59 protein-coding genes and 1 pseudogene (2 of these 60 running past the window's edge) are annotated in these 54,920 nt (G+C 63.5%); 32 read left to right on the top strand and 28 right to left on the bottom strand.

Annotated features, from left to right (window positions below; translation table 11 throughout):
- A protein-coding gene (locus NMQ09_RS17540) for a transcription initiation factor IIB (RefSeq protein WP_255191872.1) crosses the window boundary here: on the bottom strand, positions 1-420 show its start. The gene continues 543 nt to the left of window position 1, outside the view; 420 of the gene's 963 nt are visible here — the first part of the coding sequence; its start codon is at positions 418-420; its stop codon lies beyond the left edge, outside the window.
- Positions 421-582: 162 nt separating this feature from the next.
- Here NMQ09_RS17540 and rnhA point away from each other — a divergent pair, with 162 nt between their 5' ends.
- A complete protein-coding gene (rnhA, locus tag NMQ09_RS17535; protein ID WP_255191871.1) occupies positions 583-1,176 on the top strand; it encodes a ribonuclease HI in 594 nt (197 codons plus the stop codon).
- Positions 1,177-1,241: 65 nt separating this feature from the next.
- Positions 1,242-1,853, top strand: coding sequence for a DUF7108 family protein (locus NMQ09_RS17530; protein ID WP_255191870.1), 612 nt, complete (start codon positions 1,242-1,244; stop codon positions 1,851-1,853).
- Here the strand turns inward: NMQ09_RS17530 and NMQ09_RS17525 are convergent.
- Entirely contained in the window at positions 1,847-2,206 is a 360-nt protein-coding gene (locus NMQ09_RS17525) for a PadR family transcriptional regulator (protein WP_255191869.1), read from the bottom strand. The genes NMQ09_RS17530 and NMQ09_RS17525 overlap by 7 nt on opposite strands.
- A 212-nt stretch (positions 2,207-2,418) precedes the next feature.
- Here NMQ09_RS17525 and NMQ09_RS17520 point away from each other — a divergent pair, with 212 nt between their 5' ends.
- The 5 genes from NMQ09_RS17520 to NMQ09_RS17500 all read left to right on the top strand — a co-directional run bounded on the left by NMQ09_RS17520 (position 2,419) and on the right by NMQ09_RS17500 (position 5,741).
- On the top strand, positions 2,419-2,952 hold the full coding sequence (locus NMQ09_RS17520; RefSeq protein WP_255191868.1) for an inorganic diphosphatase: 534 nt from the start codon (positions 2,419-2,421) through the stop codon (positions 2,950-2,952).
- A gap of 195 nt (positions 2,953-3,147) precedes the next feature.
- The gene (locus tag NMQ09_RS17515) at positions 3,148-3,282 is read left to right on the top strand and encodes a hypothetical protein (RefSeq protein ID WP_255191867.1); all 135 of its coding nucleotides are present in this window, start codon (positions 3,148-3,150) and stop codon (positions 3,280-3,282) included.
- A gap of 144 nt (positions 3,283-3,426) precedes the next feature.
- Positions 3,427-4,770 carry an alkaline phosphatase family protein gene (locus tag NMQ09_RS17510; protein WP_255191866.1) on the top strand — a complete coding sequence of 448 codons (1,344 nt, stop codon included), beginning with the start codon at positions 3,427-3,429 and terminating at the stop codon, positions 4,768-4,770.
- A 51-nt stretch (positions 4,771-4,821) separates the two neighbouring features.
- Positions 4,822-5,172, top strand: coding sequence for a ribbon-helix-helix domain-containing protein (locus NMQ09_RS17505; protein ID WP_255191865.1), 351 nt, complete (start codon positions 4,822-4,824; stop codon positions 5,170-5,172).
- Entirely contained in the window at positions 5,169-5,741 is a 573-nt protein-coding gene (locus tag NMQ09_RS17500; protein ID WP_255191864.1) for a hypothetical protein, read from the top strand. The genes NMQ09_RS17505 and NMQ09_RS17500 overlap by 4 nt, the downstream gene beginning before the upstream one ends.
- A gap of 9 nt (positions 5,742-5,750) precedes the next feature.
- On the opposite strand, the gene rad50 is transcribed toward NMQ09_RS17500, so the two are convergent.
- From rad50 to NMQ09_RS17465, 7 genes are all read right to left on the bottom strand, one after another.
- Positions 5,751-8,426, bottom strand: coding sequence for a DNA double-strand break repair ATPase Rad50 (rad50, locus tag NMQ09_RS17495; RefSeq protein ID WP_255191863.1), 2,676 nt, complete (start codon positions 8,424-8,426; stop codon positions 5,751-5,753).
- On the bottom strand, positions 8,423-9,748 hold the full coding sequence (gene mre11 / locus NMQ09_RS17490; protein ID WP_255191862.1) for a DNA double-strand break repair protein Mre11: 1,326 nt from the start codon (positions 9,746-9,748) through the stop codon (positions 8,423-8,425). The genes rad50 and mre11 overlap by 4 nt, the downstream gene beginning before the upstream one ends.
- Before the next feature lie 88 nt (positions 9,749-9,836).
- Entirely contained in the window at positions 9,837-11,060 is a 1,224-nt protein-coding gene (locus NMQ09_RS17485; RefSeq protein WP_255191861.1) for a DUF5305 domain-containing protein, read from the bottom strand.
- A gap of 34 nt (positions 11,061-11,094) precedes the next feature.
- The gene (locus NMQ09_RS17480) at positions 11,095-12,234 is read right to left on the bottom strand and encodes a signal peptidase I (protein ID WP_255191860.1); all 1,140 of its coding nucleotides are present in this window, start codon (positions 12,232-12,234) and stop codon (positions 11,095-11,097) included.
- A gap of 37 nt (positions 12,235-12,271) precedes the next feature.
- Entirely contained in the window at positions 12,272-13,222 is a 951-nt protein-coding gene (locus NMQ09_RS17475; protein WP_255191859.1) for a nitrous oxide reductase accessory protein NosL, read from the bottom strand.
- A 133-nt stretch (positions 13,223-13,355) separates the two neighbouring features.
- On the bottom strand, positions 13,356-14,432 hold the full coding sequence (locus NMQ09_RS17470) for a nitrous oxide reductase accessory protein NosL (RefSeq protein ID WP_255191858.1): 1,077 nt from the start codon (positions 14,430-14,432) through the stop codon (positions 13,356-13,358).
- 91 nt (positions 14,433-14,523) lie between these two features.
- The gene (locus NMQ09_RS17465) at positions 14,524-16,383 is read right to left on the bottom strand and encodes a nitrous oxide reductase accessory protein NosL (RefSeq protein WP_255191857.1); all 1,860 of its coding nucleotides are present in this window, start codon (positions 16,381-16,383) and stop codon (positions 14,524-14,526) included.
- Between the two features lie 320 nt (positions 16,384-16,703).
- Here NMQ09_RS17465 and NMQ09_RS17460 point away from each other — a divergent pair, with 320 nt between their 5' ends.
- The gene (locus NMQ09_RS17460; protein WP_255191856.1) at positions 16,704-17,150 is read left to right on the top strand and encodes a hypothetical protein; all 447 of its coding nucleotides are present in this window, start codon (positions 16,704-16,706) and stop codon (positions 17,148-17,150) included.
- A 55-nt stretch (positions 17,151-17,205) separates the two neighbouring features.
- Here the strand turns inward: NMQ09_RS17460 and NMQ09_RS17455 are convergent, their stop codons facing one another.
- From NMQ09_RS17455 to NMQ09_RS17445, 3 genes are all read right to left on the bottom strand, one after another.
- The gene (locus NMQ09_RS17455; protein WP_255191855.1) at positions 17,206-19,128 is read right to left on the bottom strand and encodes a NosD domain-containing protein; all 1,923 of its coding nucleotides are present in this window, start codon (positions 19,126-19,128) and stop codon (positions 17,206-17,208) included.
- A 62-nt stretch (positions 19,129-19,190) separates the two neighbouring features.
- Entirely contained in the window at positions 19,191-19,799 is a 609-nt protein-coding gene (locus NMQ09_RS17450; protein WP_255191854.1) for a nitrous oxide reductase accessory protein NosL, read from the bottom strand.
- 103 nt (positions 19,800-19,902) lie between these two features.
- Positions 19,903-20,178: a MarR family transcriptional regulator gene (locus tag NMQ09_RS17445; protein ID WP_255191853.1), complete on the bottom strand. Its 276-nt coding sequence runs from the start codon at positions 20,176-20,178 to the stop codon at positions 19,903-19,905.
- Between the two features lie 136 nt (positions 20,179-20,314).
- Between NMQ09_RS17445 and pan1 the strand changes: the two genes are divergently transcribed.
- Positions 20,315-21,532, top strand: a complete 1,218-nt coding sequence (gene pan1, locus NMQ09_RS17440) for a proteasome-activating nucleotidase Pan1 (RefSeq protein WP_255191852.1) — start codon at positions 20,315-20,317, stop codon at positions 21,530-21,532.
- 156 nt (positions 21,533-21,688) lie between these two features.
- On the opposite strand, the gene NMQ09_RS17435 is transcribed toward pan1, so the two are convergent.
- Positions 21,689-21,826 (bottom strand): hypothetical protein, encoded by a 138-nt coding sequence (locus NMQ09_RS17435; RefSeq protein ID WP_255191851.1) that lies wholly within the window; start codon positions 21,824-21,826, stop codon positions 21,689-21,691.
- Between the two features lie 216 nt (positions 21,827-22,042).
- On the opposite strand from NMQ09_RS17435, the gene NMQ09_RS17430 reads away from it, so the two are divergent.
- On the top strand, positions 22,043-22,660 hold the full coding sequence (locus tag NMQ09_RS17430; RefSeq protein ID WP_255191850.1) for a molybdenum cofactor guanylyltransferase: 618 nt from the start codon (positions 22,043-22,045) through the stop codon (positions 22,658-22,660).
- Between the two features lie 24 nt (positions 22,661-22,684).
- Here NMQ09_RS17430 and NMQ09_RS21095 read toward each other — a convergent pair whose 3' ends face one another.
- Together NMQ09_RS21095 and yqeC are read right to left on the bottom strand one after the other, a co-directional pair.
- Positions 22,685-23,239 carry a rubrerythrin-like domain-containing protein gene (locus NMQ09_RS21095; RefSeq protein WP_345781270.1) on the bottom strand — a complete coding sequence of 185 codons (555 nt, stop codon included), beginning with the start codon at positions 23,237-23,239 and terminating at the stop codon, positions 22,685-22,687.
- Between the two features lie 65 nt (positions 23,240-23,304).
- Entirely contained in the window at positions 23,305-24,021 is a 717-nt protein-coding gene (gene yqeC / locus NMQ09_RS17415) for a selenium cofactor biosynthesis protein YqeC (RefSeq protein ID WP_255191849.1), read from the bottom strand.
- 96 nt (positions 24,022-24,117) lie between these two features.
- On the opposite strand from yqeC, the gene NMQ09_RS17410 reads away from it, so the two are divergent.
- Entirely contained in the window at positions 24,118-24,300 is a 183-nt protein-coding gene (locus tag NMQ09_RS17410; RefSeq protein ID WP_255191848.1) for a DUF7550 family protein, read from the top strand.
- Between the two features lie 27 nt (positions 24,301-24,327).
- Here NMQ09_RS17410 and NMQ09_RS17405 read toward each other — a convergent pair whose 3' ends face one another.
- Both NMQ09_RS17405 and NMQ09_RS17400 read right to left on the bottom strand, forming a co-directional pair.
- Entirely contained in the window at positions 24,328-24,540 is a 213-nt protein-coding gene (locus NMQ09_RS17405) for a DUF7120 family protein (RefSeq protein ID WP_255191847.1), read from the bottom strand.
- 129 nt (positions 24,541-24,669) lie between these two features.
- Positions 24,670-24,969, bottom strand: a complete 300-nt coding sequence (locus NMQ09_RS17400; RefSeq protein WP_255191846.1) for a hypothetical protein — start codon at positions 24,967-24,969, stop codon at positions 24,670-24,672.
- A 269-nt stretch (positions 24,970-25,238) separates the two neighbouring features.
- On the opposite strand from NMQ09_RS17400, the gene NMQ09_RS17395 reads away from it, so the two are divergent.
- The 4 genes from NMQ09_RS17395 to NMQ09_RS17380 all read left to right on the top strand — a co-directional run bounded on the left by NMQ09_RS17395 (position 25,239) and on the right by NMQ09_RS17380 (position 29,778).
- The gene (locus NMQ09_RS17395) at positions 25,239-25,829 is read left to right on the top strand and encodes a sulfite oxidase-like oxidoreductase (protein ID WP_255191845.1); all 591 of its coding nucleotides are present in this window, start codon (positions 25,239-25,241) and stop codon (positions 25,827-25,829) included.
- Positions 25,830-25,923: 94 nt separating this feature from the next.
- Positions 25,924-27,261 carry an isochorismate synthase gene (locus NMQ09_RS17390; RefSeq protein ID WP_255191844.1) on the top strand — a complete coding sequence of 446 codons (1,338 nt, stop codon included), beginning with the start codon at positions 25,924-25,926 and terminating at the stop codon, positions 27,259-27,261.
- Positions 27,262-27,263: 2 nt separating this feature from the next.
- Positions 27,264-29,042: a 2-succinyl-5-enolpyruvyl-6-hydroxy-3-cyclohexene-1-carboxylic-acid synthase gene (gene menD, locus NMQ09_RS17385; RefSeq protein ID WP_255194612.1), complete on the top strand. Its 1,779-nt coding sequence runs from the start codon at positions 27,264-27,266 to the stop codon at positions 29,040-29,042.
- 310 nt (positions 29,043-29,352) lie between these two features.
- Positions 29,353-29,778 (top strand): cupin domain-containing protein, encoded by a 426-nt coding sequence (locus NMQ09_RS17380; RefSeq protein WP_255191843.1) that lies wholly within the window; start codon positions 29,353-29,355, stop codon positions 29,776-29,778.
- A 131-nt stretch (positions 29,779-29,909) separates the two neighbouring features.
- Here the strand turns inward: NMQ09_RS17380 and NMQ09_RS17375 are convergent, their stop codons facing one another.
- Together NMQ09_RS17375 and NMQ09_RS17370 are read right to left on the bottom strand one after the other, a co-directional pair.
- Positions 29,910-30,737, bottom strand: coding sequence for a J domain-containing protein (locus NMQ09_RS17375; protein ID WP_255191842.1), 828 nt, complete (start codon positions 30,735-30,737; stop codon positions 29,910-29,912).
- 127 nt (positions 30,738-30,864) lie between these two features.
- Entirely contained in the window at positions 30,865-31,014 is a 150-nt protein-coding gene (locus NMQ09_RS17370; protein WP_255191841.1) for a hypothetical protein, read from the bottom strand.
- Positions 31,015-31,206: 192 nt separating this feature from the next.
- Between NMQ09_RS17370 and NMQ09_RS17365 the strand changes: the two genes are divergently transcribed.
- Positions 31,207-32,094, top strand: coding sequence for a 1,4-dihydroxy-2-naphthoyl-CoA synthase (locus NMQ09_RS17365; protein ID WP_255191840.1), 888 nt, complete (start codon positions 31,207-31,209; stop codon positions 32,092-32,094).
- An 84-nt stretch (positions 32,095-32,178) separates the two neighbouring features.
- Here NMQ09_RS17365 and NMQ09_RS17360 read toward each other — a convergent pair whose 3' ends face one another.
- Together NMQ09_RS17360 and NMQ09_RS17355 are read right to left on the bottom strand one after the other, a co-directional pair.
- Positions 32,179-32,505, bottom strand: a complete 327-nt coding sequence (locus NMQ09_RS17360) for a HalOD1 output domain-containing protein (protein ID WP_255191839.1) — start codon at positions 32,503-32,505, stop codon at positions 32,179-32,181.
- On the bottom strand, positions 32,498-33,358 hold the full coding sequence (locus NMQ09_RS17355; protein ID WP_425607245.1) for a DUF7344 domain-containing protein: 861 nt from the start codon (positions 33,356-33,358) through the stop codon (positions 32,498-32,500). Before NMQ09_RS17355 ends, NMQ09_RS17360 begins: the two co-directional genes overlap by 8 nt.
- A 471-nt stretch (positions 33,359-33,829) precedes the next feature.
- Here NMQ09_RS17355 and NMQ09_RS17350 point away from each other — a divergent pair, with 471 nt between their 5' ends.
- The 12 genes from NMQ09_RS17350 (at position 33,830) to NMQ09_RS17295 (ending at position 44,944) form a co-directional block, all read left to right on the top strand.
- Entirely contained in the window at positions 33,830-36,019 is a 2,190-nt protein-coding gene (locus NMQ09_RS17350; RefSeq protein ID WP_255191837.1) for a vWA domain-containing protein, read from the top strand.
- A gap of 92 nt (positions 36,020-36,111) precedes the next feature.
- The gene (locus NMQ09_RS17345) at positions 36,112-37,188 is read left to right on the top strand and encodes a hypothetical protein (RefSeq protein ID WP_255191836.1); all 1,077 of its coding nucleotides are present in this window, start codon (positions 36,112-36,114) and stop codon (positions 37,186-37,188) included.
- Positions 37,139-37,798, top strand: a complete 660-nt coding sequence (locus NMQ09_RS17340) for a hypothetical protein (RefSeq protein WP_255191835.1) — start codon at positions 37,139-37,141, stop codon at positions 37,796-37,798. The genes NMQ09_RS17345 and NMQ09_RS17340 overlap by 50 nt, the downstream gene beginning before the upstream one ends.
- 4 nt (positions 37,799-37,802) lie before the next feature.
- Positions 37,803-38,564 (top strand): hypothetical protein, encoded by a 762-nt coding sequence (locus tag NMQ09_RS17335; RefSeq protein ID WP_255191834.1) that lies wholly within the window; start codon positions 37,803-37,805, stop codon positions 38,562-38,564.
- 111 nt (positions 38,565-38,675) lie between these two features.
- Positions 38,676-39,464, top strand: coding sequence for a hypothetical protein (locus NMQ09_RS17330; RefSeq protein WP_255191833.1), 789 nt, complete (start codon positions 38,676-38,678; stop codon positions 39,462-39,464).
- A gap of 322 nt (positions 39,465-39,786) precedes the next feature.
- Positions 39,787-40,584: an immunity 49 family protein gene (locus NMQ09_RS17325; protein WP_255191832.1), complete on the top strand. Its 798-nt coding sequence runs from the start codon at positions 39,787-39,789 to the stop codon at positions 40,582-40,584.
- A gap of 92 nt (positions 40,585-40,676) precedes the next feature.
- Positions 40,677-41,294 carry a hypothetical protein gene (locus NMQ09_RS17320; protein WP_255191831.1) on the top strand — a complete coding sequence of 206 codons (618 nt, stop codon included), beginning with the start codon at positions 40,677-40,679 and terminating at the stop codon, positions 41,292-41,294.
- Positions 41,294-42,058 carry an immunity 49 family protein gene (locus NMQ09_RS17315; protein WP_255191830.1) on the top strand — a complete coding sequence of 255 codons (765 nt, stop codon included), beginning with the start codon at positions 41,294-41,296 and terminating at the stop codon, positions 42,056-42,058. Before NMQ09_RS17320 ends, NMQ09_RS17315 begins: the two co-directional genes overlap by 1 nt.
- 136 nt (positions 42,059-42,194) lie before the next feature.
- A complete protein-coding gene (locus NMQ09_RS17310) occupies positions 42,195-42,836 on the top strand; it encodes a hypothetical protein (RefSeq protein WP_255191829.1) in 642 nt (213 codons plus the stop codon).
- 371 nt (positions 42,837-43,207) lie between these two features.
- Positions 43,208-43,564 carry a hypothetical protein gene (locus NMQ09_RS17305; RefSeq protein ID WP_255191828.1) on the top strand — a complete coding sequence of 119 codons (357 nt, stop codon included), beginning with the start codon at positions 43,208-43,210 and terminating at the stop codon, positions 43,562-43,564.
- Positions 43,565-44,000: 436 nt separating this feature from the next.
- Positions 44,001-44,387, top strand: coding sequence for a hypothetical protein (locus tag NMQ09_RS17300; protein ID WP_255191827.1), 387 nt, complete (start codon positions 44,001-44,003; stop codon positions 44,385-44,387).
- A 14-nt stretch (positions 44,388-44,401) separates the two neighbouring features.
- Positions 44,402-44,944, top strand: coding sequence for a hypothetical protein (locus tag NMQ09_RS17295; protein WP_255191826.1), 543 nt, complete (start codon positions 44,402-44,404; stop codon positions 44,942-44,944).
- A 607-nt stretch (positions 44,945-45,551) separates the two neighbouring features.
- Here the strand turns inward: NMQ09_RS17295 and NMQ09_RS17290 are convergent.
- Entirely contained in the window at positions 45,552-45,755 is a 204-nt protein-coding gene (locus NMQ09_RS17290; RefSeq protein WP_255191825.1) for a hypothetical protein, read from the bottom strand.
- A gap of 115 nt (positions 45,756-45,870) precedes the next feature.
- Here NMQ09_RS17290 and NMQ09_RS17285 point away from each other — a divergent pair, with 115 nt between their 5' ends.
- Entirely contained in the window at positions 45,871-47,241 is a 1,371-nt protein-coding gene (locus tag NMQ09_RS17285) for a nicotinate phosphoribosyltransferase (protein ID WP_255191824.1), read from the top strand.
- 61 nt (positions 47,242-47,302) lie between these two features.
- Here the strand turns inward: NMQ09_RS17285 and NMQ09_RS17280 are convergent, their stop codons facing one another.
- The 3 genes and pseudogenes from NMQ09_RS17280 to NMQ09_RS21185 form a co-directional block, all read right to left on the bottom strand.
- Positions 47,303-47,869, bottom strand: coding sequence for a hypothetical protein (locus tag NMQ09_RS17280; protein WP_255191823.1), 567 nt, complete (start codon positions 47,867-47,869; stop codon positions 47,303-47,305).
- A gap of 53 nt (positions 47,870-47,922) precedes the next feature.
- Positions 47,923-49,491: a SagB/ThcOx family dehydrogenase gene (locus tag NMQ09_RS17275; RefSeq protein ID WP_255191822.1), complete on the bottom strand. Its 1,569-nt coding sequence runs from the start codon at positions 49,489-49,491 to the stop codon at positions 47,923-47,925.
- Between the two features lie 617 nt (positions 49,492-50,108).
- Positions 50,109-50,525, bottom strand: a pseudogene (locus NMQ09_RS21185) (hypothetical protein); the annotation flags it as partial.
- Between the two features lie 256 nt (positions 50,526-50,781).
- Between NMQ09_RS21185 and NMQ09_RS17270 the strand changes: the two are divergent.
- Together NMQ09_RS17270 and NMQ09_RS17265 are read left to right on the top strand one after the other, a co-directional pair.
- Positions 50,782-51,192 carry a hypothetical protein gene (locus NMQ09_RS17270; protein ID WP_255191821.1) on the top strand — a complete coding sequence of 137 codons (411 nt, stop codon included), beginning with the start codon at positions 50,782-50,784 and terminating at the stop codon, positions 51,190-51,192.
- 61 nt (positions 51,193-51,253) lie between these two features.
- Positions 51,254-51,865: an alpha/beta hydrolase gene (locus NMQ09_RS17265; RefSeq protein ID WP_255191820.1), complete on the top strand. Its 612-nt coding sequence runs from the start codon at positions 51,254-51,256 to the stop codon at positions 51,863-51,865.
- 69 nt (positions 51,866-51,934) lie between these two features.
- On the opposite strand, the gene NMQ09_RS17260 is transcribed toward NMQ09_RS17265, so the two are convergent.
- Positions 51,935-52,678, bottom strand: a complete 744-nt coding sequence (locus NMQ09_RS17260) for an acetoacetate decarboxylase family protein (protein ID WP_255191819.1) — start codon at positions 52,676-52,678, stop codon at positions 51,935-51,937.
- A 100-nt stretch (positions 52,679-52,778) separates the two neighbouring features.
- On the opposite strand from NMQ09_RS17260, the gene NMQ09_RS17255 reads away from it, so the two are divergent.
- Entirely contained in the window at positions 52,779-53,507 is a 729-nt protein-coding gene (locus tag NMQ09_RS17255; protein ID WP_255191818.1) for a DUF1405 domain-containing protein, read from the top strand.
- An 88-nt stretch (positions 53,508-53,595) separates the two neighbouring features.
- Here the strand turns inward: NMQ09_RS17255 and NMQ09_RS17250 are convergent, their stop codons facing one another.
- Both NMQ09_RS17250 and NMQ09_RS17245 read right to left on the bottom strand, forming a co-directional pair.
- The gene (locus NMQ09_RS17250; RefSeq protein WP_255191817.1) at positions 53,596-54,483 is read right to left on the bottom strand and encodes a hypothetical protein; all 888 of its coding nucleotides are present in this window, start codon (positions 54,481-54,483) and stop codon (positions 53,596-53,598) included.
- A 61-nt stretch (positions 54,484-54,544) separates the two neighbouring features.
- Positions 54,545-54,920, bottom strand: the end of a protein-coding gene (locus NMQ09_RS17245) for a valine--tRNA ligase (protein WP_255191816.1). Its footprint extends 2,276 nt past the window's final position; only the last 376 of its 2,652 coding nucleotides appear in the window; its start codon lies off the right edge, out of view; it ends in the stop codon at positions 54,545-54,547.

Raw genomic sequence — 54,920 nt, 5'->3', positions numbered from 1 at the left:
TTCCGACAGTGCGAACTGCAGGTTACGCTCGCCGGCGTCTTTGGTACGGATGCGTTCTTGCCACTTTCGCAGCCGGTGCATCTGACTGCGCTTTTTCGAGGAGATCGAGCGGCCGTAGGCGTCTTTGTCCTTCCAGTCGATCGTCGTCGTCAGCCCCTTGTCGTGCATCGTCTGGGTCGTCGGTGCACCGACGCGGGACTTCTCCTGCCGTTCCTGGTGGTTGAACGCCCGCCATTCCGGGCCGGGGTCGATTTTTTCTTCCTCCACGACGAGCCCACAGTCTTCACAGATGAGCTCACCCCGGTCGGAGTCCTTAACGAGGTTCTCGGATTCACATTCAGGGCAGGCACGTACCCCCTCTTGATCCTCGGCCTCGTCCATCTCGCGCGCTCGCTCCCGCTGGCGGGTGGACCGTGTCATCGCACTTTTATAGTAGTAGCATCAAAGTATATAAACCCTCGGGAAGGATTTTGCACCGGGAAAGCAATTCGGGCAAAAACTGGCGTCTGGGGCCCTTCACCCTCTCGATTTCGAATCGGAACCAGAAAGGTTTTACCCCGACCCTCCCGTCGAGTTCGACGGATGCCGGTCATCGAGTGTGACGTCGACGACGCCCGCGAACGACTCGAGAACGCAGGTGTAGCGGTCGAGCCGGGCAACACCGACCACGAGCGCTGGCGCGCAGCACACGGCGACGCGACGGCTGTCGCCTACGACGACAAGGTGGTGATCCAGGGTGAGACCCCCCGTGACATCGAAGCGCACCTCCGCGAGGGTGGCGGGCGCGCACACGTCTACTTCGACGGCGGCGCGCGCGGCAACCCCGGCCCGGCCGGCATCGGCTGGGTGATCGTCACGGGCAACGGCATCGTCGCCGAAGGAAGCGACCGAATCGGCCGCGCGACGAACAACCAGGCCGAGTACGAGGCACTGATCACCGCACTCGAGGCCGCCCGCGACTACGGCTACGACGAGGTCCACGTCCGGGGTGACTCCGAACTGATCGTCAAACAGGTCCGCGGCGAGTACGACACGAACAACCCCGAACTCCGCGAAAAGCGTGTGACCGCCCTCGAACTCCTCTCGTCGTTCGAGACGTGGACGCTCGAGCACGTCCCCCGCGAAGTGAACGAGCGCGCGGACGCGCTGGCGAACGAGGCGATGGACGGGAACTGAGACTGCAACTGTCGGTGTGAACCGACAGCCAAAAACGGTGACCGTTCGTAGGACGGCTAACAGCTATGAGTGACGTCCACGAGGAACCATCCGACCCCGACGGGGGCGACCTTCCGGAGGAGACGATCGACGAAGCGGAGCGACTGACGCGGCTGGCGAGAAACGCCGTCGACGACGGTGAGCAAGCGGCCTACCGGGAGCGACGGGAGCAACTGCTCGCCGATCACGAGTTTACGGCCCGCGTTCGCGAGGCCGGCGGGAACGATACCCTCGTGCTCCACCCCGACGCGTGGCTCAACACCGATGGTGTGGTTCGAACCGATCGAATCGAGGATCTCTCGCGGGCGGTCGAGATTCCACTCGAGGGCGCCGGCGATCCGGACGACTGGGCGACACTCGACGCCCAGAATCGGGAACTCGTCACGGCGGTGCGAAGCGAACACGGCGACGTCCACGGCGACAACGTCGAGGCGCTCGCGGACTTCATGGGGAATCATTACGCGCGCCCGATCGACTCCGTGAGTCAGGACGAGCTGGCGGAGTTTCTCTCCGAGTACTTCGTGAGAAATGCGTGGCCGTCAGACGAACAGCGAGCGGTGATCGAGGAGTCGATCGAGCTCCTGTTCAAGACGGTCGACCGAGAGGTGCCCGAATTCTCGGTCGAGGACGTTCAGTAGCTCTCGTCGACGAGTGCCTTGAGCTCCTCGGCGCGGTCGTCGCCCGTGACGACCTTCGAGAAGGTCCACTCGACGCCGTCGAGGACGGCCTCGTAGCCGCCGTCGGTCAGGGAGTACTGGTTGGTCCGCTTGTCGAGTTCGCTCTTTTCGACCAGCCCCAGGTCGACGAGCTCGTCTAAGTTCGGGTAGAGGCGCCCGTGGTTGACCTCGGTCCCGTAGTAGTCCTCGAGTTCGCGCTTGATCGCCAGTCCGTACATTGGCTCTTTGGCGAGGATGACGAGGATGTTGTTCTGGAACGCCGTCAGTTCCCGTGCGATGCCCTCACTGCCGGTGATTGATTGTGCCTCTGACATGGGTGGGTAAATGTCACCAGACTATTTAAGACTTACCAACTATTCGTCTTGTCGTACTGGTAGGATCGAGACTCGACCCGGCGGCAAACCCCGAACGGATCGGCCGGCGGCGAAGTCGGTCGGCCCGGTCGACGCTGTTCAGGGCTGCCGTTACCTTCCACTGTCGGACGATTACGAAAGTACTTTTTGATCCACCGCTGACTCTCACCTGCATGGTGAACCTTTGGGAAGACCTCGAGACGGGACCGAACGCACCGGAAGAGATCTACGCGGTCGTCGAGTGTTTGAAAGGCGAGCGCAACAAGTACGAGTACGACAAGGACATCCCGGGCGTGATGCTCGACCGCGTGCTCCACTCGAACGTCCACTACCCCTCTGACTACGGCTTCATCCCACAGAGCTACTACGACGACGAGGACCCCTTCGACGTCCTCGTGCTCGTCGAAGACCAGACGTTCCCCGGCTGCGTCATCGAGGCCCGGCCGGTCGCGCTCATGAAGATGGACGACGACGGCGAGCAGGACGACAAGGTGATCGCCGTTCCCGTCGAGGATCCCCGATACGACCACATCGAGGACCTCGAGGACATCCCCCAGCAGACCCGCGACGAGATCGACGAGTTCTTCGCGACCTACAAGAACCTCGAGGCCGGCAAGGAAGTCGAGACGCTCGGCTGGGAGGACCGACAGGCGGCCTACGACGCCATCGAGCACGCCCAGGAGCTCTACGAAGAGCACTTCGGCTAAGTCGCACACCGTTTTTCGCGTCGTCGGTCCGACCGTGAGTGGATACTCGCGTCGACCGTCTCACTGCGACCGGACGGACATCGCCGACCGCACGACGGCACGGCCACCGATTCACTCGAGTTATGCACGTCCCACGGACGATGAGTTATGAGCATGAGTAATTTTATGGGCCGTGCGTCCCTAGCTCTGCCTGTGATGGCAACCAAGAACCACCCCGTGCGGAACCCGAAGTCGTCGACCGATTCGTCCGACTCCGGGATCGGCATGGCCCACCCCACCGTCGTTCCGGCGAACTTCGATCCCGACGCACCGGGCAACCGTCGGGACTGAGTCCGCCCGGTACGCCCCCCGACGGTCGTCTTCGAGCCTCAGGAGTCCGCGCCGACGGGTGAGGCGGCCGCTGGCGACGTCGACGTTCTCGAAAACAGTGTCTCGAGACGAACCTTCTTGTACGCGGTCGGACTACGGGCCTCCATGGGTCTCTTCGACCGACTCCGGGGCAATGGACACCCCCGCGTCGCATTCATCGGGATCGACGGCGTGCCGTACAGTCTCCTCACCGAGCACCGTGAGGAGTTTCCTGCATTCGCCGCGCTCGCAGAGGAGGGTGTAGCCGGCGAGATCTCGAGCATCGTTCCGCCGGAGTCGAGCGCCTGCTGGCCTGCGCTGACGACGGGGATGAATCCGGGAGAAACGGGCGTCTACGGCTTCCAGGACCGCGAAGTCGGCACCTACGACACCTACGTCCCGATGGGTAACGAGGTTCAGGCCACCCGCGTCTGGGACCGCGTCACCGACGAGGGACGACGAGCGACCGTGCTGAACGTCCCCGTCACATTCCCGCCCCAGCGCAACGTCACGCGGATGGTCTCGGGCTTTCTCTCCCCCGGCCTCGAACGGGCCGCCTACCCCGACGACGTCCGCGAGTATCTCGAGTCGATCGACTACCGAATCGACGTCGATCCAAAGCTGGGACACGAGGAGGACAAGGCCGACTTCATCGAGGACGCCCACGCGACGCTCGACGCCCGCTTCGAGGCATTCAGCCACTACCTCGCCGAGGACGACTGGGACCTCTTTTTCGGCGTCTTCATGACCACCGACCGAGTCAACCACTTCCTCTTCGAGGATTACGAGCGCGACGGCGAGTACAGAGAGGAGTTCCTCGACTTTTACCGGAAGCTCGACGACTACATTGGCCGCATCCGCGACTCGCTGCCCGACGACGTGACGCTGATCGTCGCCTCCGATCACGGCTTCACGAGCCTCGACTACGAGGTCCACTGCAACGAGTGGCTCCGCGAGGAGGGCTGGCTCTCGTTCCAGACCGACGAGCCCCAGGAACTCGGCGACATCGCCGACGAGACGCGCGCGTACTCGTTCATCCCCGGCCGGTTCTACCTCAACCTCGAGGGCCGCGAGCCCCGGGGCTCGGTCACAGAAGAGGAGTACGACGACGTCCGCGAGGAGTTGAAGGGAATGCTCGAGGAACTCGAGGGACCGAACGGGAAACCGGTCGTCGAGCGCGTGGTCGAGAAGGAAGACGCCTTCCGCGGCGACCACGACGAGATCGCTCCCGACCTCGTGGCCATCCCGGCGAAGGGCTTCGACCTCAAATCCGGCTTCAAGGCGGACAGCGAGGTGTTCGACACCGGCCCGCGAAACGGCATGCACAGCTTCGACGACACGGCGCTGTTCGTCGACGACCCGGACGCGTCGATCGGCGACGCCGACCTGTTAGACATCGCACCGACGATCCTCGAGCTGATGGACGTCGAGTTCAGCCGCGGTGAGTTCGACGGCGCGAGCCTCGTCTGAGATGCATGGGGCGAAAGCGTTATCCGGACATGTGCATAGTATGCACATGAGATGAGTGCGAGTGACGAGCCCCGACGCGTCCATTTCCAGTCTCCGGAGTACCTCGTCGAGCGACTGGACGCGATCGCCGACCTCTTCGACAAGGACCGAACGGACCTGCTCGTCGAAGCCATCCGCGAGTACCTCGAGGAGACCGCAGAGCGTGACTCGTTCCAGGAGCTGGTCGCCGAACGGTACTACGACGACCAGCTCGAGTTCGAGACGGTCAAGCAGCTCGTCGGTGCGGAGACCGCACAACGGCTTCGGCTCCTCAAAGCGGACCTGGCGAGCGAGCCGTTCGACCTCGCGCCACCCGACGACGTCGACATTTATAAGACGAACGGTACGGCCGACGACCGATGAGCGGCCCAGTACGGCTTCGAACGGTCGTCGCCGATACGAGCGCGCTCGTGAGCCTCGGTGTCCCGCGTGCCGACGACCGGTACGACACGGACACGTCACCCGATCCGCTCCAGTATCTGCTCACCTCCTGTGACGTCGTCGTCCCACCGGAGGTCGTTTCGGAGCTCCGTGACGTCGCTCAGTACCACGACATCCACGGGGCAGCCGCGAGGAACGTCCTCGCTGCCAGAGCGTATTACGCCGTCGAGGATCCGTACGACCGATCGGAGACGCCCGACTCACGCCCCGCGTTTGGGCTCGACGATGGCGAAACGGACGGAATCGTCCTCGCGAACGCACTCGAGGCCGACGGCTTTCTCACCGACGAGTTCGGCGGGACGAACTTCGCACTCGTCCACGCCGTGCTCACCGGTCCGCGGATCGTCCCGACGCCGCGACTCATCTGTGACTACGCCCGCGGCGGGCACATGAGCCACGACGCGGCGCGGACACTGATCGAGTCGATCGCTCCGCACCGAAGCGGGGAGAACAGTCCCTACGTGGCGCAGCTTCTCGACGTTCTGGAGTGACGAGGCAGTTCAATCGCCGGCGAGCAACGCGAGCTCCGGCGGGTCACCGCGCTCGAGTCGCGACCGGTTCGAGGTCGCGTCCTTCTCGACGCGGACGAGGTCGTCGGCCGCACCCACGAGCTCTTCGTCGTGGCTGACGACGACGATCTGTTCGACGCCGAGGTCGCGCATCGACTCGATCAGCGAGACGAGCTGGGTGACGTGTCCCGAGTCGAGGAACACCGTCGGCTCGTCGAGGATGAGCGGCGGCATCGGTGCGGCTCCCTCGACGCCCTCGGCGAGCAGCCGGTAGATCGCACAGCGCAGGCTGAGGTTGAACAACGCCCGCTCGCCGCCCGACAGCTGCTCGGGCTCGAGCGGTTCGCCGTCTTTCTGGTAAACCGTCAGCTGGTACTCGCCGTCTAAGTCGATCGACGCGTAGGAGTCGTTCTGGTAGACGAGGTCGAACGTCTCGTTGAGCAGCCGTTCTAGGGTCTCGACGTTGTGCTGGCGCAACTCCGTCCGAAGGTCGCCGTAGGTCGCCTGTAACGTCTCGGCTTCTTCGTACAGCGACTCGAGACTCGCACACGTCTCCTCGACGCCCGCGAGGCGCTCGCGCAGTGCCTCGAGCTCCTCGAGTTCGTTCTCCGTCGCCCCGATCGCGTTCTGGATTCCGTCGCGTTTCTCCTCGAGTTCCGCGATCGTCTCGCCGACCTGCTCGAGGTAGGCCTCGGCGTTCTCCCTGTCCGTTCGGGCCGTCTCGACGCGCTCGTCGTCGAACTCGTCCTCGAGGTCGCGCTTGCGCTCGCGCTTGCTCGAGAGCGTCTCGCGACGCTCGTCGTTCAGCGTCTTCCAGTCGGCTCGCCGCTCGCGGCGCGTCTCGATCTCGCCCGCGAGTTCAGCGCGTTCGTCGTCGATCTCGGCGATGCGCCGAAGCGACTCGAGCGTCTCCTTGAGCTCGCCACGCTCGGCGTTGATCTCGCCGAGTTCGGCCCGGCGGGCGGCGACCGTCTCCTCGAGGTCGTCGGCCTCGGCGCGCTTCTCAGCGGCGTCGGCCTCGAGTTCGTCGGCCTCCTCGAGCAGTCGGTCGTGACTCTCGCGTTTCTCCGCGAGCGCCTCACGTTTCTCCGCGAGCAACTGCTCGACGTTCTCACGGTTCTCCTCGAGTCGGTCGATCCGCCGCTCGACCTCGCGCAACGCCTCCGCGCGGTCGATTCGGTCGTCGAGCTCGTCACGTTCCTCCTCGAGCGCCGCGAGGCGCGCCCTGCCTTCCGCGAGTTCCTCGCGCCGGTCGTCGAGCACGTCGACGTGCGGTGAGTCCTCGACGGGCTGGCCACACTCCGGGCACTTGCCCTCCTCGAGCAGCCGTTCGCCCTCCTCGATCGCGTTCTCGACGCTCCTGACCTCGGCGGTGACGTCGCCGATCTCGTCAGTGAGTTCCTCGCGGTCGGCCTCGAGGGAAGCGAGGTGGTCGGCCGCCTCGCCACGGTCGACCGGCGCGTCGTCGAAGCGGCCGCGCGCCGTCTCGAGCTGCGCCTCGAGTTCCGCCAGCTTCGACTGTCGGTCGGCGATCGCCCCCTCGTCGGCCTCGAGGCGCTCCTCGAGGTCGTCGGCCTCGCTGCGGGCCGTCTCGGCCTCGGCCTCGCGGTCGTCGGCCGCCTCCCTGAGCCGGTCGAGTTCGCCGCTCGTTTCCGTGATCGCGACGCGAACGTCCTCGAGGTCGTCTCGCAGCTCGTCGTCGCGTTTCTCGAGGCGCTCGATTCGATCGGCGACCTCGTCGGCACCGCCGTCGAGATCGACCGTGGCCAGCAACTCGTCGCGTTCGGCCGCGAGTTCCTCGCGTTCGGCTTCTAGCTCCCGAATCTCGGCGTTCGCGTCCTCGCGGTCGCCTTCGGTGGCGGCGATCTTCGACCGCAGCTCGTCGATCTCGGTCTCGAGTGTGTCGATCTCCTCGCGGGTCTCCTCGTGGCGCTCGAGGACGGCTTGCGCGGTCTCGAGCGTCTCTCGAGCCTGCTCGCGCTGTCCCTCGTAGTGATCGATGCGCTCGTTGACGTCGGCTCGTCGGGACTCGAGGCCGTTCAGCCGTTCGTGGAGGTCTTTCGCCTCTTTGCGTTCGACCTGGTCGTGCAGGCTCTCGAGGACCTCACGCTGGCCGTCGAGCACCGACTTCACGCCGAGGCGGGCGTCGCTCGCCCGCTCGCGGTAGGTCTCGAGCGCACCCAGTTGCAGCAGGTCGTCGATCATGTCCTGGCGCGCCCGCGGCGAGGCGTGGATGAGCTTGTTCACCTCGCCCTGGCGGACGTACGCGCAGTTGACGAACGCGTCGGCGTCCATCCGCAGGAGTTCGGTGATCTGCCGGCGAACGTCCCGTGCCCCCTCGATCGTGCCCTCGGGCGCCTCGAGCACGCACTTCGTCGTGGCGGCCCGCTCACCCCGACGTTTGAGGTGGCGCTCGACGCGGTAGTCCCGGCCGTCGTGGGTGAAGCCGAGTTCGACCGCACACTCCTCCTCGCCGGTCGTGATCACGTCGTCGAGCGTGCGGTCGGAAAGCGCCTTCGAGCCGTAGAGGGCGAAGAAGACGGCCTCGAGCAGCGTCGACTTCCCGCTGCCGTTGACGCCGTGGACGACCGTGACGCCGGGGCCGAGCCGGAGCTCGGCGTCGCCGTAGCACTTGAAGTTCCGCAGGCGAAGGGATTCGGCTCTCACGTGAGATCACCCAGTGAGACCTGTTCGTCGTCGTCCGTGGACGGCTCGTCGTGGGTGCGCCCTTCGGCCGTCTCACCGTCTACAGATTCGGTGGCACCCTCATCGTCATCATCGTCGGCGGATCCCTCGCTCCCCCCGGCGTCGTCGTCCGCCCCCAGCGCGTCGGCGACCGTCGTCACCGTCTCCGGGTCGCGACCTGGCGCCGGTTCGAACGCCGAGCGGTCCTCCTCGAGCGCCTCCCTGACCCGGCGTTCGACCGTTTCACGCACGTTCGCGTCGGCGACGGCTTCGTCCCGGACCGTCCGGTCGATGCCGATGGCGGCGTCGCTCAGTCCCAGCTCGCGGATTCGATCGCGGACCGCGGCGTCGGGGTCGGCAAAGCGCACCGACAGCTCGTCGTCCTCGTCGGCGATCTCGCGACGGTCGTTGACGCGAGCGACCAGCGCCTCGCGTTCGAGGGCGAACTCCTCGACGGCCGCCGGCGTGATCGGCTTCCCCTCGCCCTCGACCGTGACGATGACGACCGCCTCGGCGAGGTCGTACTCCCGGACACGCTCGCGCACGCGATCAATCCCTTCGCCGTCTGCGAGGTCGACGTCGACGAAGACGAACTCGCGGGTGGCCTCGAGGGTCCGGCGGGTGATCGCCACCTCGTCGTCGAACGTGACGAGGTTGTAGCCGCGAGCCTCGCGTTCGGCCGCGCTCGCACGTTCAGTCGAGCCGCAGTAGGTGACCCACGTGTCAGACACCTCGGCAGTGTCGGGTTTGTGGTTGTCCCCGAGCAGGACGGCGTCGAAGTCGACGGTCGATTCGGAGAGCAGCCGCTCGGTGTCCCAGTCGGCGTGGGCGAACGGCTCGAAGAGCCCGTGGCTCACGAGGACGGCGTGCTCGGCCGTCTCGGGGAGCGGTTCGAACTCGTAGGTGAGGCTCTCTCGGCGCGAGCGAGGGACGAAGTCGAGGCCGTAGATGGCCACGTCCTCGAGCAGATACGGCTCGGCGCCCAGCCGGACGGCGAGTCCGAGGTCGGCGAAGAGGTCGAGCCACTGGGCGTCGCGTTTGCCCTCGTGGTTGCCGACGACCGCGAGGAAGGGCACGTCGGCGTCGGCGAGCGTCCGCAACACCTCGACCGTCCCCTGGAGGTCGACCAGTCCCGGCCGGCGGTCGTGAAAGAGGTCGCCGGCGTGGATCACCGCGTCGACGTCGCCGGAAACGGCGTCTTCGGCGACGTTGCGAAACGCCTCGAGGAAGTCCCGTCGTCTCGCGGGCGAGTTGTACTGCTGGTACCCGACGTGGGTGTCGCCCGTGTGAATCACCCGTGGCATCTACCACGTCATTACGGGGCGGTGACTAAAGGGATTCCGTGACCGGAGCGAAAGTGATCTCGACCCTCGAGCGGACGAGCGGAGTCGATCACAGACCCGGCTTCTCACCCGCATCTGTTGTCCGACCGGCTCGATCCGACGACGGCTCGTTCGGGGTTGCAGGTGGTGTGTAGACGTACGTCGTCCCCTCGTGCTGGACGAGGTATCGGAGTCGGTCCGGTTCCTCGAGGACGACCGAGTCGACGTCGATCGCCAGCCGTGCGAGCTCTGCGAGCGTCGGGACCTCCGCGACCGGGCCACTCGTCGCCGCTGGCGGCAGCTCGGCCCTGACGAACACCTCCTCGAACGCCACACGGTCGTCGAGGTAGTCGATCCACGCTCGCTCGGCGTCGGACGGACACCAGAACGCGTGTACCGCGCCGAGCGTCCCGATACCGACGATCGAGAGGGCGAGCAGCAACGGCCCACCGACGGTTCGAAGCGGTCCGGACGACCGGGTGACGGTCACCGTCTCCGTGTCGGTACTCGTCTCCTCGAAGGGGTCGTCGGCGTCGAACCGGTAGGTGTTCTCCTCGACCGCAAGGTCGATCCGGTCGGTCCGGCCCACAGACTCCCGTTCGTCGTCGATCTCGCCCTCGAGCGTGGTCTCGACGTCGACGAAGGTCTCGGTCTCGCCGGGGCTCGCACCCAGCCCCCGTTCGATTTCGTCGATCCGGTCACCGATCTGGGAGACGTTCACCTCGAACGTGGCGACGACGTCCTCACCGGGACCGACGTCCGTCTCCTGGACGGAGGCGAGGCGCTCTGTCTCCTCCCAGTAGACCACGTCGCCGTCGGCCGCCCGGGAGACGAGCTCGAGCTCGAGGGTGACGGCCACGTCCTCGCCGCGTGTGGCGTCGTAGCTGGTGGTGACCGCGCCGCGTGCCGTCGGCGAGAGGGAGGTGTAGTACAGCGGCCGGTCGGTTAGGACGACTGGCTTGACAGCCGTCTCGGCGGTGGACGCAGCCACAGTAGTCGCGGCGTCGGTTCCGTTGGTGGCTGACTCGTTTGCGTCTGCCGTCGCGTTCCCGTCGGCGTCCTCGGGCCACTCCCCGTAGAGCGGGTTCGGTTCGACGACGGCCGCCTCGTGGGAGAGCGTCCCGGTCATCGACCACGCGTCGACCACCCGTTCTTCGGTTCGTTCACCGGGATCGACGTGTGCCGTGTAGGTCAGCCAGCCGCCGATACCCAGCAGACAGACCACCGCGAGAACCGCGAGCAGTCGCCGGTCGACGAGGCGAACGCGCCAGCGCAGCAGTGTCTCGTTCGTCATCGGTTCGACCTCGTATCGGCAGTTTGAACGTTGGTCATGGTCGGTCGGATCGAAACAGCCCGGTGCGTCGACGAGCACGCATCCGTCGTCGCGCCGTCTGCGCATCGTCGGTCCCTGCCAGGAGCCGTCCCAGGACGTACGCACAGCAACCGAGGACGGCGACGATCACGACGAGCGGAGCCCACGGATGGACGCCGTAGAGCTCGTCGATCGTCGAGCGGGGCAGCACGTGCAGGTATCGACGCTCGGTCACAGTACGTTCGTAGTGACCCGTGGCTTCGGGTGCCGTGAGCGAGACCCCGACTGACGAACTCTCACGTCCCGGTACGGCCACCGTCTCGCGCTCGAGGTCGACGCCGGGGGCCGTCGGCTCGAGGTAGGTGACGATCGGAACGAAGCCGGCGTTAGAGACCCGGTAAGACGTCTCGACAGTCTCGCCTGGTGGCGCTACCAACGTCGCATCCGGTGCTGGCTCCGAGCTGACGACGGTGAACGAGCCGGTGCCTGCCGGGACGACCATCGCCGCCGTCGCGACGAGCACCACGAACAGCGCGAAGGCGACGGCTGCACGACGGGGAGCGAGTCCGAGGTCGTCGACACGTGTCTCGAGTCGCCGATGAGAGCGGTCACGGACGGTCTCGAGTGCGTACCCGACGAGCGACAGCACCAGTACCAGGGCGGCGAGTCTGGAACCCCCACCGGCGGGCTCGCGTCCGACCGCATCGGCGAACCAGCGCTGGGTAGTTTCGGTGGCGGCTCCGACTTCGGCCGCCGCGGTACCCAGGGCGGGGATGGTGACGACCGTTCCACCGATCTGGAGCGCCGTCGCGACGATGCGTTCGTCCCGAACGGGCGGATGGCCCTCGTCCTGGTCGGTCACTGGATTCGCGTCGCCGCGAGTGACGTACCCCTCGGTCGCCTCCTCGACGACACGGTGTGTCACCAGCTCGCCGTCGACCGACTCGTAGACGATCACGTCGCCCGGTTGTACCTCGCCGGTCACGATGGTCGGCACGGCGACGAAGCCGTCACCGTCGTCGATCGTTGGCGACATACTGTCGCTCGTGACGTAGCCGAGCAGGATCGGCTGTCCGAGCAGCTGCCCGGCGACGACGGCGACGATCGACGCCAGCAATACGACCTGAAGCACCACCCTGGCTGGACGGTCGCTCATCGTGTTCCCCCTGATGCCAGCTGACGACCATCGGCTCTCACGGCTGGTACTCTTCCCGGTACAGTTCGCCGGCGCCGGAGTCGGCGAGTTCCTCGAGCGTCACGACGTCGTCCTCGGTGACGTTTTCCATGTCGACGTCGTCGGGCAGGTTCGGAAGGTCGCCGTCGACGTACGCGAGCGCGTCGTCGTAGTCGGCGAAACAGACGGGACTGCCGCCAGGCATCGGCGTCGTGAACTTTCGGAACGTCCGACCGTCGAGGACGAAGTAGCCATCCCGCATGTCGATGAACGACTCCCAACCCGGGTGGGCCGAGGAACTCCCGTCGTCGGGATCGAGGTCCACGTCGGTGAAATCTGGGGCCCAGATCGTCTCCAGTTCGTTCTCGACGGTTCCCTCGTGTTTGCCGTCGTACCCCATCTCAGACTCGTGTGCCTCCGGGTGGACCCAGTATTCGACGGCGCAGCCGAGCGCACAGAACTCGATCCGGCTGCCGTCGGCGTGTGTCGCCTGCGCGTGCCATCCTTCGTACCGTTCTGTGAACATATTACAGACGGGACAGAGTTTCTCTCTGTCCGGCTGGTACCACTCGACCGAAGCGTCTTGCAGCGAAACCGTCCCGCGTTCAGAGCCCGAAATCGCGTCGGCCTCGACCATCCACTCGTTTTCCCCGAGCGTGAGCGCTCCCGCCTCGACTTGCTCGTAGCCGGTCGGGACCGCGACGGTCACCGTCTCGCTGTCGCCACCAGCGACAGTGGTCGGCTCCGAGTGACGTTCCCCGTTTACGTCCGCCGTGACGGTTACTTCCTGGGCCGCGTCGCTCTCGTTCGCCACCGTAACGGCGAACTCAATCGCCTCCCGGATAGTCACCCGCTCCGGCGATTCGGTGACTCGGAGCTGTCCCTCGATGGGTCCGTCGGTGTCGAGGCAGCCGGCAGCCGCCGTCGTCAGTGCGATACCGCTGTACTTGAGGTAGGTTCGTCTGTTCATTGGATCCTCGATTGATCGGATACTGGTTCCTCGCTGACGGAGCCGGTGGCAACCGATGGCTCCGAAAGCGAGACGACGTTCTGGTCGGTGGTGCGACCGAGAACAGCAGTCACGTCAGACGCGACCGAGAACATCAGTCACGCCAGGAGAACCGTCCCATCCCATCGTAGACTGCCACGGCTTCTTTCGTGAGGTCGTCGAGTTCGACGATGTCGTCCTCGGTGACGTTGCCCATGTCGACGTCGTCGGGGAGGTTCGGAAGCTCGCCGTCGACGTAGTCGACCGCGTCGTCGTAGTCGGCGAAACAGACCGGACTGCCACCACCCATCGGCGTCGAAAACTTCGAGACGGTGTCGTCGTCGAGGACGAAGTAGCCATCTCGCATGTCGATGAACGCCTCGTAGCCGGGGTGGTCGGTGAGTCTCTCCCCCGATATGTCGGTGAAGTCGGGCGCCCACATCGTCACCAGCTCGGCAGCGTCAGTACCGGGGTGGAGCCCCCGGTACGTGTCGTCGTCTTCGTTGTACTCGAGGTACCAGTCTGGGTTGACCCAGTACTGGACGGCACAACCCGTCGAACAGAACTCCGGACGGCTGCCGTCGGCGTGCGTCACCATCGCGTGCCAGGCCTCGTACTCTTCGGTCACCATGTTACAGACCGGACACCACTTCCCGGCGTCTGGCTGGAACCACTCGACTGTCGCATCCTCGATCGTAACGGCCACCTCGTCGGTGACGGTCTCACCACCGACGTCCGCGACGACCTCGAGCTCGTTCTCCCGAAGCGTGAGCCCGCCCAGCTCGAGGTTTTCGTACGACACAGGAATCTCGAAGCTGACCGTCTCGTCTTCGCCAGCGTCGACGCTCACTGTCGCTTCGAACGGCGCGTCGGGCCGATCGATCACGAACCCGAAAAAGTCGGCGTCTCCCGCCTCGAAATCTCGTTCGGGGAACTCCCCGGGCTGTACCCCAGGAGTGACTCGGTCGAGTTCGAGACCGACCGTACCCGACACCTGGTCGTCGGTGTCGTTGTGAATCGTGACCGTCACCTCGGCAAGCTCACGAGGAGTGATGGGGCCCGTCGCGTCGGCCGTCACCTCGAGTGTGCCGTCGACACTCGCTTGCGAACCGTCATCACTGTCGAGACAGCCCGCTGCAACCGATAGCGTGAGTGCAATACTACTGTCACGAATGAACGTTCGCCGCTTCATGGGAGCGTACCGAACTGCAAGACTGGTTGGTGATCTCTCACGGCCGGCGTCGAAACAGCAAGTTCCCGCGTGCACGGGACACCTCGAAGAGTCACTCCCGCCATGTGATTCGTCCCGAGCCGTCGTAAACCGCGGTGTTCTCCTCGTCGAGTTCCTCGAGGGTGACGATGTCGTCCTCGGTGACGTTGCTCATGTCGACGTCGTCGGGCAGATTCTCGAGGTCGCCGTTGACGTAGTCGACCGCGTCGTCGTAGTCCGCGAAACAGACCGGGCTGCCACCGCCCATCGGCGTGGAAAACTTCGAGACGGTGTCGTCGTCGAGGACGATGTAGCCATCGCGGTGGTCGATGAACTCCTCGTAGCCCGGATGGTCGGTCAGTTCCTCACCGGAGATGTCGGTGAAGTCCGGTGCCCACATCGTTACCAGGTTATCCTCGGCGGTCGCCGGATTCATGCCACGATACGTGTCGTCGCGCATGTTCTCGATGAACCAGCCGGGCTTGACCCAGTACTGGACGGCACAGCCCGTCGAACAGAACTCGGGGCGACTACCGTCTTCGTGGGAAATGATCGCGTGCCAGGCTTCGTACATCTCGGTCGCCATGTTACAGACCGGACACCACTTATCGCCGTCGGGCTGGAACCACTCGACCGTCGCGTCCTCGATCGTCAGCGTCTCCTCGTCGGTCTCTATTTCGCCGTCGAGGTCGACTGTCACCTCGAGATCGTTCTCTTTGAGCGTGAGGTCGCCCAGTTCGAGATTCTTGTAGGCGGCCGGCACCTCGAAGGTCACCTCCTCGCTCTCGTCGGCGTCGACGGTCACCTCCTGCTCGAGGTGTTCCTGTGGGTACTCACCGCGGTCGAGCCAGTGATAGTCCGGATCGCCCTGGGCAAAGTCTCGATCGGGATACGCGTCGACGTCGGCCTCGAGGTCGACGTCCAGTCCGTCGCCGGGGTGGAGCCGCTGAGCGAAGTCGAGGCTGACGGTCCCCGACACCTGTTCGCTGGCGTCGTTGGTGATCGTCGCCGTGACCTCCGCGACCTCCCGCGGGGTGATCGTGCCCGTGGTCTCGACCTCGAGGTCGTAGCCGCCGTCGTCGCCCTCGTTGCTGTCCTCGGTGACCTCGAGCGTGCCGCTGTCGACGCCCACGTCGGTTTCGACCTCCCAGTCGATTGTCCGCTCCTCGCCCGTGTCGAACTCGAACGACTCCGTCCACGTCGTCCCGACGTCGACGGTGACCTGTCCGTCGTGCTCCACAGCGTCGTCGATCGTAACGGTGAGCTCAGTCGTGTGCGCTTCGTCGGTCGTGTTCTCGAGTTCGACCTCGAGAGCGGCCTCCTCGCCGACCTCGACAGTCGACGGGGCAGTGGTGTCACGCTCGAGCTCGTCAGCGTCGTCTTCGTCGCCGATCTCGTCAGTGGATTCTCCGGCGACGAACAGCACGGTCGTCTCGTCCGGATCGGGGAGGTCGGACTCGTCGTGATCGGTCATGTCGACCCTGACCGTCACCGTCACGCTGTTGTCCTCGTCGGATTCGGCCGTGTCGAGCCCCTCGAGTACGACGTCGGTGTCCTCGGTGCTCTCGCCAACGATCGAGTCTCCGTCGACCCGATAATCGAGGATTCCGTCTGGGCCGAGGAACGCCTGGTTCTCGACGTAGAGCCCGAGGTCTTGCGTACCCGTGTTCGTCACCCGGAGCAGATCGTCGAAGCGAATCCAGCCGTGCTCGCTGACCTCGTCGATGGTGAGCGAGAGGGGCTCGCCGTCGGGGTCGTCGACGTAGTTGTCCGCCTCACCCGCGTACTCCTCGTTGACGTCGACGTGGAGGTAGCCGTCGCCGGTTTCGATCGTGACGCCGTGGCCGGTCCCGGCAGCACTGAACGCGCCCGTCCCGAACAGCAAGCCGACGCCAGCGGCCGTCGACCCCAGCAGGAACGTTCGTCGCTCCATCTCAGTTCACCCCGTTCGGCAGCCGACACGGTTCTTTCGGTCGGTTCCGAGACTCCCGCCGTGTATCTCGCACCGTCATGGTACGTTCACTGTGACGAACAGTATTGATTAACAATTTTTGGCGCATTCCACGAATGCTCTAACGTACCTGCAAAAATGAACAGTAGATCTAATCTTACGATTAGAGAGTCGTGCCAAAACAGGTATCCAGTAGTATCGGAGTTATGCAAAACGATGGGATGGGAGCCGACAGCCCACCGTGAAAGAGCCACACAGCGGAGCCGACTATCTCGGCCACGGGACGGAGGTGACGACGGCCGATGAAACTGACCCGTCGCCACCTGTTCGCCGCACTGGCCGGTGGCTCGTCACTCGCGCTCCTCGCGGAGACCGAGGCCGTTTCGAGCGTCGGCGTTGGCCACGCAGCAGCCGTCGACACGGCCGACGACGAGGCGTCCCTCTCCCTCGAGGGTGGCGTCCTCTCGGAGCCGGTCTCGGAATCGGACGCGACGCTCACCATCGACTCTCGACTCGAGGACGTGACCGTCACCGTCCTCGAGGCTGACGCGTTCGCGTTCGAGCCGACGCCGCCGTTTTCGCTCGCACAGCCAGTGACCGTCGACGTGAGCGTCGCCGGGGATCGGACCGGCGTCGTCACCGACACCGTGACGGTCGTCCTCGAGGGACCAGACGTTGGCGCCGCCGTCGAGCGAACGGCTCACGTCGAGCGTGCCGACGCCGGCAGCGGCGACGAAGACGAGGGGTGACTGGCCATCACTCGAGGGCATCGGTGACGGCCCGCGACGACACCCGAGCCCGGATTCAGGGCGTGACGTCGTCACAGTTGTGGACGACGTCCAGTCCGGCCGACTCGAGCAGTTCCGGATTCGCCGGTGCACAGCGTGGGGCCGTGTCGACGATACTCGCCTCGCGCATTCCGGCGACGGTCCCGTCGAGGGTCGACAGTTCGTCGAACTGCGGCGACTGACCGAGTGCTGGCGTGCCACCGGTTCGGTGCAGGCGACTGTCGATGGGATCGGTCGCGGAGTAGGACCGATCGATGACCACCCCATCGGTGCGTCCAACCGCACCGCCCCAGTAGTTGCCGACGCCGTTTTCGGTCCAGATCCGAAGCGTTCCGTCCCGGGCGGTCGCGTGGACGTGGTTGTCGAGGAAATCGTTCCCGACGACGCGATTGGTCGGCAGCAGGTGCGTCGCCCGAATGCCCTCGTCGTTTCCGGCGACGACGTTCCCCTCGTAGATCGAGTTCCCCGCTTCGGTCGTCATCCCGAGCCCGTTGTCGACGACGACGTTCCCGGCGACGTAGGAGTTCCAGCCTTCCGTTCGCAGCCCCGTGGGACTGTTTCTGACCTCGTTCCCGACGACGGCGTTCCGGTGTGGGTTCGTCATGACGTGAATCCCGGTGATCTCCGCGTTCCTGACCTCGTTGTCCGCGATGACGGTCTCGGAGGTGTACATCAGGTGGACGCCGATCCGGTTTCGCTCGAGGGTGTTGTTCCGAAAGACGAGTCCGTGTGAGCGGTGCGTGTAGATTCCATCACGGCCGTCCCGAAACGTGGAGTTCTCGATCACGCCGTCTGCCGAGCGCATCGTCATGACACCCATGTACGCCTCGGACCAGTCGTCGCCGCCGTAGACGGAGACGTTCCGGACGACGGTCTCCGGACTGTCACGGAGCAAGACGCCGTTCGCCGGCGTCTCGATCGTCACGTCCTCGACCAGCACACGAGTCGCGCCGTCGACGGAAACCCCCGCATCTCCAGCCGCGTACGCCAGCTCGAGGACGGTGTCGCCATCGGTCCCGCTATCGCTCACGGTGTCCTGTTCTTCCGGGCGCGTCGTCTCGCCGACGTCGGTGATCCGGAGGTTCCGGACGGCCACACCGTCGGCACGGACGTCGATGACGGTGTGTTCGCCGTCGCCGCGGATCGTCACGTTACCGTCGCCAGCCAGCGTGACCGGCCGGTCGATCTCGAGCAACTCCTCGTACGTACCCTCTGGAACGACGACCGTCGTCTCCGGCGGGGCCGCGTCGATCGCCTTCTGGATCGTGTCAGCGTCCTCGCCGACGACGCTCGCCACCGGGCGGTCGCTGTCTGCCTGCACCGTCGCGACCAGTTCGTCGGCCGCCACTAGCCGCTCGTCGACGCGCTCGCGGACGGTGGCGGCGTCCTCGATTGCAAACTCCTGCTCGAGCAGTTCGGCCCAGGTCAGCACGGTTCCCCCGTACGCCGCCGCATAAGACTCGGCGTCGTCCCGACTCGAGAACGGAACGACCGTCTCACCGGCGGGGGTTCGCGCGTCGCTCCCGACGACGAACAGCGCCGACTCAGCGTCGGTCCACCCGACGTCGCCGGTCGCACGCGGATAGCCCGCCTCGGTCAACTCGAGGTCCGTTCCGCTGAAGTCGCTGACGTAGACGGCCAGCGGATAGCCGAACCGCTGTTCGTGACCGTCCTGGTTGTGTTCGTGGACGAATCGTTCGACGCCGGGGTAGCCAACGACGTTTCGGTACTGCGAATAGAACACCTGTGCGTTCGGGAAGTCGACTTGCTGTTCGGTCTCGAGGTCGTCGTCGAACTCGGTCCCCATCTGGACCGTCTCGTCGAACGGTACGGGCTCGGGAGTCGTCGAGCCGACGTCGGCGACGAACAGTCCGACGGCCCCGAGCGAGAGGACGCCGACGAGGAGCGAACACGCGACGATCAGGGTTCCGTTACGCATAAGTATCGTAGCGTCCGCTGCGTGCGGTGTCGTCGATATCGGAACGTATACCCGTCATCGGTTCACACGAATCCGAGACTCTCGATTAGCTCACGCGTGATCGAGTCGTGGTCGTAGCGTCCGCCACCGTACTCCTCGGCGAACGCGTCGGCGTCGGCCGCGTCGGAGAAGCCGATCGCCGATTCACCCATCGCCCCCAGCACGTCGCTGTCGACGACGAACTCGAGGTCGGTCGCGGCGGTGTGGTCCTCGGCGGCGAAGTGAGCGGTGATGAACAGTTGTCCGCCCTGTTCGTAGACCTCCCAGTCGACCTTCGAGTAGTCTGTGAGGTAGAGCACGATCGGCTCGTGGCCGTGTTCTTCTTTTTCGAAGTAGTGCTCGTACGCACACGTGCTCGCACAGTATGGCACCACGCCGTCCTGTTCCGCTCGAGCCTCCGCCTCCTCGGGGTAGAAGGCGTGTCCGGCCGGCCCCGGGTGGTTGACAACAACCATGTTACACATCGGGCAGTAGTGATCGTCCGCGATGGCGATCGGCTCTGGAACGCCGTCGTCGTCACCGAGGCAACCGGCGAGCGCACCAGCACCGACTGTGGCGATCGTGGTGAGAAACGCTCGCCGCCCGCCCAGTCGCGGATCCAGCGCTGGATCAGTGAGAGGTCGTTCGCTCATCGTTCTGAAACGAGGAGTTAATTCAACAAATATCGTGTGGCGCGATTGACTAATGGAGTGGGGCACGCTCGAGCGGCCGTCGTGCAGGAACGCAGCCGAACACTCAGTCTCGAGGCTCGATGCACAGCGAGTAGAGTCGTTTGCGGGCGTCGGAGAAGGAAAAGCGAGATTCGACGACGTTCTCTTCGTCGAGTCGATTCAGTGCGTATCTGACCGTGCGTGCGGGCAGCAGCGTCTCCTCGGCGATCTCCTGCTGGGTCATCGTGTCGTTGTACTCGAGGACCTTCGCGACGAGTTTCGCACTCGGGGGGAGGTCTCGGACGTCCTCCCACGTTCCCGTCGATGTCGTCTCCTGGCGTAGCGTCTCTGTCGTGCTCATCGTAGAACGGGATTGTACATACAGAGTAATAATATTTGCTGTTCTCTTCTATTCGTGCTAGTAATTTCATACGTCGGCCGAGAACCTGCTGTAGCGACCCGAAGCCTCTTAAGAAGCTATCACCTACGGGGTGGTGATGAGCGACACTGTGGACGACGTCGACCTCCCATACGACGAGGACGAGGCGTCCCAACAGGAGAAAATACTGGCACTCGAGGAACGACTTGAGATCCTCGAGTCGCAAAACGAGGAGATGCGCGATAAGCTCCTCGACGCGAACGCCGAGAACAACAAGTACCAGCAGAAACTCGAGCGACTCACCCACGAGAACAAGAAGCTCAAGCAGTCGCCGCTGTTCGTCGCCACCGTCCAGGAGCTCACCGACGACGGGGTCATCATCAAACAGCACGGCAACAACCAGGAGGCGCTGACGGAGGTGACCGACGAAATGCGCGACGAGCTCACCCCCGACGCGCGCGTTGCCGTCAACAACTCTCTCTCTATCGTCAAGACCCTCTCCGGCGAGACGGACGTGCGTGCCCGGGTGATGGAAGTCACCGAGAGCCCGGACGTCAGCTACGAGGACATCGGTGGCCTCGAGGAGCAGCTCCAGGAAGTGCGCGAGACGGTCGAGATGCCCCTCGAGAAGCCAGAGATGTTCACTGACGTCGGCATCGAGCCGCCGTCGGGTGTGCTGCTCTACGGCCCGCCGGGGACGGGCAAGACGATGCTCGCGAAGGCCGTCGCCAATCAGACCGACGCCACCTTCATCAAGATGGCCGGCTCCGAGCTGGTTCACAAGTTCATCGGCGAGGGCGCAAAGCTCGTCCGCGACCTCTTCGAGGTCGCCCGCGAGCACGAGCCCGCCGTCATCTTCATCGACGAGATCGACGCCATCGCGGCCAAACGGACGGAGTCGAAAACGTCGGGAGACGCCGAGGTCCAGCGCACCATGATGCAGCTGCTCAGCGAGATGGACGGCTTCGAAGAGCGCGGCGAGATCCGTATCATCGCCGCGACCAACCGCTTCGACATGCTCGACCGCGCCATCCTCCGGCCCGGCCGATTCGACCGCCTCATCGAGGTTCCCAAGCCGGACGAGGAGGGTCGCGAACTCATCTTCCAGATCCACACCCGCGACATGAACGTCGCCGACGACGTCGACTTCGCCGCCCTGGCCGAGGAAGCGACCGAGGCGTCGGGTGCCGACATCAAGGCCGTCTGTACCGAAGCGGGCATGTTCGCCATCCGTGACGACCGCACCGAGATCCGGATGGAGGACTTCCACGAGGCCTGGAAGAAAGTGCAAGCCGAGAGCGACGAGAGCGACGAGGTCTCGAAGACGTTCGCCTGAGCCCCCGTCCCGTCCGATCGGCTACTCCTGTTCGAACGAAGCGATCGCGAGCTGCCGCACCCGCTCGAGGACGCCCCGCAAGTCGAAACCGCAACTGGAGAACGACCCTCGAGTCGGAACTCACGTCGCCGGTCGACTCGAGAAACCGGTGTCACTCTACAGCGCGGCGAAGAGCAGCCACGGCACGACGAACAGCACCACGGTCATGACCACGAGGATCAACAGGTAGCCGACGACCGTGCCGACCGCCGTCAGCCACGCCGGGTGATCGAATTCTGAGACGTTCACTGCCATACACACAGGCTCGTGGTCACGGACATAAACGTACCGGGAACGTGACTCCCGGGGTCGGACGTTCATTTTTCATCGGGGCTCGACACCGGGCGTCGGACGTTCATCGCCGGATCGCGCCTCGACACCGGAACCGGATCGATCCGAACGCGAGTCGGTCCCGCCCGTCGACCGACGCCGCGGAACAGAGCTTTTGACCGTCGGCGCTGAGCGTTGTCCATGGAGACGGGAGTGATCCTCGCCGGCGGCCGCTCGACCCGCTTTGGCGAGACCGACAAAGCGGTCGCCGAGCTCGCGGGGACGCCGATGATCCGTCGCGTCGCTGATCGGCTCGTCGACGTCGTCGGGGCGATGGTGATCAACTGCCGGCACGACCAGCAGGCTGCCATCGAGGCGGCGATGGCGAGCTACCCGCTCGAGGTCACGTTCGCGTTCGACGAGGAGCCGGATCTCGGGCCAATGGCGGGGATTCGGACCGGCCTCCGGGCGGTCGAGAGCGAGTACGCCGTCGTCGTCGCCTGTGACATGCCGTTCGTCGAGCCCGCCTTCGTCCGTCACCTCTTCGACCGGGCGGCCGACCACGAAGCCGCCCTCGCGCAGCTCGACGATCGCTGGTTCCAGACGACGCAGGCGGTCTACCACGCCGAAGCGATGGCCGAGGCCTGCGCCGACGCGATCGAGCGCGACGAGCGAAAAATCATCGAGCCCCTGTTCGACCTCGACTACGTCGTCGTCGACGAGGCGGAACTGCTCGAGCACGCGAGCCGGGAGACGTTCCGGAACGTCAACACGCGAGAGGAACTCGAGCGAGCCGCTGTGGACCTCTCGGGGGAGTAGTCGACGACGCACGAGGAACTCGAGTCACTCGATCGTCGTCCGGCGGTGGCGGAGTTCGCTTCCACACTCCGGACACGATCCGGGGCTCCCGATGGCGGCGACCACTGCGCCACACTCGAAGCACTCGTACTGGCCTTCCTCGCTCGGATCGTACTGGACGTCTTTCACGCTCGACTGGAGGGCCGCCTTCGAGGCACCCTCCTCGAGCGCCTCGAGAACGTCCTCGGCTCGAACGACGCCGAGGAACGCCGCGTCAGCATCGTGGACGGGGAGCAGTGGGAACCCGTGCTCGGCGAGCTTCCTGGCGATGTCGCCGATCGACGCCGACTCCTCCACCGAGACGACGTCGCTCTGCATCACGTCGGCGAGCGAGGCCGCCTCCTCGGCGTTCAGCAGCTCTCGCACCGAAACCACGCCCTCGAGGCGACCGCTGTCGTCGAGGACGTAGCCGTAGTAGACGGTCGGTTCGTCGTCCCCCGTGGACGTCCGGATCTCATCGATCGCGGCCTCGACGGTCGTCGCCGCATCGAACGTAATCGCGCTGTCGTCTACCAACGACCGGGCGTTCTGCATGGACATGGGTCTCGTCCGTCCGTACGGGCGGCTCTCGTAAAACGATTCGTTTCAAATTTAATAGATTACAGTTATATCACGTCGACGACCGATGCGTCGTGCATTCGCGCCAAGACGACTCGAGGAACGTCCGCGTGCTCGTGGATCGTCGCTGCAATCTCGCGAGCGACGGCTTCGTCCTCGCCGTCGTCGACCTTGTTGAGCAACGGGATCGCCGTCGCGTTCTCGGGGACGGCCTTCAGTCCGCCGTCTGTGCTCGCGAGCACCTGCCCGACGGCCGCGGGAGTGATTCGGTCACCGAGCTCGAGGTCCGTGCAAGCGGCGACGCGTTCGGGTCGGTGAACGACCTCGTCGGTGAGCGGGCGGCCGACCGCGTGCGTGCTCGCAATCGGGACGACCACGTCCGCCACGGCTGGCAGCTGCGGTTCGCGCTCGTTTGGTGCTTTGAACTCCCGCATCCGGGCCCCGTCGGCTTTCACGAGTACGGGGCCGTCGTGGGCCTCGGCGATGGCGGCGACCGTCTCCGTGTCGTACCCGCGATACCGATCCTCCCGCTCGCGCGCCGGGACGAGCCCCAGCGGATACGTCGCGTCCGCGAGTGCACCTCGAGGGTCGTCGGTCACTCGGACGGCGTCGACGTGGTGGTCGAAAATGGGAATGCGAACTGTCGCCGTGACGACCGCCCGCTCGAGTCGGTTCGCCAGCGCGTAGAGCGTGGTCTTCTTGCCACCGGCGCCGACCACACAGAGCGTCCCGGCGTCGGCGTTCAGGGCGTCGACGACGTTCATCGCTCCGACGGTACGACGGGCTGTTGTAAGGCAGTTCCGACGCGCCGGACTCGGCGTTCAGTAGCAGTTAAGTGAGTCAGCCGACAACCTCAGGCCATGGCTGAGGACACCGAACCCGCCGTCGACCACGACTCGGCGGCCGACGTCGGACACGACCTCGAGGGACGGACCACGGCGCCGATGAGCGAGTTTCCGACCGGCAACGCCGGACTCGGCTTCGTCGTCTTGCTCGTCGGGCTCGCCGTCGCGTTCGTCCTCCCGTTGGCACTCACGCTGTGAGGTCGTGCGGAGGGAAAAAAGACGAGGTTAGAAGACGTACTCGTCGTCGTGGCCCATCATCCCGTCGTTCTCGAGTCCCGGCTCCTCCTCGTCCATCGGGCCGCTGGTCTTGTAGGCTTTGATCCCGGTCGACAGCAGGTCCTCGATCGCTTCTTCCCGGTTTACGAACTCCCCGCGCTCGACCATCTGCGCGATCTGCATCTCGAGGTGTTCCGGTATGTTGATCTCGACTTTCGGCATCTGATTCGGCTTTCGGTGAGGGGGTATTTAACACTGACGGGGATAATGTACCGACTGAAAAGAAAAATTGTTCGTACTGGAAATAGTCTTTGCGGTGGAGTGCCGGCGACGGAGAGCGGATTGACGTCGCTACCGATTCCCCATCATCGAGTCGATCGCGTTCCGGAGCGTGGTTCCCGGCTGGGTGATGGCATCGAGCTGTGAGCGCATCTTGCGCTGGTTGAAGTAACTCGCGAACGCGAGGATCGTCGGCGGCCAGAGGCCGACGAACAGTCCTCGCTGTCGGTCGCCGCGGATAAAGAAGTAGTACCACGCTAGCCCGACGGAGGCGGCCGACGCGAGGAAGGCTGGGCCGAGCGCCTGTTCGCCGACTTCCTGTGCTGCCTGTCCGGACACTTCCCGTTCTGTCATCTGCTGTTTACTCGCCATACAGGGGGAGCGTTGACGAGTCGATACTTGGTTATAAAGAGGGTATCCCGGCCAGTCCGACCGATCTGCGATCGAGGCCGACCGTTTCGGTGGGTTTCGGTAGGTTTCAGCGAGGCCCCCGTCGCCGGAATCGTGGGTTTATCCGACGGAAGTACCCGTTATCCCACCGGGACATTACCGCCTTCGCACAGCATACCGGGGGCGGCGTTCGGTTTGGCCGGGATTCGACGAGGCGTCACACCTACGTAAGTTCGGGCCCGACTCCGAGTATGGAAGACGTCACGGACCTCTACGAGGCGTTCGGCGACGATCGGCTCCCGCCCGGCCAGCGCGAGACGACGGCGTTTCCGGTCCTCTCGAAGGGTGCCACGCCGACGTGGGATCCCGAGACGTGGGAGTTCACCGTCACCGGCGCCGTCGACGACGCCCTCTCGTTCACCTGGGATGAGTTCACGTCGCTGCCCTCGGTGACCCAGCGCCAGGACTTTCACTGCGTCACCGGCTGGAGTAAATTCGACTGTGAGTTCACGGGCGTCCCCTTCACCGAACTCGCCGAGCGAGCCGGGATCCACGACGACGCCAGTCACGTCCTGTTCTCCGCGCTCGACGACTACACGACCGATCTCCCGCTTTCGGACTGTCTGCGCGAGGAGGTCCTGTTCGCGTGGGCGTTCGACGGCGAGCCACTCGAGCCCGACCACGGTGGGCCCCTTCGCGTGGTCACCCCACACAAGTACGCCTACAAGGGGGCAAAGTGGGTCGATGGCGTCGAATTTCTCACCGAACCGGTGCTTGGCTACTGGGAACGTCGGGGCTACTCCGAGACGGCGAACCCGTGGAACGAGGAGCGATACGGGTAGCCATCGTCGGCCACCGAGCGTCAGGACTGCTGACGAGACACACCGCGATGGCGGATAGTTAGGCTGAAGGCACAACGGTCCCGAGTCCGTTTCAATGGATCGAGCGTCGAGCGACGGACGGCTGGCCGCGGGGATGGAACCCGTCGACGAGCCACTGGTGAGCCGAAGCAGGGAACTCGAGGACGTCTCCTTCGGCGCCGCACTCGACGTCGACGGCTCGCCGCGGCTCCAGTGGACGACGCCCGACGGCTTCGAGGTGGTCGGCTGTGGCGTCGCCGCCCGGTTTTCCGCGATCGGACCCGATCGCTTCGCCCACGTCCGCAAACTCGCCGAGCGGCGGTTCGCCGCCCTCGAGTACGAGGGGCCCGCCGCCAGCCGCCCTCGAGCGTTCGGCGGGCTCGCCTTTCACGCCGATCACGAGCCAGAACCGCCGTGGCGCGGCTTCGAAGCGGCGACGTTCGTCGTCCCCGAACTGCAGGTCACCCGCACGGACGACGGCACGTGGCTGACGGTCGTCGAATCGAGCGCTGCGGACGCTGCCGACGCACTCGACTACTGGACGGAACAACTCGACGATCTGCCGGCGATGCGCTCGAGCGGGGCCAACCCCGGAATCGCCGGCCTCCGCCGGACGACCTCCCGCGAGCAGTGGACGGCGGGCGTCGAGGCAGCCCTCGAGCGGATCGCGGGTGACGATCTCGAGAAGGTCGTCCTCGCGCAGGCGCTCACGGCCGACCTCGAGGTACCGGTCGACGTCGCCGCGACGCTCGAGCGTCTGCGACGTCGGTATCCGAACTGTTACCGGTTCATGATCGATCACGGCGAGGGAGCGACCTTCTTCGGGGCGCCGCCGGAGCGACTCGTCTCGATGCACGGCCGTCGGATCGAAACCGAAGCGCTCGCGGGCTCGGTCCCCCGCGGTGGGACGCCCGAGGAAGACGAGGCGTTCGCCGAACGCCTGCTCGAGAGCGGGAAGCTCGAGCGCGAACACGGCCTCGTCGCCGAGACGATCCGCGCCCAGCTCGAGCCGCTGGCGGGTGAGGTTCGCGTCGCCGACCGGACGATTCGACGGCTCGCAACCATCCAGCACCTGCGGACGCCGATCGAAGCGACGCTCGAAACCGACCGACACGTCCTCGAGATCGTCGAGACGTTGCACCCGACGCCGGCGGTCGGCGGCCTCCCGCTCGAGGCGGCGTTCGAGACGATCCGCGAGATCGAACCCTTCGATCGGGGCTGGTACGCGGCCCCCGTCGGCTGGTTCGACGGCGACGGCGACGGCGAGTTCGCGGTCGCGCTCCGATCGGGCGTCGCGGCCGACGACGCGGTGACGCTCTTTGCGGGCAACGGCATCGTCGCCGACAGCGATCCCGAAGAGGAGTGGGACGAGGTACAGCTGAAGTTCCGACCGGTCCTCGACGAGCTCAGATGACGATGCCCGCACCGAACCGCAACGCGCTGTGGGGCCGCGTGCTGGTCGACGAGCTCGTCGCGGGCGGCCTCGAGGCTGTCTGTATCGCGCCGGGGAGTCGATCGACGCCGCTGACGGTCGCGTTCGACGCCCACCCCGGGATCGAGGGCTACTCACACCTCGACGAGCGGTCGGCGGCCTTCTTCGCGCTCGGGCGGGCCCGGCGGACCGGCGAGCCGACGGCGCTGGTCTGTACGTCGGGGACGGCGGCGGCGAACTTCCACCCGGCCGTGATCGAGGCCGACCGCGCACGGGTGCCGCTGCTCGTGCTCACGGCCGACCGGCCGCCGGAGCTCCGGGACAGCGGCGCCAACCAGACGATAGACCAGGTCGACCTCTACGGCGACGCCGTCCGGTGGGCTGTCGACCTCCCCGAACCCGAAGCCGACGAGCGAAAGGTGCGGATGCTCCGAACGGCCGCTGCCCGCGCACTCGCGGCGACGACCCGCGTCCCGGCGGGTCCCGTCCACCTCAACTGCCCGTTCCGCAAGCCGCTCGAGCCCGTCGACGTTCCGGGTGACGTCCCCGAAGCGTTCGAGGAGACGCTCGCCGGACGGGGTCGGGACGGACCGTTCGTCGAGACGGTCGAGGGGACGACGACGCTCCCGAGCGTCGAGATCGAGCGAATCGCGGCCGCGCTCGAGGACGCCGACCGGCCGCTGCTCGTCGCCGGACCGGCAGACCCGCCGGGGGTCGACGCCGACGTCGTGGCTGCGCTGGCCGCCGCGACCGGGGCACCGGTGCTCGCCGACCCCCTCTCGGACGTCCGCTTCGGCCCCCACGTCGAGGTCCCGGGGGCCCTGGTCTGTGGCGGCTACGACGCCTACCTCGAGGCGCTTCCGAACCCCGACGTCGTCGTCCGGTTCGGGGCGTCGCCGACGTCGAAGACGCTCACCCACTACCTGCGGGACGCGCCGTGTCGGCAGTTCCTGCTCGACCCCGCCGGCGGCTGGCGGGAAGCGACGTTCACCGCGACCGATCTCGTGGCAGCCGACCCAGTCTCGACGCTCGCCGCGGTGACGGACGTCCTCGAGGAGGATGCGGGACGGGAGGCAGCCGAGACGGCGTGGCTCGAGCGGTTTCGCGAGGCCGAACGCCGCCACTGGGAGGTCCGAGCGGGCGCGGTCGACCCCGAGACGCTCGCCGCCGAGCCGTTCGAGGGGGCGATTCTCGCGTCGGTCCTCGAGCACGCCCCCGATCCGGCGACGGTGTTCGTCTCGAACAGCATGCCCGTCCGGGAGGCCGACCGGTTCGGCCGGCCCCGCGGGGCCGACCTCACGGTGCTCGCGAACCGCGGGGCGAGCGGCATCGACGGCATCGCGAGCACGGCCCTCGGCGCCGGCAGCGCGACCGACGAGCCGCTCGTCTGCGTGACCGGCGACCTCGCCTTCTACCACGACCTGACCGGCCTGCTCGCGCTCGAGCGCTGTGGCGTCGACGCGACGATCGTCCTCGTCGACAACGACGGCGGCGGCATCTTCCACCTGCTCCCCATCGAGGCGTTCGATCCACCCTTCACCGGCCAGTTCAAGACGCCCCACGGCCTCGAATTCGACCCCCTCGAGGAGCTGTACGACCTCGAGTTCGTCCGCGTCGAGCCGACGCTGTTCGAGGACGTCTACCGCGAGTCGGTTACCTCGAGCGGGACGCAGGTGCTCGCTCTCGAGTTCGACGCCGAATCGAGTCACCGACGGCGGGAGGCACTCGAGCAGGAGGTTCGGGACGCGGTCGGCGGCAGGTGACGACAGTCGAGTTCGACCGTCCAGCCTACCTGTTCGCTGCCAGATTGATCCCGGACCACCCTCCGATCGAGCGACACTCCACCGTATAATCCGGCTGCTTTCAGGAACGCTGTGCTGACTCAATCACATATCAGGGAGGCATCTGGTGCTCGATTTCCGGGAGGAAGCTGGCTGGCACAAGCAAAGTCATGGCACACGATAGCAAGCACCACGACTATATATGGGTCCGAAGCCTGTATGATTAACGGTGATAGATGTGAAAAACATCCCCGATAAACACGCAGTTGACACCGATACCTCCACAGCGAACTTGACGGCGATCAGGTTCGACGACCTCGAACTCGTCGAGATGACGCAGGCAGGCTCGGACATGGAGGTTCGCGCGAACTTTCCGTTCTCACCGGCGTTTCCGGCGACCACCGGACTCGAACTGGCGGGTGGACACACCGTCGTCTACTTCGAGATTCCTCCAGAAAAGGAACTGGGAACGCACAAGGACAGCCCCGAAGAGCTCGTGCTCTGCCTCGAAGGTGACGGGATAGAGGCCCGGGTTGGGGACGCGACCGGCGAACTCGCGGCGGGCGAGCTGGTAGTGATCCCGGCCATGGAACCACACGGCTTCCGCAATACGGGCGAGGAGACGGCTCGGTTCGTGGGGTTCTTCTCGGATAGCACCACCGTGCACGAGTTCGAGGAGGATCTGGAACCAGTCGGCGAACGGATCCTCAAGACGTAGCTCCCTGGTGAGACACCGGCTAGCCACTGGTCTCCACGGCCACCTTTCAATCCGGAGTGTCAAAACCAACGGCTTTTCGTCAGAAATGGGGGCGAAATGCCCGCTGATGGTCGGCGTGCACACGCTTCGACCTAGCGACGGAGGACCCACCAGACGGCCACCGCGTAGCCGAACGGAACCCAGAAGGCGCCGATCGCGAGCGATCCGAGCAGCGAGAGGGGCTCGAGTCCAGTGGCAATCGGGAGGCCAAACGGCACGAGCGCACTCCAGAAGCCGAAGGCGGCCATGGCGATACGGGGCATGGTGAGCAGGTAGCCGACGAGCAACAGCGTACAGGCGGCGATCGTGACGTTGACGAACACGGGGACCCCGGGCGCGACGCTCGCGTAGACGAGTCCGGGGTACAGCAGAACGAAACAGCCGACGATGACCCACGTCGACTGATCCATCGGCGGGCGATCGTCCTCGAGGTCGACCTCGTCGTCCCAGTCGTGGACGCTGTAGCCGCCAAACGTCTGCGCTCGCTCGGGCCCATCACGGTCCGTTCGATCCGCGTTCGACTGGTCGTCGCCGACGAACCACTCGGCGGCCGACGACGCCTCGGTCGTCTGGCGCTCACGACTGCGCCGGTGGCGCGCGTGGTGACTGGGTTCGCGCCTGGCGCGACGGCTCGAGCCGGAACCGGTCGAGCCGGACGAGCGACTGGTGAACCCCGCCCGGCCGCCGGACTGGCTCAGCCCGACGTAGCTGTCGTGTCCGAGCCGATCGTACCGCGCCCGCTCGGTCTCGTCGCTCAGCACTTCCTCGGCGGTCGTCACCCGCTGAAACTGCTCGGCGGCGTCCGGATCGTCGCTCCGGTCGGGGTGCGTCTCGAGAACGCGCTCGCGGTACGCCGCCCTGATCTCGTCCTGGGAGGCGTCGGGAGGGACGCCGAGCACGTCGTAGTAGGTCTCGCCCATCGACTGACTGACAGTACGAACGACGGCTCAAAAATCGCTCGGATCTCGCTGCGGGACGGCCTTCTCACTCAACACTCGGCGAACGGCGGGCCGGTCGCGAGGGTGCCGAGTGGTACGTTCCGATCCGTCAGACGAAGATGCCCATCAATCCGCCGCCGAACAGGATCAGGACGACCGCCGCGACGAGAAAGATCAGCGACCAGACGATGACGAAGATCATCGTCTTGCGCGTGAGGTCTTTCCCTTCCTCGAGCGAGATCGGCTCTACTGTAGCCATACGCGAATGTGGCATTCGGTAGCACTTAAATTTTTCCGGGGCAGCCACAGCCGCCTGGCCACCAGCGACGACTCGAGGCGAGACCTCGGCCGACTGGACGCCGAGGTCGGAGGCGTCGGCGGTGGCGGCGAACTGGCGACGGAGCCGCCGCCGACGGGAACCTATTTGGGGCCGTCGACCCGACCCCAGACCATGGTTTCAGAACTCTTCGACGAGGATCGGTGGGAGCCGGTCGATGAACTCGAGTTCCGCGATATCACCTACCACCGGGCGGTCGACTCCGGCACCGTCCGGATCGCGTTCGATCGCCCCGCGGTGCGAAACGCCTTCCGGCCGGGAACCGTCGACGAGCTGTACGACGCGCTCGACCACGCCAAACGCCAGACCGACGTCGGCTGCGTCCTCCTGACGGGCAACGGCCCGTCGCCGAAAGACGGCGGCTGGGCGTTCTGTTCCGGCGGCGACCAGACCATCAGGGGGGATGCGGGCTACGAGTACGAAGGCGACGAGAAACGGGCGTCCGAACAGGGGCGCCTGCACATCTTAGAGGTCCAGCGACTCATCCGCCACATCCCGAAGGTCGTCGTCTGCGTCGTCCCCGGCTGGGCCGTCGGCGGCGGCCACTCGCTGCACGTCGTCTGTGACCTCACCATCGCGAGCGAAGAACACGCCAAGTTCCTCCAGACCGACCCCGACGTCGGCAGCTACGACGCCGGCTTCGGCTCTGCGTATCTCGCCCGCCAGGTCGGCCAGAAGAAGGCTCGAGAAGTCTTCTTCCTCGGGAAGACCTACGCCGCCGAGGAGGCCGCCGAGATGGGGATGGTCAACGAAGTCGTCCCCCACGAGGAACTCGAGGAGCGCGCCCTCGAGTGGGGCGAGGAGATCAACGCGAAGAGCCCGAACGCGATGCGGATGCTCAAGTACGCGTTCAACATGGCCGACGACGGCTTCGTCGGCCAGCAGGTGTTCGCGGGCGAGGCCACCCGGCTGGGATACATGACCGACGAGGCGAAGGAGGGCCGAGACGCCTTCGTGGAAGGGCGCGACCCGGACTTCTCGGCGTTCCCCTGGCACTACTGAGCGAGGGGAGTCGCCGACTGATGTGGTGTTGGAGGAGACGATCCGGGCGCTTACAGAGACGACGGGAGAACGCCCACAGCTCGTTCACCCGTCGGTCGCTCGATCAACCGCCGTTTGAACGTGAACCGTCTGCTGGTTCACCGTAACCAGACACCCATTGAAACGGAACGTAATCGACCGCTCCTCGCGGGCGTTGCTATGGTCCGTACGGTTGCAGATCCCATCGAGATGGTCGGGATCGATGACGTCATACAACGGGTCGAGATCGAGCACTGCCGTGTTGGTCACCGATGCGACGGCACGGACGACGGCTTCGCTGGGACGCACTCCCTCGTCGTTCTCGTAGACGATGCTCGAATCCGGTGGCGAGACGTCGGGGCCGTGCCCGTCGCTGCTGGTGTCGTCAGTCATTGTTGGAAGGGAATTCGGAGAGGAACCTGTCGCTCTGGTGGTCGAGGTGGTCAAGCCGCGGGCCGAGCAACTCACGAACGAGGACGACGAGCGGGTTGTCCTCGCCGGTACCGACGAGAGCCGTCTCCTCGGGGGGTGCTTCGCTGGACGGCGGTTCCTCGAGAATAGCGAGCACGACGCTCCGTCGATCCACGAGGACGAGTCGGCCGATCCGCGGATACGTCGGCGTGTTCAACCAGTCGAGTTGGGGCACCCAGATGGTCGCTTCCGGTAAGTGTTCTCGACTGACCTCCCGGACCGCCTCGTTCTGCGAACCGACGTATATCGTCACTCCTCGAGCGATTGCGTTCTTCGCCCGCCGAACGCACTCGTCTTCGAAGAGATCGGTGCTGACGTACATCGTGAACAGCTCCTCCGCCGCACCATCACTGAGCTGACACTCGTACTGGATGATCGACTCACGTCCCTGGATCACCCCGATCGAATTCCCCTCACCATCGTGACTGGCCGAGAGGTGTGCGACAACGTCGTCGAGTCCCGCCCAGTGTTGCCAGTCTACGTCGGGCGGCGTCACCGCTCGAGGAGTAACGAGATGTTCCTCGCGGTCGTACGCAACGAGCCCCGCCTCATCCAGTTTCGGGAGCTGTTCGTGGTGGAGTCTGATGGTCGTTCGATCGACCTGCTTGTCGTACGTTTCGGCGTTGACCACTGTCACGTTACGGGACACCAACCGGTCCGCCAACTCCGTAACGTGAAGGGGAGGATCCGTCTCGTCAAGGACGTCCAGGATGGTACGATTGTGAGCCTCGACGAGAAGCTGGATCTGTTTTTCAGTATGTGGACCGAGAGACATGATCCGTCCAAGGAACCCACCATTGTTAACACTTTCCACGATTTTCCGCAGTTCACGGCGTTGTGAACCGGGTACGTAACCAGGGGAGAAGTCCAGTTTCACTTCGCTCAGCGCCGCCCCTCTCTCTCACCTTCGGCGACGGGCAGTATTGCAATATTATCATATACTGCACTTGCAGGAAGTTTGATATAATGCCAGAGTGTTAAATTTCCTATGGGTATAGCGCTCAGCAAGGCAGCCACAGTATTCTTTGCGGTGCTGATGACAACGTCGCTCGTTGCCACACCAGCACTGGCGAACGGATTGGATACGGCGGGAGAACACCAGGTGCCGGTTCTAGAGGGGAGTCAACCGGGCAGTTCCGGCAGTTTGGTGGGTCACGTTGGTGGCCCACCAAATGGACAGCAAGGCAATGGCTCCCCCGGCCACGATCGTGGTGAGGATGCAAACGTCCCGATTCCCGACGTGGAGGTGAACTTCACTGCAGAGTTGCTGTTCGACGGTATGGATCGACTCGAGGCACTCGACCTCGAAGGCGACGCCGCCGACATGCGTGACGAGGCGGTCTCGTCGATAAACGCTTCGACCGGGACGTATCGGCAAGCCACGCTAGCCGAGTCCGAAGAGACGTTCGAGCACCTGCGAGACGCTCACGAGCGTCTCGGCCACCTCGAGGCCGAGACCGGTACCGACCTCAGTGATGAGCGAGCCACGCTGGTTGAGGCGAGTAACGTGAGCGCCCGCCTCGAGATTCGAACGGCGTACGAGACCGTCACGGACCACGAGTTCGAGACGCCAGGCCAAGAGCAGCGAGCCGAAAGTGCGCTCGGTAATGCAGTCGATGCGATGGAGCGGGGCGATTCCGCTTCGGGCAAAAACGCGATACTCCACTACCGGAACGCCTGGCGGCACGCCGATGCGGCGCTAGATCCTATCGCAGACAGTACAGAGCCTGAGCTGACGCTGACGGAGCAGATGGCAATCGAACAGGACGGAACAGTAATGACTCCAGTACTCGTGTCAGTCACCGACGTTCGTCCGTACGCCTACGAGGAGCTGAGCGTCGTGTACGACGACGGAGAAACCGAAACGATCGACCTGTTCGCGGATCTGCTCCCCGGCGGCTCGGCGGACGGGGTGATCCACGTCGACCTGGGCCCGGAAGTCCAGGATCGCACGCTGACGATCACCGCGACGTCCACGCGTCACCCTGACCGAAGCGTCGAGGAGACGCTCATCCTCGAGGTCGACGACGGCGACGTCGTCCCCGAGCGACCAGCCCCCGACGAGTACGCCGAAGTCGAGATCGAAGACGAGAAGTCCGGTGTGACCGTCGAAGCTGGTGGCGACGGACTCTTCCACGACGACGTCGAGATCGCCGACTACACGCCCGACTCCGACCACGACTTCCAGGCAGGTCCGGTCGTCCGCATCGAGAATCGTACCCCGATCGACGAAGCGACGGTGACGATCCCGCTCGCTGACGGCGTCGAAGACACCGACAATCTCAGCGTGTACACGCTGGATGAATCCGACTCGTCAGGCTGGGAGCCACTCGAGACCGAGATCGATCCGGAGGCGAGGACGGCAACGGCCACGGTCGAGTCGTTCTCGTACTTCTCGGTGTTCCACCAGCAGCGATGGGACGACTACCTCACCGAGACGATCACCCTCGAGGATCGCCACTTCGCAGACGGCGACGACGGAGGCGGCGAACCGATCGCGAAGGCGGACTTCGTGTTCGTCGTCGACGAGAGTGGGTCGATGAGTGGGGCGCGGATCCGAAACGCCCGGACGGCGACACAGCGGTTCGTCGCTGCCCTGGCCGAAGACGAGCAGGCTGGGCTCGTCGGCTATTCCACGGGAGCATCACTCATCGAAGGATTGACCACAGACCACGATGCGCTCAACGACAGCATCGACGAACTGTCGGCCGGCGGATTAACGAACACGGGTGCTGGGCTTACGATCGGGCTCGAGGAGCTCGAATCGAACGGCTGGGAGAACCGGTCGTCGGTGATCATTCTCCTGTCCGACGGGTATACCAATCGTGGACCGGATCCGATCGCTATTGCCGAAGACGCAGCCGACAACGACGTCGAAATCAGTACCGTCGGATTGGGGAGCAGTATCGACGAACAGGAACTCCAGGAGATCGCGTCGATCACCGGTGGTGAGTACTATCACGTCGAAGACGCCGACGATCTCCCCGACACGTTCGAACGGGTTGCCGACAACCGGACGGAGCCGACACTCCGCGACACGAACGGTGATGGAATCCCCGATGCGGTTGCCGAAGCGAACCCAGTGATACCCAGATTATTCGATAGATATTATGGAGCTCTTTCTGACCTCCCGAGAATCAACATCGATCCGGTTGCGAGAGACACCAGCGGCGACGGGCTAGCGGACAACGAGACGATCGACGTAGAATACCGGGTATTCACCGAGGACGGCGAGACGAAATTGGAGACTCGAGTGACCGATGCGGTTGCGCATCCGGCCCTGCTCGATACGGCGAACAACGGTCTCACGGATTACGAGGAAGTGATGGTGTGGGGGACCGATCCGTGGCGAGCGGACACGTCCGGTGACGGCTTCATCGATTCGGTCGACCCGGCGCCGCTCGAGGAAACGACGCCGCCGGAGATGCATACGTAACGCATTCGTTTCGACAGACCCTTCCGCCGGGATATATCTCAGTCGAGGGGCGTCCAACTGGCGCAGCAGGCGAGATCGAGACGATCGAAGTGATGAAGGGATTCGACGAGACCTGCCTACTCTGTGACGGCGAGACGGTCTGGCAGAACGAGACGAAACGCGTCTTCGAGCAAGAAGACGAGTGGGAGGCGGCTCACTTCTCGCTTTCCCGTGAAGACGTCAGACGAAACGCACCGACGGCAGACGAAGTCGTCCTGATCGTAACCGACGAGGACGAGAATACCGTCGTTACGAGCCTCGACATCGAAACCGGAGAGCTCGAGGTGGACGGCAGAACCGGGGCGATCGTCGCAGCAGTCGCGCCAACGGCGACCCCCAAGCACGTCATCCTCGGTGGAGGAACGAAGGTAGCGACGCCGGCGATCACCACCACGGTCGCTGCCGGGGCCCCCTTCGTCATCGGGGTCGGTACCCCTGCCCTCGCGGCGTACGGCCTCTACACGATGGAGGCCAAGACCCTCGAGGGCGAGGTGATCGGCACGAACACGCGGCCGATGCCCAAGACGCCGCCCGCCGGTGAGTGGGAGCCTCCGGAGGAAGGCCTCGAGATCACGCTCCCCAGCGGGGCTGTTTATTCCGAGGGCGAGTTCGACCGTGGCTTTGGCGAAGCGTACATCGAAGAGACGACAGGCCTCACTGCTAGCGAGCTCGATCAGGCGTTCGAAAACGTCGACGAGATTATCCACGATGATGGCGAGGGATGGTACGTCATAAGCAACGAGATCGGCGAGCAGGAGGTCATCCTCTGGATCTACGATGGAACTCTCGTTTTCGCTGAAGAGGCTATCGAGAGAGAGGAGGTCGCCGAGGAAGCGAGCGAAGAAGTCAATCAGGAACGTGACGAGCACGAGGAGGTCTCCGAAGAAGAAATTGAGGACACAATCGAGGACGAACCCGACGAAGTCATCACGAACGATCCATATCACCGATACGAAATCTACCGAATCGCTGAGGCAAGCCTCCAGATCGTCGTTCGCACAACCGGTGATAAGATAGTCGATTACTTCGTTGAGGAGTTAGAGCAAGAGACCCGCTGCACGCGACGAAGCCGACGTCGACATGACGGTCGACTCCACCGAGCGCGACCAATTTGTCGCTGCCTCGAGTGAGTACAAGGCGTTCCTCGGGACGTTCGAGCGAACGAGTAATCCCGTCGAGACGAATCTCCTGTGTGCCGATGACCCGGACGCCGTGATTCAGACGTATGCTGATAACCCGAGTGATATCACGGATGGCAGCCTCGGTGAGAACATCAGCGTCGAACTCGTCGAAGAGCGGGGTTACGAGGTTAAATGGCCCGTAGACGGTTTCGACGAGGGTGACGCCTCCGAAATCGGTCCGGATATAATCGCCTACGACAGTGTCAGTGACGAGTGGCTCATCGTTGAAGCCAAAACGGTGACCAGTACCGAGGCCGTTGGAAAAAGTCTCTTGGATACGGATGCGTACGACGGTGACGCTCAACTACATAATGACTGGATCAGAAATAGCCTCGAAAAGTTGGAAAGTGAGAATAAGATCGATTCGGAACTCGTAGACCAGATAGATACCGCAATTGCCACCAACAGCATCACCAAGGAGGTCGTGCTAGTGAGAGATGTCGATGGAGCAAGTCACAGAACGTTACAGGAGCCCCAAAGTGATGACACAGATGTCAGCCTCGAGAACGTTGCCGGGGTAGATAAGGTAACCGTTGTCGAATTGGCGGCAAGTGAATAGAACAATGGTTGAATTCACAGAACAACAACACGAGCGCGCGATCGAACAGCTTCAGCGATATCAATCCCGGGCTAGGAAACACGAAAGGTTATACAAGGAAGAGAAAGTCGAAGAAAACCTCCCTACATTCTTTTCCGGACTAGCAAGAAAATATACTAATTCTGTCATATTGTCTGTATACGTAGATCGGATAGCACAGGCACGAGACCACTTTCGGAGGGCAGCAGAATACTATCGACGAAGTGCTGAAGAGAGTAACGTGACAGTTCCATCTACGCTCACGCTGGCCCGTGGCCTGTACAACGCCTCTCTCGCTGGTGATCCGGACATGGTACAGGAATTCGCTCGAGAAGTCACTAAAATAATTGAAACAGTGGATGTCGAACCAGGCGACTCTGACGATGACCGGTATTATTTTTCGGGTTGTTTAGCAGACGCTGTCTTGGACGATATTCGTGAATGGTTGCTTAGTGGGCTTGCTGCAGTCAATGAAGAAAAACCAGAGATTCATGCTCTATACGGCAAGGCAATCTTAACCTTTACATGCGGTATTCGAGACAAAGATGTCGACCAAATACAAAAAGGAATACGTATTATGTTGAAATACCATTCTCAATCTTCAAATGAGGAGAATGTTGTCGAACGTGTTATGGCCCCACAAGCGACCGCTCTACTCATTATCACTCTCTGGAAAGGATACGAAATCCAGCTCGAAAGTGAATTCATACCAATGGAACTCGTTCGAGCAAGCACATCAAAGAGCTAAACGATCGAACGTTTAGACAGCTAAGTAGTCCGAGTACGACATCAGCATCCCCGGCATCGTTGGGGCCGATCAGGTAACGGCCGTCGAACTCCAAGCAGGTGAACCCACTTCATGATATCCCTCACAGAGAGCCAGCGAAAACAAGTGCAAGGAATCATCGAGTCGACGCCCTCGCGGGTCGAAGAGCGGCTGGACCGCCTCCAGAGGGGCGATGTCGTCGATCACAGGATTGCCTCGTCGTATCGCGGCGTCGCAGCTAAATGTCAAAGATTGTCTATTTGTCACGTGTATAACGGAGAAATCGAGGTCTCCCGCCGTTGGTTTGACCGGGCAGCCGAGAACTTCGGACAAGCAGCGACTGCTGCGCTTGAGATGCAACCGTTTGCGACCTCGTACCGTAGGGTGCCGATGACGTTGTTGGAGAGAGTGTATGCGGCTGCCTGTGCAAGAACGTTCGAAGCGGCGAAAGATGCAGCCTCACAGATCTTCAATCTTGATCCCAAAGAAGGCACTGAAGCTGTCGAGGGCGACATCGTGTTCAAACCAGACAAGTACTATCTTGCCCGTACTTTCGTGGGAGCGATGTTGGATAGGCTCGACCAAGACGATCTTAAATCACTTGAAGCGATCAATAATAAGAAGCCCGAACCCCACCGGCAGTACGGAGAAGCAGTTCTTGCGTTTGCTCGCGGCCTTGATACCGGTGACCAATCACAACTCGAGAGTGGGATTCACACAGCTATTGGCTACCACGAACGCGAACGACACTCCGACAACGTGATCGATCAAATCATGGCAGTGGAGGCGACCGCAATGGTGAGTATTGCCAATGAGCAGGGATATTCGATCGATCTTGATCACGAGCAAGTATCGAACTCACTTATCAATCATCCAATCTGACTGGGCCGGTCAGTTGGTGTCGATTTATTGGGGCTGTCTGGACGAGCGCGTCTGAGGAGCGCAGACTTAGTCTCCAATGGCCAAAAGATGATGATAAATCAGAAATTGGCCCTGCTCTCATTGCCTACGACAACGCTGAAAACGATGACATCGAAGATGCACTTGACCAAGGTGCCGTGCGAAAGGAAATCGTCTTTGTTAGAGATGTCGAGGGAGCTAGCGACCGGACACTGACAACCTCTACAGATATCACCTCCGACATAAGCGTCGAAGTCGGCGTCGATGCGGTGACGATAGTCGACTTACAGGCGGGTGAAAGATAATGGTGCCTGACCTCACTGAGAAACAACGTGCACGTCTCGAAGAGCTGTTAGAGAACCGGCTAAGTCGTATCGAAAAGCGGAAGGAACGCCTCGAAAGTGGAACGGTGGCTGATAAGCAACGGCCAACTGCCGAGTACGGATTAGCGGGCACGTATAAGTCAACTGCTATCGTGTACGTTTACCAGTCCCAGATATCCAGAGCGAGAGAGCACTTCCGTTTTGCCGCACAGCACTATCTCACTGCTGCAAAAGAAGCACGCCAGTGCGAATGTGAACTCAATACGTTCAGACGAATTCCTCTGACTCTCACTGAAGGGGTGTATGTATCCGCTCTCTGTGGGGACGACCTCCTCAAGGAAACCGCTTCAGAAGAGATTCTAGCACTTGATCCTGCTGAACTACCAGCACACGAGTATATCGAAGAACCAATTGACTTCCCTGTCGACAAGTTCTATGCTTCTAAATGTATCGCGGGTAGCGTTCTCGATCGTGTCGCCGATGACCATATTGACAGACTTATCGATATTAACGAAGGTAAAGAAGGACCCCACCAACTCTACGGTCAGGCAATCACTGACTTCGCGAGTGGAATTGGCGTAGAAAATACGACGCTGCTCAAACGAGGGGTCGAATTGATGCTCGAGTACCACGACCGCCAGCGCCACGAAGACAACGTTATCGACCTCATCATGGCACTCGAGGCAACAGCATTGCTCACCATCGCTAGGCAGAACGGCTACGGCATTACCGTCGATAGTGAGTTTACCCCCGAAGATCTGGTTGACGCCATAGTATAATTAAACTAACCAATATTGCTCGGAGAGACTATTTTCGATAGTAGTAGCAGAGAACACTCACAGTAGCAGTTTTCGACGAATCAGCTCTCGAGATGGATAGTCTCGAAATCGAACGCGAGGCCGATCTGACGACGTTCCACGGTGACCGATTCGGTATCGATCTGCAGGTTGATTGTCCACACGATAGCGAGCAGTGGGTAACGACGACTGGCGGCGTCGATTCCAGTGAGCTGCCCAATTTAACGAAGAGTCAGAAGGGTGCAATCGCTGAAGAAGAAGCAGGACCGCAGTTCCTCGAGGATCGCGGCCTCGAGATTGAATACCTCGACGATGCACAGACGCCAGGGTTCGATATCGTCGCCTATGATAACACCGCCGACGAGTACCATATCATCGAAGCGAAGTTCAAGAGTGACAGTGGCAATGTCTCGAACTCCTCGGCGTGGTTCGACCGGCCAGACAAAGGCCCGCAAATGACCAACGAGTGGGTCGACGCGACGATCGAAGAGATGATCGATAGCGGAAACGAAGATCTCACACAGCTTGGTGAAGAATTAGAGAGAGCTAGAATTGACGGCCGAACAAACGACGAATTAGTAATTGTACAGAATGACGAACAGAACGAATTAACGGTACTCGAAACGCTTGTCGAAGGCGACATGGATATTGATCGTGTACATCTCGTCAAACTTGAAGAGGTGATCGAGTGATGCTAAAATCAGAAGAGAAAATCCGAAAGAAAATAGAGCGATATCAGGGGCTTAGGGAATACACATTTGAGTCGCTCGAAGAAGGTCGGGTGCCGGAAGAGAACATCCCGAAGGTCTATCTCAGTGCCGGTTCCAAGGGTCAAAAAATTGGATTGTACAAACTTGCGTTGGGAAGCTGTGTAGAGGCAGTTCCCGACTTCCAGATGTCCGCAGAGTGGTACTACAAAGGTGCACGCGAAACCCGGCAGCGTCGGGAGTCACTGTCCGATGATTTCGAAGGCGGGATGCGCCTACTGAAGTATCTCTACTCTGCGATCCTCTCGGGTGATGACGCACTCCTCGAGCAGGCCACCGAAATCGCCTTCGAGACCCACGAGTCGCATTATCACCAGTTCTCGACGGTCCACCGCTATCACCTCATGAACGCGCTGGCTGCGACCGTCCAGGAGACTGGCGACCAACAACACCATCTCGACGAACTCGAAGCCACGCTCGATGACCTTCCCGACGACCATCCACAGTATTTCGGTGCACTGTGGCAGGCCCTGACCGGGGTCGTCGACCGCGACGAACAGGCGTTCGAGGACGGAATCGCGCAGTTCCTCGAGTGGCACGACGACAACGTCGACTTCGAGAACAAAACCAGTGCGGACGATCTCGTCTGTCTGCCAGTCCTAACGCTGGTCGTGCTCGCTCGCCGCGACGGGATGGACGTCAGCGTCGACAGTCCGTACGTGCCCGACTGCGTCGACGACCTCGTCTGAGCCGGTTGATGGGCACAGTTCGTCGATCGCCGACGGGGCACGCAGTACCCGTCGATGCCCATCAGCAGGATTCGGAGAAGCCTCATGCCGCGTCCACGGCCTCTCCACGATAGCGGTCAGAACCCTCGAGGGCGAGGTGATCGGCACGAACACGCGGCCGGTGCCCAAGACGCCGCCCGCCGGTGAATGGGAGCTTCCGGAGGAAGGCCTCGAGATCACGCTCCCCAGCGGGGCGACCTTCGAACACGAGATCCACGACGGCCACGAGCGCCGACACGGCTGGGAGCAGGTCAAGGAACTTCCCGGAATCGATAGCGTTGACGACGTCGGCGAGGTCGTTCGCGCGCCGAACGCGATCGAGGAGGACGGACAGTACGACCTGATTATCGGCGATAATCCCACCGGCGACGGGCAGGTCGTGTTGCGTCTAGTCAAAGGGATGGTGATTTCTGCAGCCGAGGTCGTAGAAGATCCACTCGGGAATAAAATTGAAATTGATCGAACGGACGAACATCCCGTTCGAGATGATGGTGATCACATCCCCAATTACGATATCGTTAGAGACGTAATTGCTAATCCAAACCAGATCTGGCAAAACGGCCCTCACTATGTTTACGCCAAACATATTGATGGCCAATGGTATACTGTTCGAGTGTATGAACACCCGGATGGACTACGTACAATCAGTACTACGGTGATCTATGAGGATCGTAGTCAATTTGAAAAGTTCTTGGATAGAAAGGGGTATCCATCGGACCCACTTTACGAGTCAGATTGACTGATTGGGTTTCAACAAAACCAGAAATCTCCACTCACGGAAGAAACTACTATGACTGATAAAAGCGACAGAAAAAGTCGGTCACCAGAACCATTATGAATTATTATTCGTACGCTCGATCAAGACGGCAAACAGGCGACCTAGAGACCGCAGGAGTCTATTACACAGCCGCTGGAAGAGGAGATCTGCTTAAATTCCGCCGGTTGCCTGATACTCCCGACGATGTCAACGCCGAGCCACCGTCACCACGCTACATAGACTTTGGCTCTGCTATGCGGTCTCTGCTCCTTGGGGCGCTTTGCTTCCGACTTCACGGGTCACACGAACGCTGTCGTCGCCATGCTCAACAGGGGGAGTTGATCGTCTCTGACGTGCTCGAGGAGCCGATTCTCACTGCGGATGCAGAGGTCGGGTTCTGTCACGAACTCCGTGGTGACTTCCGGTTAGTTGGCGATCTGGGTGGTCATGAGGACGAATACGCAATCGCTGCAGAGCAGTACGAAACGGTCGAAAACGACCTCGGCTGGTCATCAGAACCGTATATCGAAGACGCGATTATCGTTCCCGTTGAACTCGCCGACTCGGTTGGATTTACCCTCGGAGAAGACGAGCGCAATCGGATAATGTATCTATCGCTCGAGGATCGGATCGAGTATAAACGAAACCAGTTTCCGGAGATTATCGATCGAGTGATCGAAAATGGTAACTGGGACTCGGAGTTTGTCTGAGGGTAGCAGCTAGATCAGCGTATGATAAATACGACTCACACCCCCTACGCAGTGATTTATGACTGCTTCATTTCACGCCTGATTCAGGGAAACACCGCATTTCAGTTTCTGTTCAAAGATGAACGCGCGAAATAGACCGATCGAGAACTATTGTATGACACGCTCGCTAGATAGCTACTCTTGTGTTTTTATATTAACAGAGCCGGGCCGGTAAGCAGGTTTGTCAATGTAGTTGGTTCGCCAATGAGGGACCCAATAGGCACGAACACTCCGACATCAAACGCAGCAATGCTGGGAACAGATCACGCAACTACCCGGAACCGACGGCACCGACGACGACGTCCACGGGGTCATCAGAGCTCCGAACGTCCACGAGGAGTCCGGCGAATTCGACCTGATTATCGGCGATAATCCCACCGGCGACGGGCAGGTCGTCTTGCGCGTCCTCGAGGGAATGTTGGTCTCGGCTATCTCCCTCGATACGTTTGATTCTCCGGCGCACGAAGGAGAGATAATACTGGATGAAGACTACTACGATAGGCACATAGAGCATCAGGACGAACACTTAACAAAGGAGCAGATCAGGGACGTCGTAGAAAACCCAGATAACGTATATCGAGGCACCAACACCCGGGGTAAAACGATATACGTCTGGGAAAAGGTCGTTGGAGGCGTGACCTACTACGTTAGAGCAGAGAACTTCGATGAAAGCGCATCCATTCCGCTCACAGGAATCCACATCCGGACGGGGTACGAAGATACCGCTGACAAAATCGAGGACCTGAAAGAAGCGTACAATCTAGTGAAAATCTGGTCAGGGTAGCCGAGGTAGAGCTGATGAAGGAGGGACTGTCGTCGTTCGCGCGAAACGCCGAAGCAAACGAGGAGTTCGACGTAGCGGCAGCCGCGTTTTTTGCCCTCGGAGCGTACACGCTCGCCGACGAGATGTACCGAAACGGACGCTATTATCGAGAAGGCATCGGCACGCTTCTTCGGTCGGTCGAACTCGATACGCGATGCGGGAACGCCGATCGCGCCCGACGAACGGCCGACTACCTCCGGTCGAATATCGGGCCGATTACCGCCGACGGCAACGACCCCGTCGTTCGTGGGCTCGGACGCGAGTGGGCCGCCGATTCGTTACTGATGACCGGTGACGAGACCGCAATCACCGAATACCAAACTGCGCTAAAGTTGTTCCACGGTATTGACTTCGATACGGAACTCTACTGGGGTGCGAGTCCCGAATACGATACTGCGTTCCTCCCGATGAAACGGTTTTTCGAACGGCACCGGATCGACTATTTCTCCGACCACGACGTCGACTTTGCGGGACGGGTCGCGTGGAAAGTAGCGACGGCCGAGAAGGTCCTCCGATAAGGGCGAGGACGTGAGTCTTGATGAGCAAGCAGAGCAAATTCCGAAAGGATCAAAAATACGTGAACGAAGGGGAAGGGATCATCGACGATGTGGATATTGATGAGCAAGCAGTACCGATTCCAAAGCCGGATCCTCCATGATCACATTGGAGCTATAGCACTCGTTGAAACGATTTACACCCGGCCACAGCCGAACGGGCAGCCTCGGCCTCGTTGGCGAGGCTGCCCGCCAACGGTCGTGACCGGGTGTGCAATGACTTTCAACGGTTACTATAGACGAGCAGAGCTCAACAACCGAAAGAGAGGAAGCGTTGCGGTTTCTTTCGGATGAACTCGATATACACGCTGAAGAACTGTATGCTGACTTACTCTCTGAGTAGCTAGTGACTCAGGGTGTCATAGAATACGTCTCACACCCCCTATCTGGTGATTATAGGGGACTCATTCTGCACCTCACTTCCTGAAAACGCCGTATCGGGGTTCAATTTGCAGCCTAAAGGCTGGAATTATTCGCTTGAGAACTATTGTATGACACCCTCGTCTAACAAGCTGGCGGACGAGCACTTCGGGGAGTGACCGCCACTCCCTTCTTCGGCTACGGGACCGCGCTACCGGCCGCCGCGAAGCACCTTGACGACGCCCTGGGCGACCATCCCGAGCATCGCCCACTTCCAGGCGAGGGCCGCGACGGCGAGCAGGGCGACTGCTCGAACCATGTTTCCGCGGTCGAGCGAACGTTTCGCCTCGAGCACGACCGACAGCACGGTCAGCGATCGCGTCATCTTCGAGCCGAGGAGTCGTTGGAGTGCCATACCTGTCCTACGAGGGCCGACGGGATAACGGCCGCGCCGGAGCGCGCAAGTCCTTCCCATCGGCGAGCGGGAGCCGGCCTGTCGTATTATTCGTCTCGATGACGGATTTCCGTGCATGGATCGACCCACGTTCGGACACCTCACGCCTGAGCTCACGCCACTGTTCACCGACACGTACGAGCTGCGGATGATGCAGGCGTACTACAACCAGGATCACAACCCCCGGGCGACGTTCAGCCTGTTCTTTCGCGACCTGCCACCGAACCGCGGCTACATGGTGACTGCCGGCCTCGAGCAGGCGCTTCACTACGTCGAAAACATCTCCTTCGACGAGCGAGCGATCGAGTACCTCGCCGAGCAGGGCTTCGACGAGGCGTTTCTCGAGCACCTCGCCGACCTCGAGTTCACCGGCGAGGTGCGCGCGTTGCCCGAGGGGACGCCGGTGTTCGCGAACGAGCCGATGCTCGAGGTGACGGCGCCGATCCTGCAGGCACAGTTGCTCGAGACGGCGGTGATCAACCAGATCGGGTATCAGACGTTGATCGCGACGAAGGCGAGCCGGATGCGGGACGTGATCGACCGCGAGGGGGACGATCAGGGGCTGGTGGATTTCGGCTCGAGACGGGCCCACGGGACGGACGCGGGGATCAAGGCGGCGCGAGCGGCGTACGTCGGCGGCTTCGACGCAACGTCGAACGTCGCCGCCGGCGAGTTGTTCGACCTGCCAATCTCCGGGACGATGGCTCACTCGTGGGTCCAGAGCTTCGAGGACGAGCGCGACGCCTTCGAGACGTTCGTCGCCGAACACGGCGAGGACGCCATCTTGTTGATCGACACCTACGACACGGTTCGGGGCGCGGAGATCGCCAGGGACGTCGCCGAGGAGACCGGTGTGGACGTCCGCGGCGTCCGGCTCGACTCGGGGGATCTGGCCGCCCTCTCCCAGGCAGTCGCCGAGGTCGCCCCCGACCTCGATCAGTTCATCTCCTCGGGGATCGACGAGTACGCCATCAGGGACTTTTTCGAGCGCGACGGCGTGGGCGTCGGCTTCGGCCCGGGGACCGCGCTGGTCACGAGCACCGACGCGCCGAAGATCGAGGCCGTCTACAAGCTGGTGGCGGTCGAGCGCGACGGCGAACTGAAACCGACGATGAAACTCTCGACGGGTAAGGTGACCTACCCCGGCCAGAAGCGCGTCCGGCGACTCGAGGACGGCGGCGCGTACGCCGGCGACGTGGTCGGGCTCCGCGGGGAGGAACTGCCGGGCGAAGAACAGCTCGTGACCGTCGTCGAGGACGGTGAGCGCGTGGTCGACCTGCCCGATCTCGAGGCGATCCGCGAGCGGGCGCGAGAGCGGCGGCACAAACTCCCCTATGAACACCGCCGCATCGAAGATCCCGAGCCGTACGAGGTGACAATCAGCGACGGGTTGCAAGCGGAGACCGAGGGGCTCAGGGAGAGACTCGAGCGGGAGGTCAGCGGCTGACGCGAGGTCGCCGGATTGGTAGGCTCGATCGCGAGCCGTCGCCCGTCACCGAATCGGGGGGTCACTCCCGCTCGTTGGACGCCTCTTCTTCCGCTCCCTCGGACGCCTCTTCTTCCGCTCTCTCGGACGCCGCTTCGCTCGCTTCCTCGTCGCCGGCCGCGTCCTCGTCCGCGTCGGCGATCTCCTCGTCTACGACCTCGTCGGCGACGTCCTCGTCGATCGTCATCTCCCCCGGCTCCGCCGGCCGTTCCTGTACGTCCTCTTCGACGCGCGCTTCGACCTCCGCCGCCGACGGCTCCGCCCCCAGGTCCGATTCGTCGGTCTCGTCGGCATCGGCCTCGTCCACGTCGTCCCCGGCCGAGCCCTCGTCCGCCTCGAGGCGCTCCCTGATTGGGTCTCCGATGGGGATCTCGCGGCCCCCCTCGAGCACGCTTTCGGCCGTCTCGCGAACCTCGTCGACCGGGAGATCGGGTTCGTCGGGTCGTCGGCGCTGGAGCAGGAAGTACAGGATTGCGCCGACGGCGAGCGCCAGGAGGATCGTCTGGAGCGTCCGGCCGCCGGACTCGGCCTCGGGGTTCGATCGATCGCCCGACGCCTCCGTCCCGCTCGTGGATTGGAAACGGATCATACGATTCGTACCCCGCCGATGGGGAAGTTCGTTGGGGTGGAGCGGCGTCGCCCTCAGGCCGGCCGTCCCAGCGTGTACAGGAACATCGGCGTCTGTCCGGCCGCCCGTGGCTCGAAAAAGTCCGTGATGACGTCGTCGTAGAACGTCAGCCCCGTCCCCCCGAGCGTCCGGTGGGCGTACGTCGCCAGGTAGAGCCGACCGGCGGTCAGCGCGGCCTCGAGTTGCGCCACTCGATAGCCGCGGTCGCCGAGGGCGTCGACGATCGCCTCGAGGTCGGTCAGGAAGTAGACGCAGACGGCGGCGTCGAGGCCGAGTCGCTGGTCGAGCGCGAGGTGTCCGGCCTCTCGACGGCACTCCCCCGCCCGGAGGCGCTCGAGTTCGCCCTCGGCGGGGTGGTAGTGGTAGGCCCCCGGCTCGAGCCCCTCGACGGCGTTGACGAGCAGGTAGGGGTCGACGAATGAGAGCGGCGGCTCTTCGGTCCTCGCCGTCTCTTCGTGCTCGCCACGAACGTCCATCGGAACGCCACGAACCGCCCGGTCGAGGACCGTCGACAGCTGCCGAAAACTGATCGGCTCCCGGTCGTACTCCCGACAGGAGCCGCGCCTGACGATCGTGTTCTCGAGCGGCCGGCTCGAGGCCGTCTCCCGACCGACTGGCTCGAGCGGGACGCGCTCGCCGTCGCCGGGATCACGGGTGCCGATCGGTCCCTCCGGACGATCGCGTCGCCACGCCTCGGCGGCCGCCCCGTCCGCGAGCACCCCGGCCGCCCACGCGTCGTGGATGAGCGGGAACGCCTGCTCGGTCGGCGACAGTGGGGCGGTGTCGGGGTCGATCGACTCGACGGCTGGCGGCTCCGGTGCCTCCTCGCCCGCCCCCACCGCGACCAGCTCGAGGGGCGCCTCGCGTTCGGGGTCGATTCCGAGGAGCTCGACCACGGGCTCGTCGGCGAAGCCGGTGACGACCTCGGCGCGCAGCTCGAGCGCGTGGGCGACGGCGAGGAGGTTCGCCAGGATCGTCCCGGAATCCCAGAAGGCGTGGCGGAACGTCCGTTCCTGGTATTTCCAGGCGTTGCGCCACCACGTCGACGTCGCGACGACCGACAGCGGTGCGTCGGCGACGGACCCGTACGCGCTCGCCTCGGCGAGGACGCCGCGGTAGTCGCCCCGGCGCAGGACGTCGAGCGAGCGCGAGCGGGGATCGAAGTGGTAGACGCCTGCCTCGAGTCCGTCCCCCTCGCGCCCCTGGAGATCGCCCGTGACGACGTGGAGGTCGACGTGGTAGAGCGCGCCGGTGGCCGCCGCCGCGCGGAACTCGCGACGTTCGCCGTACACCTCGAGTTCCTTCGTGATCCCGGCGGCGTACTGACAGAGGGCGGTAAGGGCTTCGACGTCGGGCGCTCGAGCCGGGTCGCCGTCGGGTGTCGGCTCGGCGATCGCGGCGAGCGCGGGCTCCGCTGGCTCGAGGGGGTCGGGCAGCGATCGGCTCGGAAGGTCCTCGTACACTTTGTAGGGCGTCGGCTTGTTGTCGAAGTCGAGCCGGTGGCCGCCCTCGCGGACGCTCTTCGGGCTGTGCTTCGTCCGGTCGTGGTACTCGACGGCGGAGACCTGCGGTCGCTCGCCCATACCGACACCCCCACGGCCGAGGCGAAAAGCCTGGGGGCGTGGCGACGTATCGGCACTTGCTGCGGAACGGACGCACCCGTAGTAGCAGTGGAGAACGCGAACGGACGGGTGGCATAACTGGACGAGGCGCATCCGTCTTTAGCTAATACTCAGAGTAATACCGAATAACACCGTTTTGGAGGTGGGTTTCGTCAGTATACGACCGCTGCGGGGCGAAAAAGCAGTCTCTGCATTATCTGTACTGTTGACTCTCAGCCGCATCAGCGGTTCAGCCGCTAGATTCGTTCGACTAATACCATTAAGCATAATTCTGCCACAGAGTATAACCAGCAGTCTTAGCTAAAGACGAATGGTCACCCCATCTCGTTCCAGGGTCAACAGACTCTGGATCCTGGGGTTCTTTTGGCAATTCAAATTTACCCATGTCAGTAGATGCCGTTTTGTCCTTTTTTTCCTGCCGCTGTGTACCTGAGACTGTCGATGGGATTGCCAACGTACCTGCTCCGACGACGCCAAAGGCGGCAGGGATCGATTTCAGGACTGTGCGTCTTCTTTTCCGCTAGTGATTACCAGATATTTCAATACCTCCTATGTGATTGGAATATATATATATATAATTAACTACGTTTGTTAACTCTGGGGGTGTCAAGGTTAGACCGTCGCATTGTGGAGAGCGGCGAAGGCTGTGAGCTCCGATCTCGTTGAGTCAGCCGTACTATAGCGGGAAATCGATGCCAGAAGCGCCTGGTTCGGGATTTGAGGATTCCGAACCAGGCTTCGATGAATGAGCGATTTCCACAGGTTTCGCGCTCGTAGTCGCAGTCAAGGAGTTCGAGCGGCCAGTCGTACCAGGGGCCGCGGTCAGCCCGAATCAGCGGGCGACCACGGCCCCGTTTCAGCACGTCTCTGAGAAACAGCAGCGCATCAAGATTCGATCGGCCGGGAGACACCTCGACAGCCAGTACCTCTAGGGTGTCACAATCGACCGCCGCCCACACGTACACCTCTTCGCCGTCGACTTCGACTTTCGTCTCGTCGACGGCGACCTCTTAGCGATTCTGGCAGTCAGGTTCGAACAGGTGCTTGGGCCGGTGGGACCAGTGTCGAATCGCCTCGTGTGAGCGATCAACGGACGGTTCGATCCGGCGGTACGACAGTCCAGCGTGATACAGAAACGCCGCGGGGACACGCCGCTCCGTCGGCGTGTCCTCGCACGAAATTTCTTGCTTAGATGTTCGGAGATTGTTGCGTTATATTTAAATAACGTCGGACAGCATCTACCCACAATCGATGCCCTCCACGCGCAGGCGGTTCCTGGCCGGGAGCACTGCAACGATCACTCTGCTGTCCGGCTGCACGGCGTTCGGTGGCGATGCAGTTACGGTTCGCGAACTAGAAGTCGAGCTCGCGAACGAGACGAACGCCCGACACGTGTTTCACTTCGCCGTGGAAACGACGGACGGACTCGAGGCGTGGGAGTCACACGAGGTGGCTCCGGGGACCAGCGAATCGACCGTGAGCGAACCACCGGCAGACGCCGAACCCGTTGCGATCCACGGCGTCGTCGACGACCAGCCCACGAGGTACGAGTTGCTCGGAACCGACGGCGAATCCGGCGAGCACTGTCTTCGCGTCGTCTTCGAGTACGGACTCGGTGACGCCCCCACGTTCCTCGAGAGCGCGGACGTCCGCTGCTCGTGATCGGTCGCCACTCGAGCGACGACGCGGGCGATTCATACACCGGGCGTTCCAACCGGCGGGTATGACCGACGTGGTGATCCCCGGCGGCCGGGACGTCCGGGGAACGCTCGAGGAACCCGACTCGGACGCTACCCCGGCGGCGATCGTCGTCGCCTGCCCACCCCACCCCCAGCACGGCGGCAATCGCCGCGATCGCCGCCTGCGTGCGGTGAGCGAGGCGCTCACCGAACGTGGTATCGCCTGTCTCCGGATCGACTACGGTGAGTGGGACGAGGGCTACGGCGAGCGCGAGGACGTCCGGAACGCGATCCGGTGGGCCGACGACCGCTACGACCGCGTGGGCGTCTTCGGCTTCAGCTTCGGCGCCTCCCAGTCGATCCTCGCGAGCGCCACGGTCGACCGCGAGGTCGCCGCCATCGCCGCGCTCGCGCCGACCGCGAGCCTCGGATCGGCCCTCAAGGTCGTTCCCGCGCTCGCGGACCTCGAGTCTGGGACGCCGGTACAGGTGCTCTACGGCGAGCGCGACACGACCGTCGACTGGGAACCCGTCGTCGAGCGTGCGCGGGCGCTGGACGGCGAGGTGATTTCCTGTTCGGCGGACCACTTCTTCGTCGGTCAGGACGCGAAGGTCGCCCGGGAAGTCGGCGACTTCTTCGGTCGCACGCTCGGGTGAGGACCGACCTGGCTCGAGTCCGACCCTGGCTCGAGTCTGACCCTGGCTCGAGTGACGCTCGAGCCCCAGCTATCGCATCGCCCGTCCCTCGAACAGCCGCGCTTCGACGCGCAAGCCGGCGAACCGCACGAGCGGCAGTCTTCGAACGCCGAGCCGCCGGAGGCCCGCCGCCACCTCGCCGGTTCCCCACTCGAGTGAGACGCCGATCCCCGGTCGAACGGCCACCTCCCCCTCGATTTCGGTGCGGGTCCGCAGGATCTCCCCGTTCTTCGTCGTGTAGCTGTGCAGCGTCCACTCGCGCTCGCGCCGGGGCCCCCTCGGGACGTCGAGCCGGAGGACGCGCTCGCCGTCGACCTCGACGACGGCCCTGATCCCGGTCGGCCCGTCGGTGACGGTCACGTCGGCGACCTCCTTCGGGTAGCCCCAGAGCTCGCCCAGAGCGACCGATGCCTCGGTCGTCACCGGCAGCCAGTGGACGAAGCCGCCGACGTCGCCCTCGAGCACGCCAGCGATCGGCCTCCCGGCGGTACACGGCACGATGACGCCGAACTCGTCGTACGGCTCGAGGCCGCGTCGGTCGTCCGGGCCGTCGCGTCCGTCGGCGTTCGAGCCGCCGACGCGGCGGTAGCCGATCCCGACCAGCGCGACGGGGGCGACGCCGGGGGCGATCGCGAGCGGGGCGAGCCCGTCGGGGAGGGCGGTCGCCAGTCGCCGGCGGCTGGCCGGGAAGATCGCCCCGCCCATCGCGAACGCCAGCTCGAGCGGGAGCGCGACCTCCTGGCCCGTCGAGAGCTTCCTCGACTGCGGTTGCATACGCGACCTGACGTGGACGACGACGATAGGGGTACGGGTCGTCGCGACGATCGACGATCGACCGCTACGGTTTTGCGGCCTCCGTCCGTCGGCCCGGACGATGACGGCCCAGACCGGGTTGCCCGACCGTGATCCGTTGCCCAGGTACCTCGCGCCGGTCCCCCGACGAATCGAGGACCTCGGCCTCCGCCTCGCCTGGCTGATCGTCGCGATCAATCTCGCGGGGACGGCCTTCGGCTTCTGGTACTACCGCCACCAGTTCGCCGCGACGCCGACGGTGATGTGGCCGTTCGTCCCCGACAGCCCCGTCGCGACGCTGCTGATCGCCCTCGCCATCGCCAGCTGGAAACTCGGCTACGAACAGCCCTGGCTCACCGCCCTCGCCTTCTTCGGGAATATCATCCTCGGGCTGTGGACGCCGTTTACCCTCCTCGCATTCTACGAACAGTACGCCTACCTGCATCCGGCGATGTACCAGTTCCTCTTCTGGAGCCACCTCGCGATGGTCGTCCAGGCGTTTGTGCTCCACCGCATCACCGACTTCCCCGTCTGGGCCGTCGCCGTCGCCCTCGCGTGGTACGGCGTGGACCTGGTCGTCGACTACTTCATTCCCATCGTGGGTGAGCCCCACCACACGGCGATCCCGATCCCCCGCGACACGCCGATGTACCTCGGCGCCGACGCGCTGGGCGTCATCGCCGCCGGCGAGACGTCGTTCACGCTGCTCGCCCTCTTCCTCGCGCTCGCGACGCGCGTGAAGAAGTGCGAACGCGCCGGCGTCGGAACGGGGCCCGGGTCGGAACCGCGAGTCGACGGCTCCGGTCCCTGACGGGGGCTCCGGCCGTTCCCATTCCCGGGACTCGAGGCCACCGTCGGTTTCCGGGGCCGTCGAATCGCCGCCGGCACGTGGGCCGGCCTCACAGTTCAGCCGTCTCGAGACGGTAGCCCTTCCCCTCGTACTCGTAGACGCCCGGGAACCACGAGAGGGGGCTGTGCCCGCGGTCGTCGTCTTCCAGTCGAACGCGGTCGGCTCCGTGTTCCAGCGCCAGCGCGAGCGTCGTCCGGAACCGCCCGTCCTGGAGCACCTGCTCGAGGATCATGCGCTCGGCCTCGTCGTCCGGATCGTCGACGCGGTCCAGTTCGTACGCCGTCGGCCGATCGGCCGACTCGAGTCGATCCGTCCGGGCGACGAGGACGTCGTCCTCCCACTCGACCGTCTCGACGGCGTCTGCGGGCTCGAGCGGGGGTGACGCCCCATCGAGCGCGAACGTCTCGCTCAGGGCGGTCTTCGAGTCGCGATCCGCGTCGCTGGACCAGCCGTCGATCCCGAACGCGTACGTGCCGGGCCCGAGGCCGGGCCACTCGATCGTCTCCGACGAGCTATCGATATCTCTGCCGGACGGGTCCGACCGGAGCGTGACCGTCCACGTCAGCGTTCCTCCGGGCCGGACCACGTGCAACGGCAGCGGGACGCGCCTCGGCCCGACGAAGACCCAGTCGTCGTCGACGCGTTTGTGGAGTCGCCAGCCGAACCAGTTCGTCCTGAACTCCCGGTGGGAGCGGTTGCGAAGGGTGAACGTGATCGTTCCGGGGGCCGCGACCGAAGTCGTCGAGGGCTCGAGGGTCACCCCGAGTCGCCGGTGATCGTTGCACGCGACCGCGGCCACGTCCTCGCCGTAGTCGGGACAGTCGACATCGAGGGCAGCCGGCCGGTCCGGCCCACCTGTAACGGCGGCAGCGATCCCGGCACCGACCGTACCGGTCACGACCGCCGCGAGCAATCTCCGGCGGGACAGCGACACCATCGTCTGGACGTGGCGACGAACGATCTCATAACTGTACTGCAAGGTGAAACGGCGACTGTAGTCACTCGACGACGACGACCGCCGACTCGGTCTCGAGCATCTCGCCCGCGCCCGAGTAGGTGCGCTCGAGGGAGACCTCGAACATGGCTTCCTCGAGTTCCTCGCCGGCGACCCGAAGCACGCCCGCGCCCTCGTCGAGTTCGTACTCGCCGTCGTCGATCGCCGCGTCGATCTCGCCGACTTTCGCGCCGTACTCGGGGCCGACCGTCGCGTACTCGAGGTCGATCGAGGCCACCTCGGTCGTGACCTCGGGCTGTTCCTCGAGCACCTCGAGTTCGCCGACGTGCATCACGTTCTGGATCGCCTCCTCGAAGCCTTCGACGGCGCCGAAGACGGCGACGGACTCGAGTTCGGCGTTCAGCGGCAGCTGGCGCTCG

The sequence above is a fragment of the Natronobeatus ordinarius genome, from assembly GCF_024362485.1.
Classification (GTDB): domain Archaea; phylum Halobacteriota; class Halobacteria; order Halobacteriales; family Natrialbaceae; genus Natronobeatus; species Natronobeatus ordinarius.
This window is presented reverse-complemented; position numbering and strand designations above follow the sequence as displayed.

Excerpts from the sequence above, each read along its gene's own strand:
- NMQ09_RS17320 (WP_255191831.1), top strand. The coding sequence starts at position 40,677 with ATGGATAGTCTCGAAATCGAACGCGAGGCCGATCTGACGACGTTCCAC.
- yqeC (WP_255191849.1), bottom strand. The coding sequence starts at position 24,021 with ATGAACGTCGTCGACGCCCTGAACGCCGACGCCGGGACGCTCTGTGTG.
- menD (WP_255194612.1), top strand. The coding sequence starts at position 27,264 with ATGCCCGCACCGAACCGCAACGCGCTGTGGGGCCGCGTGCTGGTCGAC.
- NMQ09_RS17515 (WP_255191867.1), top strand. The coding sequence starts at position 3,148 with ATGGCAACCAAGAACCACCCCGTGCGGAACCCGAAGTCGTCGACCGAT.
- NMQ09_RS17470 (WP_255191858.1), bottom strand. The coding sequence starts at position 14,432 with ATGAAGCGGCGAACGTTCATTCGTGACAGTAGTATTGCACTCACGCTA.
- NMQ09_RS17285 (WP_255191824.1), top strand. The coding sequence starts at position 45,871 with ATGGATCGACCCACGTTCGGACACCTCACGCCTGAGCTCACGCCACTG.
- NMQ09_RS17255 (WP_255191818.1), top strand. The coding sequence starts at position 52,779 with ATGACGGCCCAGACCGGGTTGCCCGACCGTGATCCGTTGCCCAGGTAC.
- NMQ09_RS17505 (WP_255191865.1), top strand. The coding sequence starts at position 4,822 with ATGAGTGCGAGTGACGAGCCCCGACGCGTCCATTTCCAGTCTCCGGAG.
- NMQ09_RS17340 (WP_255191835.1), top strand. The coding sequence starts at position 37,139 with ATGACGGTCGACTCCACCGAGCGCGACCAATTTGTCGCTGCCTCGAGT.
- NMQ09_RS17530 (WP_255191870.1), top strand. The coding sequence starts at position 1,242 with ATGAGTGACGTCCACGAGGAACCATCCGACCCCGACGGGGGCGACCTT.
- NMQ09_RS17435 (WP_255191851.1), bottom strand. The coding sequence starts at position 21,826 with ATGGCAGTGAACGTCTCAGAATTCGATCACCCGGCGTGGCTGACGGCG.
- NMQ09_RS17295 (WP_255191826.1), top strand. The coding sequence starts at position 44,402 with ATGAAGGAGGGACTGTCGTCGTTCGCGCGAAACGCCGAAGCAAACGAG.
- NMQ09_RS17250 (WP_255191817.1), bottom strand. The coding sequence starts at position 54,483 with ATGGTGTCGCTGTCCCGCCGGAGATTGCTCGCGGCGGTCGTGACCGGT.
- NMQ09_RS17400 (WP_255191846.1), bottom strand. The coding sequence starts at position 24,969 with ATGGCGAGTAAACAGCAGATGACAGAACGGGAAGTGTCCGGACAGGCA.
- NMQ09_RS17290 (WP_255191825.1), bottom strand. The coding sequence starts at position 45,755 with ATGGCACTCCAACGACTCCTCGGCTCGAAGATGACGCGATCGCTGACC.
- NMQ09_RS17525 (WP_255191869.1), bottom strand. The coding sequence starts at position 2,206 with ATGTCAGAGGCACAATCAATCACCGGCAGTGAGGGCATCGCACGGGAA.
- NMQ09_RS17475 (WP_255191859.1), bottom strand. The coding sequence starts at position 13,222 with ATGAACAGACGAACCTACCTCAAGTACAGCGGTATCGCACTGACGACG.
- NMQ09_RS17405 (WP_255191847.1), bottom strand. The coding sequence starts at position 24,540 with ATGCCGAAAGTCGAGATCAACATACCGGAACACCTCGAGATGCAGATC.
- NMQ09_RS17390 (WP_255191844.1), top strand. The coding sequence starts at position 25,924 with ATGGATCGAGCGTCGAGCGACGGACGGCTGGCCGCGGGGATGGAACCC.
- NMQ09_RS17365 (WP_255191840.1), top strand. The coding sequence starts at position 31,207 with ATGGTTTCAGAACTCTTCGACGAGGATCGGTGGGAGCCGGTCGATGAA.
- NMQ09_RS17325 (WP_255191832.1), top strand. The coding sequence starts at position 39,787 with ATGGTGCCTGACCTCACTGAGAAACAACGTGCACGTCTCGAAGAGCTG.
- NMQ09_RS17410 (WP_255191848.1), top strand. The coding sequence starts at position 24,118 with ATGGCTGAGGACACCGAACCCGCCGTCGACCACGACTCGGCGGCCGAC.
- pan1 (WP_255191852.1), top strand. The coding sequence starts at position 20,315 with ATGAGCGACACTGTGGACGACGTCGACCTCCCATACGACGAGGACGAG.
- NMQ09_RS17480 (WP_255191860.1), bottom strand. The coding sequence starts at position 12,234 with ATGAGCGACCGTCCAGCCAGGGTGGTGCTTCAGGTCGTATTGCTGGCG.
- NMQ09_RS17460 (WP_255191856.1), top strand. The coding sequence starts at position 16,704 with ATGAAACTGACCCGTCGCCACCTGTTCGCCGCACTGGCCGGTGGCTCG.
- NMQ09_RS17360 (WP_255191839.1), bottom strand. The coding sequence starts at position 32,505 with ATGACTGACGACACCAGCAGCGACGGGCACGGCCCCGACGTCTCGCCA.
- NMQ09_RS17270 (WP_255191821.1), top strand. The coding sequence starts at position 50,782 with ATGCCCTCCACGCGCAGGCGGTTCCTGGCCGGGAGCACTGCAACGATC.
- NMQ09_RS17370 (WP_255191841.1), bottom strand. The coding sequence starts at position 31,014 with ATGGCTACAGTAGAGCCGATCTCGCTCGAGGAAGGGAAAGACCTCACG.
- NMQ09_RS17280 (WP_255191823.1), bottom strand. The coding sequence starts at position 47,869 with ATGATCCGTTTCCAATCCACGAGCGGGACGGAGGCGTCGGGCGATCGA.
- NMQ09_RS17345 (WP_255191836.1), top strand. The coding sequence starts at position 36,112 with ATGAAGGGATTCGACGAGACCTGCCTACTCTGTGACGGCGAGACGGTC.
- NMQ09_RS17260 (WP_255191819.1), bottom strand. The coding sequence starts at position 52,678 with ATGCAACCGCAGTCGAGGAAGCTCTCGACGGGCCAGGAGGTCGCGCTC.
- NMQ09_RS17520 (WP_255191868.1), top strand. The coding sequence starts at position 2,419 with ATGGTGAACCTTTGGGAAGACCTCGAGACGGGACCGAACGCACCGGAA.
- NMQ09_RS17445 (WP_255191853.1), bottom strand. The coding sequence starts at position 20,178 with ATGAGCACGACAGAGACGCTACGCCAGGAGACGACATCGACGGGAACG.
- rnhA (WP_255191871.1), top strand. The coding sequence starts at position 583 with ATGCCGGTCATCGAGTGTGACGTCGACGACGCCCGCGAACGACTCGAG.
- NMQ09_RS17275 (WP_255191822.1), bottom strand. The coding sequence starts at position 49,491 with ATGGGCGAGCGACCGCAGGTCTCCGCCGTCGAGTACCACGACCGGACG.
- NMQ09_RS17500 (WP_255191864.1), top strand. The coding sequence starts at position 5,169 with ATGAGCGGCCCAGTACGGCTTCGAACGGTCGTCGCCGATACGAGCGCG.
- NMQ09_RS17375 (WP_255191842.1), bottom strand. The coding sequence starts at position 30,737 with ATGGGCGAGACCTACTACGACGTGCTCGGCGTCCCTCCCGACGCCTCC.
- NMQ09_RS21095 (WP_345781270.1), bottom strand. The coding sequence starts at position 23,239 with ATGTCCATGCAGAACGCCCGGTCGTTGGTAGACGACAGCGCGATTACG.
- NMQ09_RS17395 (WP_255191845.1), top strand. The coding sequence starts at position 25,239 with ATGGAAGACGTCACGGACCTCTACGAGGCGTTCGGCGACGATCGGCTC.
- NMQ09_RS17330 (WP_255191833.1), top strand. The coding sequence starts at position 38,676 with ATGATATCCCTCACAGAGAGCCAGCGAAAACAAGTGCAAGGAATCATC.
- NMQ09_RS17355 (WP_425607245.1), bottom strand. The coding sequence starts at position 33,358 with ATGTCTCTCGGTCCACATACTGAAAAACAGATCCAGCTTCTCGTCGAG.
- NMQ09_RS17315 (WP_255191830.1), top strand. The coding sequence starts at position 41,294 with ATGCTAAAATCAGAAGAGAAAATCCGAAAGAAAATAGAGCGATATCAG.
- NMQ09_RS17450 (WP_255191854.1), bottom strand. The coding sequence starts at position 19,799 with ATGAGCGAACGACCTCTCACTGATCCAGCGCTGGATCCGCGACTGGGC.
- mre11 (WP_255191862.1), bottom strand. The coding sequence starts at position 9,748 with ATGCCACGGGTGATTCACACGGGCGACACCCACGTCGGGTACCAGCAG.
- NMQ09_RS17265 (WP_255191820.1), top strand. The coding sequence starts at position 51,254 with ATGACCGACGTGGTGATCCCCGGCGGCCGGGACGTCCGGGGAACGCTC.
- NMQ09_RS17510 (WP_255191866.1), top strand. The coding sequence starts at position 3,427 with ATGGGTCTCTTCGACCGACTCCGGGGCAATGGACACCCCCGCGTCGCA.
- NMQ09_RS17335 (WP_255191834.1), top strand. The coding sequence starts at position 37,803 with ATGGTTGAATTCACAGAACAACAACACGAGCGCGCGATCGAACAGCTT.
- NMQ09_RS17455 (WP_255191855.1), bottom strand. The coding sequence starts at position 19,128 with ATGCGTAACGGAACCCTGATCGTCGCGTGTTCGCTCCTCGTCGGCGTC.
- NMQ09_RS17465 (WP_255191857.1), bottom strand. The coding sequence starts at position 16,383 with ATGGAGCGACGAACGTTCCTGCTGGGGTCGACGGCCGCTGGCGTCGGC.
- NMQ09_RS17485 (WP_255191861.1), bottom strand. The coding sequence starts at position 11,060 with ATGACGAACGAGACACTGCTGCGCTGGCGCGTTCGCCTCGTCGACCGG.
- NMQ09_RS17430 (WP_255191850.1), top strand. The coding sequence starts at position 22,043 with ATGGAGACGGGAGTGATCCTCGCCGGCGGCCGCTCGACCCGCTTTGGC.